Here is a 57671-nt window from a genome sequence, read left to right on the forward strand (position 1 = left end):
CCGCCAATTCTGGTTTGGGGTTTTTTTTTGCCGATCGTACGCCCTCACCACAAATTTTCGCAAAATCAACCAAAGTGTCCGGAACAGGTACACCTCGAACCGGAGACTAAATTAGTAGATGCACCCTGATTAATTAACTCCCGACCAATTTTGGCCGGGTTTTTTTTGCCGATCGCACGCCCTCACCACAAATTTTCGCAAAATCAACCAAAGTGTCCGGAACAGGTACACCTCGAACCGGAGACTAAATTAGTAGATGCACCCTGATTAATTAACTCCCGACCAATTTTGGCCGGGTTTTTTTTGGCGATCGCACCCCAAACCACAAATTATCGGAAATTCTGCCAAAGTGTCCTGAAAGAGGTGGTGTGAGGCGGGAGATTAAATTAGTAGATGCACCCTGATTAATTAACTCCCGACCAATTTTGGTTTGGGGTTTTTTTTTGAGCGATCGCACCCCAAACCACAAATTATAGGAAATTCTGCCAAAGTGTCCTGAAAGAGGTGCTGTGAGGCCGGACATTAGATTAGTAGATGCACCCTGATTAATAAACCCCAGCCAATTTTGGCCGGGGTTTTTTTTGCTCGAAAGCTGGATTAGTCGATCGACCTACAACACCTCAAAAGACTGCACCTCAAGCACCGGGCCGATCATCGCAAAAGTCATCACATCCTTGCGGACTGTACCTTTGACACTGACTTTCAAACCCTCTTTTTTCAACTCAGAAGGAGCATTCTTAAGTTCGTAAGTTTCTCCATCTTCGCCAATCAAAGCCCAGGTACCCGGGCCTAATCCTTTGCGTTCAATTTTGCCTTTAACAGTAATACTCATGCCGATCGCACCTCTGTTTTAATTGCTAAACGCGCCAGTCCGAAACACAGAAAAGCATTGACAATCAAAAATGTTTGTGATACCAAACCTGTGCCCAATCCCCAGACTGCGGGAGACACAAAAGCATTCACCGCTAAACTGCTGGCAAAGCCGATCGAAATGGCGATCGCGATCCACTTCCACTCTCGATGTCCCAACAGCAAAGCAATCAAAATCCCAGGAATCAAAACGCTAGCAAACAAGGGATTCAGCATACTGCTGCCATTAATTGCGCCGCCGAGTTCGGGAATAGAACTGCCCATCACCCGCATCGGCCACTGCGGCAAGTCAAATACAAACAAGTTCCGCAGCCCGAAGAACCCAGAACTGCCAGCAATCAAGCCGCCGGAAAAGCCCCAAGTCCAGGCGAAGGGGAAATAATTCCGCATAAAGAAAGCCAGCAGGTAAGAACCGAGCACCATTGCAATTTTAGGCAACAGGGCGACTGCACCGCCGTCAATCCAGAAACGGGGACTGAGATAGCCGTTGTCGCGCAGCCAGCGGAAGAAATCGCGGAAGTTAATTTGTCCGCGCTGGGCTAGCTGAACTGCTGCGGCTGCGTCTAGGTGTCCCGAACCAAAATGGTTTAACGGATCTTCAGTGACAGTTCGCGAGGACTGCAAGAGTACGCTGCGAATTGCGTCTGGTTCTGTGATGCCGGAGGCCTTGACAAGGGCTGCAACGGCTGCAACGTGGGGAGAAGCCATGCTAGTGCCTTGGTAGCCTTCAAAGACTTCGGCGCCGGTTTCCGGGTCGATCGTACTTTGCAGGATCTTGCCCATTTCTGAACCGCCGGGGGCTGCAATGTCAACCCCTGCGCCGAAATTGGAGTAAGAGGCTTTTTCGTCGTCGGGGCCGAGGGCGGAAACGCCGATGACGTGGGGATAGCGGGCGGGATAGGAAGCGGAACTGTCGCCGGAGTTGCCGGCTGCTGCGATGATGACAACGCCTTTAGAGTGGGCGTAGTCGATCGCCTCTTCCATTAACTGACTTTCGCCACCGCCACCTAAACTCATGTTGATGACATCTGCGCCGTTGTCAGCAGCAAATTTAATTGCTTCGGCAATGTCGGAAACCGTGCCGCCGCCGCTGCCGCTTAATACTTTTAGCGGCATTAAAGCTGCTTCGTAGGCGATGCCCGCAACGCCGTAATTGTTGTTAGTTGATTGGGCGACAGTACCAGCGACGTGAGTACCGTGACCGTTGTCGTCGTAGGCTTCGGCGCGATCGTTTACAAAGTCGTAGCCCGGTACAAATTTGGTTTCTTTTAAGTCAGCGACTGGAGTAATGCCCGTATCAATTATCGCTACTGTTGTGCCGCTGCCTTTGGTTTCGTTCCAGGCAGATTCTACGTTGATACTGCGGAGATTCCACTGCTTGGTATACATGGGGTCGTTGGGAATCTCGAAAGCCCTGTAGACGTAGTTGGGTTCAATGTATTCGGTATCTTTAGCCAAATTTGATTTTCTCAGGGCGTTTAGCAAAGTGCGATCGCCCTTAACTACATATACATTGTCGCCCGCTGAGAATTCGCTGTTGAGTTGCGGTGCGATTTGGTACTGTTGGGCGATCGCATTTACTTCTTTCGCAATCTCAGCAGCACCCAAATCTTCGCGGAAATCCAGCACAATCGAGTCGTAAGTGCCTTGAGTAGCAAGTCCTGGGAAATTAGAAATCGCCCAGCCGAGCCCGATTAAAAATAAGCACAGAAGGAAAAACTTTTTCATGGCCGATCGTCCGTTGAGGGAAGGCTTGTTCACCACAATAACCGAATTTTCATCGAGATCGCCAGTTTTCCTTGCTACGACTTGTGGATATCTCCCACGCGGGCGTTTGGTAGTTTTCGGCGGTGGCTGTTGCTCGATCAAAAATTGCTCTAATTTCTAGTTAGAATTGCAGAGCAAGTTTTACGAGTTCAATTAATTGTATCATTAGAGAAGATGAGAAACAGAACCTGGACTATTTTCAACAAGGGTATTGCATGGAAAGAGGTTTAATGTGGCTGCCGCTGCTGGCAATGTTTATCGGGCTGGCTTGGGCTGGATGGAACGAGTATCAAAAGCTGGAAGCGTATCGCGTCTGGGCCGAACAATTCGCTAAAGCCAAGTACGATATTTATGCTGTACTCGGTCAGCAAGAAGACAGTTTAACTTGGGGAAAACCTACTCGCAGCGGGCCTGTGAATTTGCAAACTTTTTCTTTAAAAGACGTGGAGTCGCTGCGGTTGTTAGTCAACTCTCAGGCAGTTGATTTAGAGTCACCGCCGAATTCGGGAAGTCCAATCGCCCTCGAATTTTTGTTGAAAGATGCTGCTGCGGTGCAGGTTCCTTTTACAGAAATTCCTCTAGCGACTAAATGGGGAAAACACTTGCAGCAAGAATGGCAGCGCTTTAGTTCAGTTGACAGTTGACAGTTGACAGTTGACCGCAAGAGGGCGACCTCTACCTGGAAGGAAGAGGATTGGAGTAATGAATAGTCTTCTTTTAATTTCTCCCTGCAAGGGTTCCGGCTTTAAACCAATTCTTTCTGGTAAAAACACTCTCCGGCAGGGCAGGGTATAGGGAGCATCTCAATGAACGCAACCAAGCCCAAAATTGGAGTTTTGAGGCAGGAGACAGGAAGCAGGAAGAAGGAAAGAGCCAGAAGAAGTGTTTTAACAAATATGAGATGCTCCCAACGTATAAGATGTTAACTCTGCTACTTGAAGTTACAAAAGTCTGTAAAACTGGTACTAGAAATAGAACTTACGCAACCAATCCTTTGAGCTGCTATCTATAGGGGTAAAGTACCCACGGATCACCCGGAGGACATGAGTTATTGCAGTAAGTAGTAGGAGTAGTGTCCCCGTGCCTAGCCCGCTCGTGTTCTGTGCGTAGTTTACAGTTAAAGTTATTGACCAGCGCGTCCTAAAACAGCTAAATTGCCAGCCCCCCAATCTGCGGAATGCAAACACAAGAATTTTTACAGCGCTATCAACAGGGAGAGCGCAACTTTGGTCACATTGACCTCAGCGGCGCTAGTTTAAGCGGTGTTAACCTGCGAGATATAGACCTCACTGGTGCTAACTTGACCGGTGCTAATTTGAGCTGGTCTTTTTTGAGCAATGCCCAGTTGATAGGGGCTTGTTTGCGCCGCGCGGATCTCCGCAGTGCGGGGCTGGCTGGGGCGAATCTGAGCGGGGCAAATTTGAGCGGGGCAAATCTTGCTAAAGCGGATTTGCGCCTTGCTTGTTTGGAAGCCGCAGAGCTTAATTGGGCCGCCTTCCCGGAAGCGGATTTGGGCGGTGCTAATCTTCAAGGAGTTAAATCTGACCAGATTAATTTTGCTGGGGCTAAACTCGACGGCGCGAAGTTGATGGCGGCGGAATTGATGGAGGCGAATCTCAACCGCGCCAGTCTTGTTGGTGCTAATTTAACGGGTGCTAATTTGCGGGAAGCGCATTTGGTGGAAGCGAATTTGCGATCGGCAATTTTAATCGGTGTAAATTTGATTGAATCTGACTTGAATGGCGCTCAAATGCGATCGGCAAATCTGACGGGCGCTGACTTGCACCGAGCTGTGCTGGCGGGGGCGGATTTGACTGAAGCGGTGCTGGATAATGCTGATTTGAGTCGAGCTAATCTGGCGGGTTCTTATTTATTGAAAGCGAGTTTTAAGAAGGCGCTTTTGCTGCGAGCTAACCTGCAAGGAGTGTATTTGCTGCGGGCGGATTTGAGCGAAGCTAATTTGCGAAGTGCTGATTTGCGGAAAGCTGATTTGAGCGGCGCTTATTTGATGGATGCGATGTTGGGTGAGGCGGATTTAAGAGAAGCTTGTTTGATTGAGTGCCGTTTGATTCGGACGAATTTGGAGGGGACGCAGCTTACGGGTTGCTGCATTCAAAATTGGCAAGTTCAAGATGTCGATCTGTCGAGAGTTGACTGTCGCTATGTTTTTACTCAGTTTGATTATACTGCGAAAGTTGCGGCAAATCGCTTGCCGGTCGATCGTGATTTTGAGTCGGGGGAATTGGGGCGGCAGCATCAAGAGGACAGTTCTATTGTGAAGGTGTGTTTTGATGAATCTCCTAATTGGGAGGCTTTGGTTTTTACGCTGCGTCGGGTGGAGTTGGAAAGCCACGAACTCAAATTCAACGTTCAATTTTTTGAGTCGGCAGGAGAACAACATTTACTGCGGCTGAGCGCGAACCGTTTGGTGAATGGCAAGATTTTGGGCGATCGCATTTTGGAGCTTTATCCAGATATGTTGGAAAAGGTTTTAGCCAAGGACACTGAAATTTTGAGTTTGCTCGACTTGGCTGTTCCTAGTAACAATGCGGAGTCGGCGGAGGCGAGCCACAAGGAAGTATTGCTGAGAAGACAGGAAATCTACCAGCGAATGGTGCGCCAAATTTCGTTTATTTTGATGTCTCAGACGCCAGATAAATTCGCCGAAAGTGTGCAGCGGCTGTTGGATTATTTGAAGCAGCAAGGTATCCCAACAGAGCAGATACAAAAGAAAGTCATCAGTCAGGCGATCGTGCAGCGGGCGAAGCAAGACCCGGCTTTTCGGGAACAGTTGATTTTGTGGGAGAAAACGGCGCCCGCGAGCGTTCGCGGCTCGATAATGGGGGAATCGGTGCGGGGTGCGATCGCCCTTTTAATCGATTATTAACAGTTAATTGTTAACACTTGAAGCCGGCGGCCCGCTAAAGCCGGCACTTGCTCTTGTGCGTCGGAAACTGCAAGCCTCGTGCAGCGGGCGAAGCAAGACCCGGCTTTTCGGGAACAGTTGCTCAGGTGGGAGAAAACGGCTTCGGAGTGCGATCGCTCGCTGTTCGGTAATGGGGGAAGCGGTGCGGTTTGGGATGCCCTTTTCTGGGAATGAATACACACAAAGTCTTACCCCCATTAAAAATCTTCCAACCAGATCTCGATCTAACGTTGCGGTTAATTAGAATATAGTTCAGTGTCCTCCTTCAAAAGGTTACACAACTCATCCAAATCTTTCTTACTATGTTCAATCAGTTTTTCACCTCGCTTCTGTAGGTACTCAATATTACTGGGACTTGCGTTGTCGATTTGATCGTGACCATTATCGCTACTCAATTGAAGTTGAAAACGATAGTAGTTTCGGTTATTTTCTTGATCTCCTTTAGTCACCATTAGCTGAGCGAGTTCATACGCAACCGATTCACTTTGGCCATCTAGAACAACGTTAAGTAAGGGAAGTGCCCATTTTATTTGTCCCCAATTTTTCACGTCTCTATACTTATATTTCTTAGTGAGTGAGCCAGTACCCAAAGAAACAACAAGGGTTTCAGTACGTTGTAGTTCTTCACCAGTCTTTTTCTTGTAAGAAATCATCGCCTCCATCATTGCAACTGAAGAAGGATTATTTGCAAAAATTCCGCCGTCTACCAAAGCGTAATATCCCTCATCGGTATGATGTCCCGTTTCGAGTTGGTAGGGTGGAAAGAATGTGGGTGCAGCAGAAGTTGCCATTGCTGCTTCCCACATTTTGAATCCCGTACATACTTTCCGGCTATCAAAACTCTTGATTTCCTCTGCGTCCCGATTGCTTGTAAAAAAAATTGGTGCTCTGAGTTCGATATCATAGCTCGGAATGAAAATTTCTCGTAATGCCTCTTCAACCTTAGCTTCACCTAAAAGATCCTTTAAAACTTGTTGCCTACCTTTTGGGTTGTGCTTGGGTTGTAGCAAATCATCAAAATCCAGTGGAACATACTCATTAAAAATCTTTTGTCCATATTTGCTATAGAAATTTACAAGTTCGGCAGCGGTATACTCGGGTTCACGATTGATGCTAGAGTCTGAGTTCTTTCTCGTTAAACCCAGTGCTAAAATTCCTCCTGTTGAAGTGCCTGCAATAAAATCAAACATTGTTGCTATGCGTTTTCCTGTGCGTTCTTCAATGTAGTTGAGAATGATCGCAGGAATAATACCCCGAATACCACCACCATCAATTGAGAGAATTCTTCTCTTGAATTTAGTACCCATTACATTTACTCCTTTAGATATTGCTTAAATTCTCAATTGAAATGAACCAAACTCATACAGCATCAAAATACCAACAGCCAACGTCATCATATAGTTTCCGGTTGCATCGAAATAATCAAATCGAGTCAACAGTTAACACTCAACCATTGAGTTTTTCAACCCCGATTCAACAGCCAACACTCAACAATTATTTCGCTCGTGCAACCGGAATTTATATGAATCCAACCCGTAATTAGTTCGGTAACTTGCTGAGGGCGTGCCAAGTTCTGTAGCCGACAATTCCATCTTGCGGTAAAGCCTTGCTGAGTTGCAATTGTCGCACTGCTACATCTGTCATCGCCCCGAAGAATCCGTCAATGGAGCCGAAATAGTATCCATTTATTTTCAAGACATTCTGAACAATTTTAACAGCATTACCAGAACTGCCCTTCATGACTACCGGCATATTCACAGGTGCACCAGAGTATAGTGCTTCCCAAGTGATAGGGCCGACAATCCCATCTTCTTTTAAAAAGACGCGGTGTTGATAGCCTTTGACGGCGTTTTGAACTTGGACGCCGAAAATACCGTCAATCGGCCCGAAATAATATGCCCAATGATATAGAAGCTGTTGTAGTTCCTTGACAGCTTGACCTGTTGAACCAGTTTGTAAAGTGGGTTTGTTTACTCCAGTGGTTTCAGCAAATGCCAGAGTTGATTGAGCAGTAGTATCGGCGACGAGCGCCATAGTTTCATTGTTCAAGCTTCTTTCTTCGGTGTACATAATGTGGTTGCTCTCAAGATTTAAGTTTTGTTCTTTGATATTTCAGGTATAACTGGTGGGATTTGTTAATGCACAGTCACTTTTTCGAGTGTCACTCATTTGAGTGTCACTCGTTTGAGTTAGTCCCAGTGTTAACTGTTAATATCTCTTCCGGCTGCGCCGGAATGATATACTGAAAGAATGTTAAGAGTGCAAGGAAGACAAGTTATGCCTAAACGTCTAAAGTTGGAGCCTCCTCAAACTCCCGAAAGAAGAGTTGTCTAAACTTTATCGTCAAGCATCGGCTCCAATTGAACGGACGCGCTACCAAATAATTTAACTTTTGGCAAGCGGACGAGTTATAGAAGATGTTGCTTCGGTCACGGGCTAATGTCGTAACTCGATATATCGCGAAAGTTCGTCGTTACAACGAATTAGGTGCTGAGGGATTGAAAGACAAACGTCATCAACATCGCGGGTGTCAACCTTTACTTCCTCAAGCGGAACAAGCACAAATGAAGCAAAATTTACAAACTCCTTCCGCTGATGGAGGATTATGGAATAGTCGTAAAGTGGCTGACTGGATAAGTAATTTACGCTCACCGTCCTGTCAGTGTCCAAAGATGTTGGGACTATCTACGTTTGTTAGAGTTAAGGTTACGAGTACCACGACCAGAACACGAACTATCTAACCCAGATGTCCAAGCTTCTTGGAAAAAAAACTCCGCAAACGAGTGCAACAAATTCAATCTCAGCATCCATTGGCAACAATAGAAGTGTGGGGAATGGATGAACATCTTCTGGGACTAAAAAGCCAGCATCGCACGCTAACTCTTGAGCAAGGGTGGAAGAGCAGGCATGATTAATTTTCCGAGGTGTCTAAAGGATTGTTTCTGTTTACCAATCTTGGCTGCGTAGCCGACGGCCCGCTAAGGCCCGGATTTGCTCGTCGGCGTCGGAAACTGCCAGCGATCGCAACAAAGGCACAACTCCCGGATTTTCGGGATAATGTTCGATAATCGCTTCGAGTGCTGTAAACCTGGGATTGTAAGGAAAAGAACCGTTTTGATTGTCAACATCGCTCAAAGCCCGATCGCGCAAAAACTCAAACATTTCCGGCTCGTCTTTCCATCCCCGCATTAACTCTACCAGGGCGATCGCCCGCACCTGCGAATCTTCATCTTTTTGAGCTCTAATTTTCAGCCACTCGAAAGTTTGAGACTGATTTGTCCACCCGCGCACTAACTTTTGCAAAGCGATTTGCCTGACAGCCGGACTCTCATCGCCCTCTGCTTTAGCCTCCAGCAGCATCCAAGTTTCAGGATTGTCTGGCCAGTTGTAAGCGAGTTCAAGCACCGCCGCTTGCCGCACCACCGCTTCCCCAGAATCGAGCTGAATTTTCAGCCAAGACAAGGTTTCCGGGTCGTCGGGCCACCCCCGCACGATCGCCCGTACCAGCACGCTCAGCAGGTGAGAATCATGCTCACAGTCTACCCGGCTTTTGAGGAAAGGCAGCGTCTCGGCCCGGTGAGACCAGCGTTTTGCGATCTCTTCCACCGCAGTTTCTCGGACGTTCAGGTGTCTGTCTGACTCGGCGAGATTTTGCAACCAGCCAAAGACTTCGAGACTGCCTGACGCCAGTGTGGCGACAGCTTCCACTACTACTTGCCGCACAGTCCAGTAATCCTCGGAATCAGCTATTTTTTGCAGCAGGGGCAGGGTTTCTGGGTGGTCGGGCCAACCTGTGGCTATCTGTTTTAGGGCTATTTCGCGCAGGTCGGCGTCGCGATCGCCCAATGCTATATTTTTCAAAAAAGTCAGAGTTTCGCGGTTCCCGGGCCAGCCAGAGGCAATTGCTTGCACTGCTGCGCGCCGGACGCTGGAACTCGCGTCGGACTCGGCTTTAGTTTTCAGGAGCGGGTAAATGTCGGGCTTGCCGGGCCAGTGCGAGGCCAATTCTTCTAAGGCTGCTGTCCGCACTTCTTTGCTGCTGTCGGATTCGGCTAGGGTTTTCAGCAGCAGGCAAACGTCGCCTGCGGCAGGCCAGCCCGCTGCCAACTCCCGCACCGCTACTGTTCGCAAGATGGAACTTCCTGTCTGGGCAAGGTTTTTGAGCAGGGAGGCCGTGCCTAAAACGCTGTGCCAACCTCTGGCTATTTCTTGCCACGCACAGACTCGCACTCCCAAATTTTCGTCGGATTCGGCGGCGTTTCTCAGGAGCAGCAAGGTATCTGTGCGATCGGGCCAATTAGAGGCCAACTGTTCGAGTGCTGCGGTGCGGACTGCGGGACTTTGATCAAACTCAGCCAGGAAACTCAGCAGCAGCAAGGTATCGCTGCTGTCTGGCCAACCAGAAGCCATTTCTCGCACACAGGTTGATCGCACTGCCCAGCTTTGATCGGATTTGGCGAGGTTTTTGAGCATCAGGTAAATTTCTGGCTGATCTGGCCAACCACGCGCTATTGCTTCGACTGCTGTGGCTCGGACTTCGCCACAGTCGGTGGAGTGAGCGAGTATTTTCAGCCAGGGGAGGGTTTGCGGGTCGTTTTTCCAAGTTTGGGCGATCGCCGCGATCGATCGATTGCGAATTTGATAAGTTTCCTGCAATTCTTGAGCGCTTTGATAAAGAATCAGGAAACCCGTACCGTATTGCGATAACTTTTTTAAAGCGTTTAACAGTTTTTTGGCGGTTTTTTTATTAACATCATTTTTAACTTTTAACAGGCATTGCGCTGCTAAAAACAAATTAATAAATTTTTCTTGTTGACCGTTTTGATCCGTGAGATATTCTATAATTTGGCTCGCTGTTTCTTTGTCGAGCCTAGCTGCAATTTCTCTGAGCACTTCGTGCAAAGATTCGTCCCGCCAGTGCTGGCCGAAAACTTGTATGTTGAGTTCGCCCCAAGTCAGTTGACCGATTTTGAGTTGGGCATGGATTAACTCTGCTACAGTCTGGGGATTATTTTCGGAAACAAGTTTTTTTAACAACATACCGATACCCTGCCCCTGAAGTTTGTTTGCATTGAAAATCCTCGCATCAGCTCCGATATTAGTTGAGATTTTTTGAGCGAGCCTGAAGTATGGAACCAATCGACTCTATTTTAGACGAAAAATACTGAGTCGGGAGGGCCCCAATGCAAAATCCGCCAGCACCCACAGGAATGTTAGGTGTTGGCGGAGGGCGATCGAAGAATTAAGCAGCGAAATCTAGCTAACAGCTACTTGGACGCGATCGGCAGCAACCCGAACCGTAAAAGTCGGAATTTTTACCGTTTCATCGTCCAAACACTGGCCCGTAGCCAAGCTAAAGTTTTGCTTGTAAATGGGAGAAGCAACTTTGAGAGTGCCGTTGCGATCGCCCACAAGTCCCCGCGACAACACAAAAGCCTTGCTAAACGGATCGTAATTGCTAAGCGCATAAACTTCATCCCCGTTTCCGACTCGGAAAATCGCCACTTGTTCCCCTGCAACTAAAGCGCAAACTCCAGTATAAGGGGCGATCGCATCAAGAGAACACACATCTACCCAAGTTGTTACTGTATCGGAAACTTGTAATGATTGAACCATTTTCTTTTCCTGTTAATTTACTTCAATCTCGTTCCCAGTCTCCGGCTGGGAACGTAGGTTTCGAGGCTCTGCCTCACGGTTTGAGGATACCTCGCCTCGCGGAAGGAGGCAGAGCATCCCGGAATTCATTCCCAGGCAGAGCCTGGGAACGAGATTAATTTACTTCAATCTAGTGTTCTTGTTCCCCCCTTATTAAGGGGGGCTAGGGGGGATCTCCGGGTTTCCTAGGCTCTGCTTGGAAACCCGATTATATGGGTTATTCCGAAACTCCAGCCAGAGCCTTTTCATGTTCGTTAGCCGGCCGCGTTTGTCCCCGTTCCGCAACACGAACAATACTCGGATCAGGCAAATCGGAATTCACAAAATGCTGGAACCGCTGCACCTTTTGTGGGTCTTCAATCGTCGTTTTCCACTCACATTGATAAGTATTCACTAAATGTTCCATCTGCGCTTCTAATTCAGCACAAATGCCCAGATAATCCTCAATTATTACCTGTTTCAAGTATTCAATCCCGCCCTCAAGTTTGTTCAACCAAGTAGCAGTGCGTTCTAATCTGTCTGCCGTGCGGATGTAGAAAACCAAGAATCGATCGATATACTTAATCAGCGTTTCCTTATCGATATCAGTCGCCAGCAAAACCGCGTGCTGTGGCTTAATGCCGCCGTTGCCGCACACATACAAATTCCAACCATTCTCTGTCGCAATGATCCCAAAATCCTTGCTTTGAGCTTCCGCGCATTCGCGAGTGCAGCCAGAGACAGCAGATTTGAGCTTGTGGGGCGATCGCAAACCACGATACCGCAATTCAACTTCGATCGCCAAACTCGTAGAATCCTGCACCCCAAAACGGCACCAAGTGCTACCAACACAAGATTTTACAGTACGCAGAGCCTTACCGTAAGCGTGTCCCGACTCAAATCCCGCATCAATCAACCGACGCCAAATATGCGGCAATTGATCCACCCGAGCTCCAAACAAATCGATCCGCTGCGCCCCAGTAATCTTAGTATAAAGCCCAAACTCCTTAGCAACTTCCCCCAAAACAATCAACTTATCCGGCGTAATTTCTCCACCGGGCACTCGCGGCACCACCGAATAAGTACCGTCGCGCTGAATATTTGCCAAAAAGTAATCGTTCGTATCTTGCAAACCGATGTGAGACTTCTCTAAAATATGGTCATTCCAAGTAGAAGCCAGCATCGAACCAACAGCAGGCTTGCAAATTTCGCAACCCTTACCTTTGCCGTGTCTTTCAATCAACTCCTCAAAGGTTTTAATCTCTTGAGAGCGCACCAAATGGTACAATTCTTGACGGGAATATTCAAAATGTTCGCAGAGGTTATTTTTGACGGCGAACCCGGCTTTCTTCATCTCCGACTTAAAGATATCTGTCACCAAAGGCACGCAGCCACCGCAGCCAGTACCAGCTTGAGTGCATTTCTTGACGCTGGGGACATCGGTTAAATTGCGATCGCGAATCGCTTCACAAATCTGCCCTTTGGTAACATTATTGCAAGAACAAATTTGAGCCGAATCCGGCAAACTGTCTACTCCAAAACCCGCCGACACTCCCCCTTCTCGCGGTGGCATTAACAAATCTTCGGGATGCGGTGGCAGAGCAATTTCATTTTGCATGAATTGCAGCAAAGTGCCGTAAGCCGAAGCATCTCCCACGAGAATTCCGCCTAAAATCCGGCTGCCGTCTTGATTTAAAACTAATTTTTTGTAAATGCCTTGGAAGGTGTCAGTGACAACAATTTCTTTAGCATCGCCCGACTTGGCAAAAGCATCACCAAAACTCGCCACATCCACACCCAACAGTTTGAGTTTTGTGGACATATCCGCACCAGTAAAAGTGCTTGTAGCGGGGGCATCCTGTCGGCCATCGGCTGCACGGCTCAAAATATCTGCTGCTACGCTTGCCATAGTATACCCAGGCGCAACTAAGCCGTAGATGCGATTTTGATACAGGGCGCATTCTCCGATCGCATAAATGTCAGGATCGGAGGTTTGGCAGCTATCATTAATCACAATGCCACCGCGTTCTCCTACTTCTATACCGCAACTTCTGGCAAGTTCGTCGCGGGGGCGAATGCCAGCAGAAAACACAATCATATCTGTTGCCAATTCCGAACCGTCAGCAAACAGCATTTTAGTAAGTTTACCATCTTCGCTGACAATTTCTGTGGTAGATTTGCTGGGATGAACCGAAACCCCTAACTCTTCTATTTTGCTGCGGAGAATTGCACCGCCCATATCGTCAACTTGCACGGGCATCAGTCGCGACGCAAACTCAACAACGTGAGTTTTTAATCCCATATTTTGCAGCGCGTTAGCACATTCTAGACCTAACAAACCGCCGCCAATTACTACACCAATTTTGCAATTTTTAGCGTAATCGGACATCGCTTCCAGGTCGTCAATTGTCCGGTAAACAAAAGTTCCTGTAGCATCTTTGCCTTTAATTGATGGCACAAATGGATAGGAACCAGTGGCCAGAACAATTTTGTCGTAGGGAACTTCTAAACCGTTGGCTGAAGAGACTATTTTTTCTTCGCGATTGATGGCTATTGCTTTGTCGCCGATGTGAAGCTTGATGTCATTTGTGTGATAAAATCCAGGTGCAACTAAAGATAAATCTCCCGCTGTTTTGCCAGAGAAAAATCCGCTGAGGTTTACGCGATCGTAAGCAACGCGCGGTTCTTCACAAAAAGTAATTAAATTCCAGTGTTTGGCAGCCTCTGAGCTGACCATTAACTCCAGGAACTTGTGACCTACCATGCCATTGCCGATTACAATGAGGTTTTTTTTGGCTGTCATTAGAATCTCTTTTATCCCGTTTATCAGTCGTTGGGTTTATTAATATAAGACTTTATTGTAAACTTTTGTACTTATATATACAAAAAATGGATGTTTATGCAATTGTCGAATACTCCCGATTGCATTTTTGCATGATGTGTGCTGACAGTTGATAGTTGACAGTTGATAGTTGACAGTTAATAGTTGACAGTGGACAGTTGACAGTTAATAGTGGACAGTTGATAGTTGACAGCGCCGGAGATTGTTCGCTAAATATCCACTGTCCACTGTCCACTGTCATACTATTTTTTTAAAGATGTGATAGAGATAAAATACCGCCAGACATTGATAATTCTGTCTTTGAGTTTTTACATAAGTCTTGCATAACTTTAAAAAAATGGTATCAATCGTCAATTGTCCACTGTCAACTGTCATTGAGTTTTTGTTTGGTTGTTTTGATGATGCTGGTTAGTAGTTTTAGGAGTTCTTTTAGGTCGTTTAAGATTGATTCGCTTTCTTTTGGAGTGAGATAATCGGTTTCTCGAAGTAGCAATATCCAGTATTCTGTTTCGTTGGCTTCTTTGAGGGCGATAGCTAGTTTATGAATGAAATCGGCTTTGCTTTCGGCTTGTTGGGCTTCTCTGACTAATGCACCGATAGCTGTTCCAGATCGTAGTAGTTGTTTTGACAATACATATTCTTTTTTATTTACAAACAAGTATTTATATAGGTTAACCGTTCGGACGGCAAAGGCAAAAGATTTATTTTGGAGTGGTGAGTTATCAGTCAACTGTCAACTGTCAACTGTCAACCGTCAACTGTCAACTGTCAACTGTCAACCGTCAACTGTCAACTGTCAACTGTCAACTGTCAACTGTTTAAGCTCCCATGCCCGAATACTGCTTCAAGCCCTGCCGCCAAAGCCAGCGATTCCACACAAAAAACACCGCACTCCAACCCAACATTACCAACAAACCTCGGCCTACATCTACGGGCAATCCTATCAAGATTGAAGCGGGAAAATGAATCAAATAAGGAAAAGGCGTCCACAAAACTACTTCGCGCACGGGTGCGGGAAACACTTCTAGCGGCGCGATAAGTCCCGATAAAAAAAGGTAAATTAGAAACCAGAATTGCTCGATCGCACTTGCCCTCTCGATCCAAAAAGCAAACAGCGCAAAAGTATACTGTATCAGGAACCGCAAGCAAAAAGCCAAGACGACAACCAACAAAAATAGCAAAAACCTGCCCAAACTCGGCAGCCAAAAAGACTGCGGGTAAAGTGCAAAAAACAGCAGCACTAATCCCAATACAAACGGCAGCCTCGCAAACCTTTCGGAAACGTGAGAGGCAAAGTGATGCCATACCGGATCGAGAGGCTGCAACAATCTATTAGATAGCGTGCCTTGCACTACTTCCTTTTCAAATTCCCAAATCACCCAAACTACATTTGTTTGCCTGACAATGAAAGCCGCTAAAAAATAACGGGTAAAGTCGATCGACTTCAGCCCAAATTGACCAGTCTCGGCCGCCTGCATCCAGACACCCATCAAGATAAACGGCAAAGCTCCCGACAGCGCCCACAAAAACAATTCTGCCCGGTATTCGAGCATATAAGCGTAGTAGGTAATTAGTAAAGTTTTAGCAATCTTGATGGATTTTGTCATATCAATTTTAGATTTATTTTTTCGGTGTTAGCAACGGGCAAGATGCCCGTTCCACAAAACATTGAAGCTTTAGTGAAACAGATATTTTGTCTGTTCAATTTTTCGGTGTTAGCAACGGGCAAGATGCCCGTTCCACAAAACATTGAAACTTTAGTGAAACAGATATCTTGCCTGTTCAATTTTTCGGTGTTAGCAACGGGCAAGATGCCCGTTCCACAAAACATTGAAACTTTAGTGAAACAGATATTTTGTCTGTTCAATTTTTCGGTATTAGCAACGGGCAAGATGCCCGTTCCACAAAACATTGAAACTTTAGTGGAACAGATATCTTGCCTGTTATTGAGAATAAACCCAGCCAAAAACATTATACTTTTCCCGTGCGGAAAACGCGACCGATTACCTCTTCAATGGGCGGATCGGTAACAGTCAAATCTATCACATCCAAGTCCGACAAAATCTTCGCCACACTCACCGTCAGCTCCTCCCTTTTTACCAAAAACCGCACAGATTGTCCCTCAATAGATTCTACCTCTCCGTAAGCAAAAGCACTATCTTTTGCCAGCGGCTTAGCTAATTTTACCTGAACTTCCCGATAAGGTGCAAACCTATCGAGCAATCCGTCCAAACTGCCATCATAAACTAATTGCCCTTCATGGATCAACAAAACGCGCTTGCACAAAGCAGTAATGTCAGCCATGTAATGGCTCGTCAAAAGCACCGTTGCTTGATAGCGCTCGTTATATTCTCGCAGAAATTGCCTGACGCTAAACTGTGCGTTTATATCCAAACCTAAAGTCGGTTCATCTAAAAATAATACCTCCGGCTGATGCAGTAGTGCTGCCATCAATTCAGCTTTCATGCGTTCGCCCAAAGAAAGCTTTCGTACCGCCTGATTTAACTTGCCTTCTAGTGACAGCATCTCTGTCAATTCTCCGACTCGTCGCCGATAATCTGTATCGGGAATGCCGTAGACAGCGGCATTGATTCGCAGAGAGTCCAGCACAGGTAAATCCCAAATTAACTGCTGTTTCTGCCCCATGACTAAGGTGATTCTTTGCAGAAAATCTGCCTCGCGCCGGGAAGGAGTACGATCGCACACTCTCACGGTACCAGCAGACGGATAAATCAAACCAGTCAGCATTTTTAGCGTAGTAGTTTTGCCCGCACCGTTAGCGCCGAGAAACCCCACGACTTCCCCCGGTTCAATACAGAAAGAAACGCCCTCAACTGCTTTGATATTGCGGTAAGTGCGACTAAAAAAGTGTCGCACTGTGCCTTTAAGTCCCGGTTCTTTAATCGCTACCGGATAAACTTTGCTCAAGTCTTCAACTAAGATAATTGGCATCGGCTCAAATTTTAACTTTTATTTTAATCTAGGGTATTTCCATCAGGCTTGTGCCAAGATGGAGGGATCAATCTGTCTAGTAGGGTGCACCAGCGATTGCTCGATCGCTCCATAGACATAGTAACTGTGTTCTGGCGCACCCTACTCAACTGTAGAATATTGCACAATATCCATAATCACATCGCACAAAGTTTACAACTATGGTACTCACTCCAGATAATTCAGACACCTCTCGTTTGTTAGGAGACAATTCTTCTGAAAATATTACACTTGTACCAGGACAACTTGCTAGTTTTCCTGGGGGAGTTTGGATGCTGGGCGGCAATGATACTCTCAGGGGCTCTTCAGATGTAGAACGAATTTTCGGCAACGATGGTAAAGACAGTCTGTTAGGCGGTGTTGGCAATGATTCTATTTACGGTGGCAAAGATGATGACGATGTTTTGGGAGAAACTGGCGAAGATTTCTTGACAGGAGATAGAAATAGCGATTTCCTTGATGGGGGTGCGGGAAATGATTTGCTGCGCGGTGGACAAGGTGTTGATTTGTTAGTGGGCGGTGACGGTAATGATACTTTAATTGGCGACAGAGAGGTGGATATTTACCAAGGTGGTGGGGGGAGCGATGTATTTGTTTTTAGAGTCGATCAAGCGGGAAGCAGATTAGTTGGAATTGAAGTTCCTGACGCGGTAATTGTTGATTTTGATAAGTCTAGTGATTCGATTGGAATTAGTGTGGCATTTACCAGCAGCAATATCTCCTTGGAAGAGGTAAGTTATAGCTTGAACGATCCGAGACTGCTGTTGATAAATCCTGCAACTATAACGGGGGGAACTAACTTGTTTGCCAAGGGCGGCATCTCGCAGCGAAGTCTCGATCCCGATGGCAACGGCCGTGTGGAAGCTACTAATATTAGATTCGGTTTTACTAATGCTTTGTTGGGTACAGTGTTGAACGTGACCCCAGCAGATTTAAACGGTCGTTTTATTAATGCTAGTTCTTTGCTTTAATTCGTTGCTTATATATCTTTAGTAGAGTGCGCTGGGCGCACCTTACTAAATTAATCTCTGGTAAAATCAACATCAACGAGTGCAGACTGTCGAGAAATAGTGAAAAATTTATGTGTCTCAATTCAGGGGAAATTCTGCGCGCTCGCTATCAAATTATCGATCGATTAGGTCAGGGAGGTTTTGCTACAACCTATACGGCTAACGACGCTTTAGGCAGCCTCTGCGTCGTCAAGGAAATTCCGCCGCCTCAATCCAGCGATCCGCGACTGTTGGAGGAAGCACAACACCAATTTGAAAAAGAAGCTAAAGCCCTGAAGGATCTCGATAAGTGTCCGCGCATTCCCAAGTTAATCGATCGCTTTCAAGAAAATGGAAAATTTTACTTAATTCAAGAATACATTGAAGGAGAGCCGCTGAACCAAGAACTCGCTGCAGGCAAAAAGTTAGGAGAAAAGCAAGTCATTGATTTATTGCTGGACATTTTAGAAATTTTAGATTGCTTCCACTCTCAAGGTATTATTCACCGCGATATTAAACCGTCCAACTTAATCCGGCGCAAGCTGGACGGCAAAATTGTAGCGATCGACTTTGGGGCCGTAAAAGCGATCAGCACTTTGGCGATCGAGTCTGGGAACATCACTCAAACTCGCGCTGTTGGTACAGAGGGTTATATGCCGGCCGAACAGTGGAAAAATCAGCCAAGATTCAACAGCGATATCTATGCTGCGGGAATCATCGGCATTCAAGCGATCGCTGGTTTAGAGATTGAGGAACTTTTGCATGATAAAAAAACTGGCGAACTCGTCTGGCACTACTCAAGTGACGATCGCCCCATGCTGCAAATTAGCGCCAAGCTGAAAAAAATCTTGAATAAAATGGTGTGCTACCACTTTAACGATCGCTATCAATCTGCTGCTAAGGTGTTGCAGGATTTGCTATCGCTAACAGCATTGCAGTCGCCGCCGAAACGCACTAAATATCTCTTTGGCTTGTTGGCATTGGCAGTTACCACAGTGACAGCGGGACTGGCAACCCTTAGTTTTTTACACATTATTAAGCCTCCAACTTGTCCTTTAATTCAGGGAGATGCTTTAAGTTGCGGCGAAGAAATCCTAGTCAAAACTTCAGAACCTCGGTTAAAGCAAAAGGGAGTTGAGGAGTTTGCAAATTCAAATTATCAATCAGCTTTAAATCTTTTCAAAAAATCATGGAACGAAGAAGACAGCATAGATCCAGAAACTTTAATTTACATTAACAATGCGTTTTTGGAAGTAAACAATGCCAATTATTACACAATTGCTGTTGCCGTTCCTATCCTGAAAAATCAGGATGGTTCTGTAAAAAATGCAGATTCGGCAAAAGAACTTTTGCGCGGTGTTGCCCAAGCCCAAACACAAGTTAATTTAGGACTTGTAGCTAATAATAAGAGCGATCGCGACTTTCCTGGTCAAGGCTGGCTCGAAGCCAAAGCTATTAACGGAAAAGGTCTGAAAGTCATCATCGCTGACGATGCGAATATCAAATTAGAGGCAATTAAAACGGCAAATGCACTGGTAAAACAGCCGGATATTTTAGGAGTAGTCGGTCACTATGCCAGCGATATGACAGTAGCAACAGTAGATATTTACGACCAAAATAACCTGGTTTTGATGTCTCCTGGAAGCACAACGGAAGAACTGACAGAAAAGCAGAGAAAAATTTTCTTTCGTACATCTTATTCTAGCAGGTTTGCCGCTCAAACTTTAGCAACGTATCTGCGAGAAATAGGTTTCAATAAAGCAGCAGTTTTCTACAATCCCGGCAGTTCGTCAGGTTCTTATTTTACGCGATCTTTCAAAAAGTATTTTCAAGAGGACAAAAAAGGAAAAATTGTCAAGATTCGCGACTTTGATTTATCTACAAGCAACTTCAGCGCCCAAACAGCTTTAAAGGAAATTCAGCAAACAGGAAAAACAGCGATCGTGTTAGCTCCCGATGGTCAAGTTACTAATTCCTTAAACAGCGCGATCGCTATGATAAAAGCCAACCGCGATCGCAATTGGATTGCCGGAATTTGGGTACTCTACAAACCTAGAACATTAGAAGCAGCAACCCAGCTAAAGTCTTTGGAAAAATTAGTCGTATCTGTCCCCTGGCATCCGTCAAGCAGCCGCAACAAACAATTTCCCCAACAGGCTCAAAAGTTGTGGAGAGGAACAGTAAACACCGATACAGCCTTAGCTTACGATGCAGCTATTGCACTAATTAAGGCAATGGAAATGCAGCAGCAACCCAGCCGCGAAGGAATGCAGAAAACCCTTTCCAATCGGAATTTTAGTGTGGAAGGAGGAACCGGAACTATTCAGTTTGGAGAGGATGGCGATCGCCAAAATCCCCTCAGCGAATTGGTACATATTGTCAAGTGTCCGAAACAGCAGTTCGGCCTTGCCTTTGTTCCTGTCAAATATCCCACAGCCACTGCCGCAGGTTTAAAGTGCGATTGAGCTCGTTTTTCTGTTGACTAATGACTCATGACTAATGACTAAAATTATAACTTGCCCTTTTCCATTGCCCACTGCATCAAACCGGGGAATAACCGATAAGCTTCCGACGCTACAAAAGCAGGGCCGACGGTAACTTCTGCACGCTGATTTTGCACAGCATCCCAGATAGCTTTAGCAATATCTTCCGGCTGAGTTGCCCAGTCAGATTTGAGCATTTCGGTCATTTGCTGGCGGCGCAATTCGACTGCGGGTTCGTCTCGATCGCGAAATTGAGCTCTTTCTAAAAAATCGCTATTAATCAGACCCGGATGCACGGCGCAAACGTGAATACCTTGAGGCGCTAATTCCAATCGCAAAGTTTCTGTTAAACCGGTTACTGCATATTTGCTGGCACAATAAGCAGTCATTTGAGGCAAAGGCATTTTGCCACCAATGGAACCAACATTGACTATTGTCCCTGTTTTTCGTTCCAAAAAATGTGGCAACATTTCTTGAATTGTGTTAACGCAGCCCCAAAAATTGGTATTCATTAATTGCTGCCAGTCTTCGGAGGTAGTGTGCTCGATCGCCCCCGTGAGACAAATGCCGGCATTGTTAACCAAAACATCGATGTTGCCACAGGCATCTAGGGCTTTTTGGACGATCGCCCGCACTTGTTGAAGGTCGCCAACATCCCCCGGAATAGCTAATACCGAATTGCCTTCTCGCTGCACTTGAGCCGCTGCTGCTGCCAATCTCTCTGGCCCGCGTGCCACCATCACTACATCGTAACCTTTACTTGCAAATAAAATTGCTGTTGCTTTGCCACTTCCTTGAGAAGCGCCTGTAATCAAAACTGTAGGAGCCATAGATAGTTATAAATTTTAAGTGGGTAATTGGTTTTTTGCGGTATTGAAACTATAACAGAGGTCAGGTAATTTTAGGCGCACTCTACATTGATTTTTTTTGAGTATAGTAATTTTTCATGATTGGCGATCTGGATTTTTTAACGAACCCCTTTCGTCGCGTTAGGCGAAGCCGCGCGTAATCGCTCTTGTCGCGAAGGAAGAGAGAAGAGGAGAGGAGAATAAGAGAATAGAAATTATTCATAATTTGTGCGAAAATTGCTTTGTAAATTTTCCCAATGCCCAATGCCCAATGCCCAATGCCCAATGCCCAATGCCTAAAAAATGAATATTCCGAAAAAACCGTCGAATTGGTCGATCGCCCTATTGTTAATTATCGGCGTTTTAGCCGTCTCAACTTCATCAATCTTAATTCGGCTGGCGAACCAGAAAGCAGGCGCGGGCGGCCTCGGTTTCAGTCTGGTACTCGCCGCCTCTCGTCTGACTTTATCTGCCTTAATTCTGCTTCCTGCTTGGCCGAAAATTCAGTGGAACGCCCTGCAACCGGGAGCTCGGCGCTATGCTGCTGCTGCGGGTTTGTGTCTCGCCCTGCACTTTGCCCTCTGGATCACCTCACTTTCTTATACTTCGATCGCCGCCTCAACTGCCCTTGTCACCACTAATCCTGTCTGGGTAGCACTGTTGTCGCGCTTCTGGTTCGGGGAAAAACTCAGCAAAATGTCGATCGCTGGCATTACTATAGCCCTGACTGGGGGAATGGCGATCGCCCTCGGAAGTGCGGGCGCAGCCCATGCCGGCAACAGCAAACTCCTGGGCGATTTCCTTGCTCTGGCTGGTTCCTGGGCTGTCAGCTTGTATTTGCTGCTGGGGCGGGAAGCTCAGCGGCGGGGATTGGGAATTGGCGGTTATATCGCGATCGCCTATACTATTGCTGCGATCGTCCTGCTGCCTCTCCCCTTCGCCTTCGGCACTACTTATACTAATTACCCCGACATTGTATATTTTTATATTTTGTTAACCGCCGCTTTGCCTCAGTTAGTCGGCCACACTATTTTGAACTGGGCCGTAGTGCAGATTTCTCCAACTCTGGTAACTCTTGCCATCTTGTTTGAACCGGTTGGGGCGAGTTGGTTGGGTTATTTGCTGTTGGGGGAAGTGCCCGCGCCGGCGGTACTCGCAGGTGCTGCGGTGCTGCTGTTGGGGGTAGCAACCGCTACTGTCGGAGCAAAAAAAATTACTGTCAACAGTTAAGAGTTAACAGTTTTCGACATTGCCACTACAGTTGCCGTGAGTCAGATTGACACTCCTCGCGCTAAAGCGACGGGGATTCTTAAGACTTTCCAGCCTTAATATCCCTATTGTCGGGGTTTCCGGGCGCAATCCTTTTGCCAAAAATGGCGGTCTGCTATCCTAGTCTTACAAGGAGCTTCCTCGGTCGTGACTTTCCTCCAGTCTGGGGGTAGGTTTTAACGTCTTTTACTGACGATTTAGACGATTTAATCGGTTCAGAACCTTAGTATTGGTTGTGATTAATTATTTTGAGCATCCGTACTGCTGTTAAGCTAGATACTTGATTTATCAAAATTCGCAACTTTCGACTCTTTTGACGATAGCACACTAGCCAGACATTTGTGCAATTGGTAGAGTAGATCTGATAGGCAGGATAAATCCTACCATACCCTTTCATCCCTGGACTAAAGTCACGGGGTTTTCAGGGTATTTTCTATAAAACAAATTCGGGCTTAAAAAAACCAATAACTCATCAGTGAAATATCGATTCAAAACTATCAAATGTCTGAGTAATGACTAATGATACTCGGCTGCCTTTAGGAGAATAAAATTATGCTGCCAGAACAACTACAGCGGATCATTGGCTACTTTATCGAAGAAGCCACAGAACAGATCCAAATTATCGAACAAGGCTTGCAATATCTGCAAAACACCGCTCCAGATCCCCAAAGAATACACCAGCTCATTCGAGCCTCGCACTCGATTAAGGGGGGAGCAGCTATGCTCGGATTTAGCAGCATTCAGCGCATTGCTCATCGGTTGGAGGATTATTTAAAGCTGCTGAGAGAATGTCCGATCGCCATTGATAGCAGGCTACAATCGCTCTTAACCGAAGTTTTTGATATCTTAGCAGCCCTCGTGTCCAAGGTTTCCAAGGGTTTTGGGCTCAACCACGAAGACGCAAACCAAATGCTCTCCCTCGCCGAACCGGTTTTTGACGAACTCGACGCTTACCTGAGATTGCGAATTCCCACTCGCCTGACTGTGAGAGCTACTACGGACGAACATATTCACGTTTTCTCCGGTTACTGCACCTCCCTGAGCGAATTTTCCTCGGCTATCGCTTCGCGCGTCGGTTTGCTCGGAGGCACTATTACCCGCCACGAGCAGGATAGCCAGGGCATACGCCTTTGTATTGACATTTACCTACCGCCTTACACCAGGATCGAAAACATCCGCCAAGGTGTCGAACTCTCCGGCGCTATTATCGGGAATGTTCAGACGCAGCGCGATTTTTCGCTGCTGGCGACTGCGGATTATCCGGTTTACCAAAGTGCGATCGAACCTCCCGCAATTTGCATCGGATGTCGCTACTATTACGGCAGAAGCGATGGCGGCTACCTGCTCAATTGCACGATCCATCCCCGCGGCCCGGAAACAGAAGATTGTCGCGATCGCGAACCGGAATAACCGCTGAATACTCAGCTCTCGGAAGCACGATTTGCCACCCGAAAAACTCTTCTGAAACCAATATTTTCCCTGAAATTTTTCACATTACCCCCTGCCAAATTCTTTTTGAGTTCCTAGATAACAATATCTTTCTCTCTTAGACAACTAAATCCTTCTTTCTCCTGAAAGCTCCCCTAACAACTGATACCGCAACTCGAATTAATTGCATCATGCTTGCAGGATGAGCGATCGCCCAGACATTGATTGTCAGACAAGTGATTCCCATAACTAGCAAAATGTATGTCGGAGGCATTACTATCCCGATCGCGAACCAGGTAAAAACGTGAAATATCATTGCTGTAGCCCAAAGGCTTGCCACACCCACAGACGCCCAAACTTGTATTCGAGGTCGGTTTAGCCCTGTCAAAATCGCTGTCTGCAAAGTAGTCAGCAAGTTTGCCGGAACTAAGAAGGCACAGATAGCTATGCAGTAGGTATGAGAAAATTCAGTAACTGTATTGAAGTCGATCATCAGTCTAATTGTCGGGCCTGTTGGGTATACTTAAAGAGCTTAGCGTGACTTGACTTTCATATCTTGTCACCCTCACCTTAACTTAATATTTCCGTAAGTAGGCCGCTCTGGAGACGCATTTCTATCCCCATTTTCCAGCAGGCAAAATTTTACCACAAATATTAAAGTTTTGGGAAATTATTAAACATACTTGAAGAATGGCAACAATTGCTATGATAATTAACATCGGGAAGCGATAGTATAGAAGAGCCAAGTCAGTAAAATTCCTAGAAGGCTGAGGCGGCTTGAACAGCAACACATACTGCAGGCTGGTTTTCGACTAAATCATTTTTGATTCGCTGAGTATCGGATGATTGATTCTCCGTGTCCGTCAAGGGATCGAGTCCTTATGCGATCGAACAATATGAGATTATTATGGAAAAGCCAATTTGCTCTCAAATCTCAAATCAATAGAACCCTCTCGAAATTTTACAGCGGAAGACAAAGAAAATGGATCAACAAATCACAATTCCCGCACTCGAAGAAGTTGACTTGACAAACTGCGACAGAGAACCCATTCATATATCGGGACACATTCAGCCACACGGGGTGCTACTTGTTGTACGAGAACCTGAACTAGAAATAGTGCAAGCCAGCGAAAATACGCAAGATTTGTTAGGAATTGATGCAGAAAGTGCGATTGGTCGAAATTTGAGCTTATTATTCAATCGAGTTCAACTAAAAAAACTCAAACTTTGTTTGCTTAATGAAAACTTAAAAACCGTTAATCCCATTAAACTCTCTGTCACAAACAAAGGTAAATATTTAGAATTTGACTGCATCCTCCACCGAGTAGAAGAAGTATTGATCGTCGAGTTGGAATTAGCCACCAGCCCAGAAAATCTTTCTGTTTTTAGTTTTTATCATTCAGTGAGAGCCACTGTTAGCAAAATTCAAAGCGCCCAAAATCTCAAAGAATTATCTCAAATAACTGTAGAAGAAGTCAGAAAAATATCGGGTTTTGATCGAGTTATGCTCTATCAATTTGACCACGAAGGCAACGGCGCTGTGATCGCTGAAGCTAAAGCAGAAAATATCAGTCCTTTCTTGGGATTAAACTACCCCAGCTCAGATATTCCCAAACAAGCCAGACAACTGTATACGTTAAATTGGCTGAGGTTGATCCCAGATATTAATTATCAACCCGTCTCCCTTGTTTCAGGAAACAATGCTGTTTCCATCCAGCCCCTAGACCTCAGTTTCAGCGTGTTGAGAAGCGTTTCTCCCATTCACATAGAATACCTGCAAAATATGGGCGTTGCAGCTTCGATGTCGATCTCGTTAGTCAAAGACAAAAAACTGTGGGGATTGATTGCTTGCCACAACTATACACCAAAACACCTCAACTATGAATTGCGCGCAGCTTGCGAATTTATCGGGCAAGTAATGTCCTTAGAACTGCAATCAAAAGAAGGAAACGAAGACTACGACTACAAACTACACTTGAAATCCATTCAAACCAAAATTTTTGAAGACATATCCACCTCCGAAAACTTGTCACAAGTGTTAGGTCAATGTCAGCATAATTTGCTAGAAGCAGTCAACGCCCAGGGAGCCGCAATAGTATTTGGAGACAATTGCTATCAAGTAGGGCAAACACCTCAAGGAGAATCCCTCAAATACTTAACTCAGTGGGTGCAAAAGCATTTAAATAAAGAAATTTTTTATACAGACTCCCTCACCAAATACTATCCCGAAGCTGAGGGATTTAAAGACACTGCCAGCGGGTGTTTAGCCATAGCAATATCGCCCACTCAGAAAATATACGTTTTGTGGTTTCGCCCGGAAGTAATTAAGACCGTAAATTGGGCGGGCAACCCCAACAAAACAGTTCAAATAGATGAAGATGGCAGCCATCGACTGTCTCCTCGGAAATCCTTCGAGCTGTGGCAAGAAAATGTCAGGTACAAATCGTTGCCTTGGAAACAATGCGAAATAGACGCTGCATTGGAACTGAAAAAAGCAATGATTAATATAGTGCTGCGCCAAGTGGACAAACTCGAAAAATTAAATACAGCACTAGAAGCATCAGTCGCCAGAGAACGCGAAAAAACTGCTAATTTAAAAACAGCAATGTCAGAGCTTAAGCGGGCGCAAACTCAATTGGTACAAAGCGAAAGAATGTCAAGTTTGGGACAGTTGGTGGCGGCGGTAGCTTATGAAGTTACTAACCCGATTAACTTCATCTACGGCAATCTTAGCTATGCTAATGAATACAGTCAAAAAATGATCAATTTATTGCAGCTTTACGAGCAGCACTATCCGTCGCCTTCGCCGGAAATTCAAGCACAAATAGAAATAGCAGAATTAGAGTTTATAGCTGAAGACTTGCCGAAGTTGCTGGGTTCAATGAAAGTAGGAGCTAACCGCATCCGCGAGATAGTTCAGTCGCTGCGAAATTTCTCTAGAATTGACGAAGCAGAGATTAAACCAGTTGACATTCACGACGGATTGGACAGCGCTTTATTGATTTTGAGCAACCGACTCAAACCGAAGCCCGATCGCCCAGCAATTCATCTCATCAAAGAATATGGATCTCTGCCTTTGGTTGAGTGTTACGCAGTTCAAATAAACCAAGTATTTATGAATGTACTGGCCAATGCAATTGATGCTCTCGAAGAGGCCTTTGTCAACAATAATTTATCGTCGCACGGCGGGGACAAAGAAGAGGCAGTTAAGTACGGACAAATTCGGATTGTGACTGAACTTTGTCCCGGAGAAAAAGCCGTAGCAGTTCGGATCAAAGACAACGGTTGGGGCATGGAAGAAAAAGTTCGCCAGAAAATTTTTGAGCCTTTTTTTACCACAAAACAGGTAGGCAAAGGTGCGGGGATAGGTTTGGCGATTACCCACGAAATTGCGGTGGAACAACACGGCGGCAAATTGACTTGCATTTCAGCCCCCGGAGAGGGAACGGAGTTGATTATTGAGATTCCCTTGAACCAAACTCATCCCAAACCCATTGTGAAGTGAAAAAAAAGTCCGCCTAAAAGCGAAGCTATCCCGTTCGCGCGTGCCTTCGGGAAGGCTAGGAAATAGCCCAAATTCAAAAATCGAAAATTCGATTAAAATACAAAAGCAGCTAAGTAGATTTGAGCCAATTCAGAGGAAGTTAGTATGACTGAAAAAAAAACCGCCCAATGGGATGCCGGCAGGTTTCTCAAAACCTTGGCTTATTTCGGCGTCATTCCCTTCATTGGCAGCATTAGCTGGCTGCAACAACTCTTTGGAAGCAGCAGCAAAACTAAAAAAGACCAACCCAAACTGATACTGGTAGCCGGTGCCACCGGCGGCGTCGGGAAACGAGTTGTGAAGCGGCTGCAACAGCGGGGATATAGGGTACGCTGCCTCGTCAGAGATACCAAAAGAGCAACAGAAATTCTCGGCAAAAATGTCGAATTAGTCGAAGGAGATATTACTCTGCCAGAGACGCTAACACCTTTAGTAACCGAGGGTGTGGAAGCAGTTATCTGCTGTACCGGCACTAAAGTTCAACCGATAGAAGGAGACACCCCAACGCGGGAAAAATACTATCAAGGCATCAAATTTTATATGCCGGAAGTTGTGGATGTTCCCGAAATAGTCGAATACAAAGGCCTGAATAATTTAGTGCAAGCTGTTCGCCGCCAGCTAATTCAAGCAGGCGAAAAAATAATTTTCGACTTCACAAAACCCAGCCAAGATTTAAAAGAAACTTGGGGTGCCCTGGACGACATTGTGATGGGTGGCACCAGCGAAAGTTCGATCGTACTTACAGACAATACAGCGATATTCACAGGCAATGTTTCTACTGCCAACTCGGGCGGCTTTGCTTCGGTGCGTACCCGCAACTTCGATCCTCCGATCGATCTCGCAGGATTTAGCGGCCTCCTGCTGCGGGTCAAAGGGGACGGTAAGCGCTACAAATTAATTGTGCGTAGCGAGGCTAAATGGGATGGAATTGGTTATTGCTATTCGTTCGATACTGTTTACAATACCTGGATTACGATCGCAGTTCCCTTCGATAAGTTGATTCCTGTCTTTCGCGCGAAAACTGTCAAATATGACTCTAAATTCGATCCCAGCACTATTTATTCTTTTCAGTTAATGTTGAGCAAGTTTGAATATGATGGCGCGCTCAACCCGAAATTTACACCTGGTATTTTTCAACTGGAGTTAGAATCTATTAAAGCTGATGGGGGAAAGACTTTGCCGCGATTTGTGATGGTGAGTTCGGCAGGAGTTACCCGCCCTGGCCGCCCGGGAATTAACTTGGAAGAAGAACCGCCTGCTGTCAGGATGAATGATATGTTGGGGGGGATTTTGACTTGGAAGCTGAAAGGGGAGGATTGCGTGCGATCGAGCGGCATACCTTATACTGTTGTCAGACCTTGCGCTTTGACTGAAGAACCGGGAGGGAAAGCTTTAATATTTGAGCAAGGAGACAATATTAGGGGCAAGGTCAGTCGGGAAGATATTGCAGAATTGTGTGTGGAGGCTTTGGAACAACCGCAAGCTTGCAATGTTACTTTTGAGGTAAAAGAGGGGGAAAATGCTAGTTCTCCCGGAGAGTGGCAGGCTTTATTCTCGGGAGTTAAATAAGTGTTATCCCCTTATTACTGGGCGGTTGAAACCGCGTCTACACAAACCAAGTCTGCCTCCGCAGACTAAGTAAGAGATAACTGGTTCCCAGGCTCTGCCTGGGAACGAGTAATAACCAATAACTAATAACTAATAACCAATAACTAATAATTAATTTATGTCTGTGACTTTTTCCCGACGAAACCTGACTCCTTATTTGTTTTTGCTACCTGCTTTATTTATTTTGAGTTTGACTGTTTTGTGGCCGGCGGTGCAAGCTTTTTATTTGAGTTTTACCAACTACGAATATGATTTAACTCAAATGCCGCAGTGGGTGGGTTTAAAGAATTTTGAGAGGTTGTGGGGCGATCGCACATTCTGGCAAACTTTGACGAATACACTGCTGTATCTCACCTGCGTTGTGCCTGTATTGGTTGTTCTACCGTTGGGAATGGCGATTTTGTGCAACCAAAAACTTAAGGGGATGAACTGGTTTCGAGCCGCATACTACACGCCCGCGGTAATTTCAATGGTTGTCGCCGGGATTGCTTGGAAGTGGCTGTTTGCTGAGACTGGACTGCTGAATCAGTTGGGGGAATTGTTGGGTTTACCTCCTGTTTCTTGGCTGGCTAATCCGAAGTTAGCAATCTTTAGCGTCATGGCAGTTACTATCTGGAAAGGATTGGGTTATTACATGGTGATTTATTTGGCAGGGCTGCAAGCTATTCCGGCAGAACTTTATGAGGCGGCTGCTATTGATGGTTCTGATGGTTTGGGAAAGCACTGGGATATTACTGTGCCACTGATGAAGCCTTATTTAGTTTTGGTAGCGGTAATTTCGGCGATTTCTGCTACTAAGGTTTTTGAAGAAGTTTATATTATGACTCAGGGCGGGCCTCGCAATAGTTCTAAGACTGTTGTTTATTATCTTTACGAACGGGCTTTTAAGGATTTGGAAATTGGCTATGCTTGTACGATCGGGTTGGTTTTGTTTTTGCTAATTTTGGGTTTGTCGATTTTGCAAGTTAGCCTTCAGGGTTTGACTCGCAATGATTAAGATTTATGACTGATGAGAACTCACGCACTCCGGGCCTCATAAACTCGGTTTCTCGTTCTCATCCCTGTGATTACCACGACTTTGTTACATTCAGAAACCGGGTTTATTGGTCTAATTTATACTAATTTTCGACTGGAATATCGAAGTAATGCGATCGCTCACGGCTTTGGACAGGTCTTATTGGCGAAGTCACAGCTATAAATATAGGGTTTTTGCCAGCTCAGAGGAATTTCCAACAAATCCCTGGTTCCGGTCATTCCCTGTCCCAGAAACAGCATGACAGCGATCGAGTTCAAGATGACATGGACAGTGCGCCAGCGATTCGATCGATCTTTGTAGATGTCTTGAATAATGGCAAGGGAGAAAACCATCAGTAGCGCAGCGGTGATCCCAATGTAGTAGTGAGACCAATACCATTCATTAGTCCGCCGATAAACGCCATCTTGAGTGCCAAGAATCACCAAACCAGCACCCGTCAAGGTCGCAAATATGCCGCGCCATAACGCCGGTGTCGATCGATAGAGCATCACCAAAGAGGCAATAGTCGCCACAAACATCAGCACAATGAAAATAACCTGAAACGAGTTTTTGCTCCAAACCTGTTCGCTCAAGATATGCTCAAAAATCGCGTAGCCTAAACCCAACAAAGTCACTCCTACCACAGAACCCGACAGAATTCGACCTGCTTTGACGTGTTCTTGACCGACTACAGGTGGAATTTTGCTCTTATCCCCGGATGCAATTTGCTTGCGACGCTGCATGGTTTGCCACGCCATATTGAGAACAACACCAAGCATAGGAAAAACAATCGCAACAGCTAAAATAGGATGCAGCAAAGCCAGAAAATCTTTAAATTCCATAAATCACCTTTTTGTTGAGGAGGGTTGGCTTCATCAACCTGGTTTTTGCCATACATCATATCATATCCGGCCATCTAACCCACAGTAAGTTGATAGTCAGGACTAATAATAATTGTTCATCGGCATAGAGAAAACTGAAGTCCTGACTACCAACACGCTTTATTAAGGGTAACTCACCGAATATGTTGATCGCTCAGAAAATATAGCAGTTGTCAATTGTGTGAGGTACAGCTTTTTAAATTACGCAATAACGCAATTACAATTACCTTGTTCTCAGGGAAATGAAAACTGCTGGCGGTAATGTCAGTGGCGGTTAGCGACTAATTTCCTGCATCAATTTGAGGTTAGCGGAACAGTTCTTTATTATTCAGAATAGCAGGCCAATTTTTGTTTCCTGAAGCAATGTGACCAGGGATATCCCCCATCCACTGTGCTTGTACTTTCTTGTCGTAGTTGAGATAAAGCTTCCCATTAACGATTTTCCAGGCGTCAGGCTGGCTCACAACAAGATGCGCTTCACTGGTTCCCTGGGCGCAATATCCACCGTATTGAGGAGCATACTTTTCAGGATTTTTAGCAAACATATCACGGTTTGCTGCACTAGCAAACATCCAAGTTGTTCCACCCCAATTATGTTTAAATTGGCTAACTCCCATAACTAATTTGCTTTGGGTGAAATAGGCTACGACATCCTGACCATCAAGAGCCATACCATTTTCGGTGTAAAACTGAGGATGAACGGTTGTTGTGCTACTTTTACCGGCGCAAGGATTGGCTTTACCAGCACAAGGATTGGCTTTACCAGCACAAGGATTGGCTTTACCAGCGCAAGGATTGGCTTTACCAGCACAAGGATTGGCTTTACCAGCACAAGGATTGGCTTTACCAGCACAAGGATTGGCTTTACCAGCACAAGGATTGGATTCTGCAATCTTGAATGAAACGGTTGTAGAGTTTGAGTTTGTGGCCGCCTTGAAGTTGGCGTAGCTAACATTAGCTGTTGCCAAACCTAGAATGGTGGCAATGGCGATGGTGGTAATGTATTTTACTTTCATGTGTCTAATTTCCAGATAAATTGTTAATAGTTCCATGCCAGATATTTGCTTGAGACTTCTTGCTCTCTGGCAATTTTTCTGGCTTTTTGTTGTCCTCAAGACTTGAGGTTGTTTACATTAACACTCAAAAACATGAGTGCTAGATGAGGAAGAGATGGATGGGAGATAAAACTATGAATGCTTTATATGTCCGTTTCTTCAGCAAAAATTCATCTGGGAATTAGGAAGGCATCATCTACTTGCCAGGAATGTCTTATAGAGTGGAGATTAACCCTGACTATCTTTTAGTAGTGCAGTAATTTAACCGCGAGTTGAGAAATTATGACAGGAAAAGACTGGTTGGTGACTGATGATGGACAGTGCCATGTTTGTGAGACTACAAGTCAAATTGAAGATTTTACCCATCCCTACCGACTTTACCGCTTTCTAACTGACTTGGAAGATGTATTAGAGCGAATTAGTGATGATTATTTACGACTCCAGGCAATTTGTCCCCTTGTCCGCAGATTGTTAGATAGTTCTTCCTGGCTTCAAATTGCTCTCCTTGAGCCTGACTCTGAGACAGGCTGGGCAGTACAAACGCTTTATGATGAACCATTTTTTCCTCTGACGGTGCAGTTGGTTGCTTGGGCTCCGGGTGCAGTTTCTCCGATTCATAATCATGCCAGTTGGGGATTGGTGGCGCTACTTGGTGGACAGGAAAAAAATACTTTTTGGCAGCGATCGCCAACTCGCAAGTTTCCCGATAAAATCACAACAGTGGGCGATATTTTGCTTGCACCTGGTGACGTTTTGTGCTTGATGCCTGATGCGATTCATCATGTGGAAGCCCTCGGAGATGAACCAACAATTAGTTTTAATCTTTATGGTGAAGCAGATTATGCTCGACGATTTGAGTTTAACCAGATTAAAGGCACTGCGGAAAACTTTTAAGCGAGCATTCTGATGGATCTTTTTATCTACATTTCTGGACTCACTCATACCAAATAAACCACCTTTGGAGGACGGGCAAGATGCCCATCCCACCTTTGGAGGACGGGCAAGATGCCCATCCCACAATTGCTGCTTTTGATTGCTCTAGTTGGAATTTGTCTAATTTTCATACTTAATTACTATCACTAATACTTACAAAAAAAATGAAGCAATTTCCCCAATTTAGAGCTGTCGTCAACCATCTCACTGGTAAGCGAATTTCCACTTCTTCGCTTCAGTTTCGATTGACCCTAGAATTGCTAGTGCTGTCGATTTTAGGACTTAGCAGTGTGGCATTTTGGGCTGGCTGGCAAAGGTCGCAAAATCTAGTTGGTGCCCACAAACAAACGCTGGAATATATTGGAATGCGTTTTCCCGAACAGGTTGAACTTTATAGTGAAATGGGTTCACTAGAAATTGGCTTGACTCGAAGTGTTCATAAAGCTTCTACAGGAGGAATTATGGTGTGGGTGAAGCGAAAGGATGGGATGCTTTTGGTGAATTCACCTGATATGGATATGCAATCTTCTAAAATTACGAAGATGATCTCGTTGACGGAAGTACCTGCTGAGCCGACTTTTGTTCAGGTGGACGATCGCTACTTGGTGATATGTAGTACAACTCTGAGGATCAAAAATGAGTTGCTGGGTACGGTATATTTCTCTCAAGATATCACTGATGAGCAACGTCAATTAAATGATGGGATTCGCAGTCTAATTGTTGTCAGTATTTTAGTAATCTTAGTGTTAATGTTGGCGATCGCCAGTCGCATTCGTCATGCTCTCCATCCTTTGGAACAGATGAGTCAGGTAGCTAGCACTTTGTCTGCTGATAATTTGCAGGCGGCAAAACTCCAACTGCATCAGGCTCCTGATGAGATTTTAGGACTAGCGCAAACCTTTAATGAGATGTTGTTTCGATTGTCGGGTTCTTGGGAGCAACAACGCCAATTTGTCGGTAATGTTTCCCACGAATTACGCACTCCGCTGACGGTTGTTGTTGGTTATTTACAAAGTTTGCTGCGCCGCAGCACTAATTTAAGTGATTATCAGCAGCAAGCACTGGAAACAGCGGTTGGGGAAACTGAACGCACGATTCGGATGTTAGAAGATTTGCTGGATTTGGCACGGGCTGATAGTGGCAACTTGCACTTTCGTTTGAATCCGGTGATCCTGAATACTCTGGTGGCTGAGGTAGCAGAGATGAGTCAAAAAGTTAGCAATCGAAAAATTATTTTGGTGTCAAATGATGAGGATGTTGTAGCCTGTGCCGATCAGGATCGTTTACAACAGGTGTTAATTAACTTAGTTGATAATGCAATCAAGTATTCTGCTCCCGAACAACCAGTTGAGTTAGTCTTAGAAAAGAAGGAACAACAGGTGATGATTCATGTGGGCGATCGCGGAATTGGTATTTCTCTCCCCCATCAAAACCGGATTTTTGAGCGGTTTTACCGGGTGGATGAGTCTATGACTCGCTCTAGGGACGGTACAGGGTTGGGATTGGCGATCGCCAAAAGCCTGATCGAAGGCATGGAAGGACGTATTACGCTCCGATCTAAACCGGGAGAAGGTAGTATTTTTACTATCACCTTACCTGTCTGGAATCCGCAGCTATGAGCGATCGCATTCTCCTTGTTGAAGATGACCCTAAACTGGCAAAGTTCATCGAATCTGAACTTAGTCTTGAAGGATATCATGTCACCGTCGCCCCCAATGGATTGGATGGATTAACCCTCGCCCGCACGGCTGAACCGGATTTATTGATTTTAGATTGGATGCTTCCGGGTATCTCTGGATTAGATATCTGTTTGAGGTTGCGATCGACTGGCGTGCAAGTACCAATAATTATGTTAACAGCAAAGGATGAAGTACCCGATCGCGTAACTGGATTAAATGCTGGAGCCGATGATTATGTGACTAAGCCTTTCAGTATGGAAGAACTTCTAGCGAGGGTGAAAGCACGTCTGCGCCGAACTCAACCAAATGACCCGGCTCAGCTACAATTTGAAGACCTAATCTTGAACGGTTTAACCCGTGAAGTTTATCGAGGCAGTCAACTAATTGAACTCACTGCCAAAGAGTTTGATTTGTTAGAATTTATGCTGCGAAATCCCCGTCAAGTCATTACCCGCGATCGAATTCTAGAAAAAGTCTGGGGTTACGATTTTATGGGCGAGTCAAATATTATTGAAGTGTATATTCGTGCGTTACGGATTAAATTAGAAGCAACTAACTCCAAACGCCTGCTGCATACTGTTCGGGGAGTTGGATATGTGTTGCGAGAGCAAAAGTGATGAGAGGCGGGTTTACAAATACTTGGGATATTAACTATGGATAATGGTCAACCCGCTCCTATTATACTACCTATTTTTTTGTACCAAATAGACCTATAAATCCGGTCGTTCCTGATAATCTTCCGCAGAACTCGGGTCTAATTCCCACCGACTTTCATCTCGATGTTCAAGCATATCTGTTGTGTGCAAAATAGCTCCGTCCGCCATTTCTATGCCCGCAGCAGCTCCAAGTTCGTCAACCATATCCAGGTCAGGAGTAGGCGCAGTTCCGCCCACCGATTGCTCGCCAGTGGCACTTTCTTGTTCCGCCGCAGCATCGCCATCTCCACCGCTGACTTGGGAACTGCTGGAACCGTATTCCGAACTGCTATCGTTCAAGGTTGTGATTTCATATTGGTTCAATCCCGGTTCAGCGATGACGCCGGTGCCGTAAGATTCGGTAATTTCTTGAGGCAAATCGCCCAAATTATCCCGTTCTGTTGTTGTTTTTGCGTTGGGTTTCTTTTGCTGTGCCACGATACTTGCTCCTGTTTGTTTTTGAACTAAATTAAATTAAAAATGTCCGAATTTGGCTTTAAATGAATTGTTTTTAGTAATTGGAAATGGCTATAAGTAACTGTAATTATAATTGCTATTTAAGCTTTTAGCTTCTATCCCAGGAAATATATTGATTCGGCTCAGCTATTTCATAGGGAATACAAAAAGCGATCGCCCGTTTGAACATGGCGATCGCTTTTTAATTCGGAGGCTAATGCTATTCGGGAAAATCAGGGATTATCCATTTGGGGGGTTCCGTCCGTTTCCTTCTCACCGCTTCCTCTGCTATTTCTAGCATTTTATCCAGAGAAGTATTTTCAATAAAGTTGGACGTTGCTTCTGCGTATTCCCGCTTCGGGCACTTGTCGCCCAGAACGCAGCCATTGACGCAAGCTACAGCACAATCGACAGTGTTCTCCACCATAACTTTTTTCCTTTCACGGTTCCAACAACTAGCAGGCAGATGCTCTGGGTTAATTTGTCAAGAGACTGCCCTCTATGTTTATTTTACTTTACAAACTGACCTCAAAGGTCGATCGCCAGCGCAAAACTGTTATAAAATCAAAGCAACCTACTTAATCTGCCGATCGTGAACAATTTTCTGCGGCGCTTAAAACTTTTACCTTGGCGAGAAATGCTGCAAATTTCCGCCCTAGTCAACTGCATCGTGGTTGGATTGGAGTTATTTTTAGTGTGGGGCTTGATTCAGTCGGAAGTATTCCGGAAGGTCTTTACGCTTCTCGGAGGTCCCTCGCTGGGAATATTGATACCTTTTGCTGCTGCTGTGGGAATGGGAGCTTTAGCAGTCTACTTTTTAGAGTATTGGCAACAACAATTTTTGCTCAACCGAATTAGTTTGTGGGTTTTAGTTTTGTGCGTGCTCTTGGGTTTGGTCTTAAAGTCATTCCTACCCATACCTCCTTTATTAGCAAGTTTATCGGAAGCTGCACTAATCGGAGTTACGGTGGGAGTTTTTTGGAAGGGCCGGCCTTATTGGCGATAGTCATGCCATTTTAGATTTTAGATTTTAGATTTTAGATTGGCTATGACTGATGAAGATTCGGGTTTGGGGCTTGTCTAAAATCGTATTCTTTTTTGAAGATAGTATCATCAGTAATTCGTCATTGGTTATTAGTCTATAGGTAGGTGTGCAATGCACACCTTACCACTTAAAACAAGAAATTCCCTCTTCCTTCTTCCTTCTTGCTTCTGCTTAGGGCAGCCAAAAATCGGGAATGAATGTTTTAGTCAAACTGCGAGTAAACTGATTAATCTTTCTCCCGATTTGAATGTGCGGTTCGTCAGCTTCCACGGGAATAATTGCCGCTTTGTTCCCAATTCTGAAACGCGAAATTACCAAATTTGCCGCTTCCAAACCAGTAACATAAGCTTTTTCCTGCGACCAAGAACCGTGGCGAGTCACAACCCAATCGCCGCTCATCAATACATTATCATAACTTGTTACCGCAGGCAACAAATATTGATAGCTGCCAGGGGCAAAATGCGTCACAGCCCGCGACAGCCGAATCGCGCTGCTGTCAATTACTTTGGCATCCCGAAAAGCCGGAATGCAAGTGGCTAAATCCCGCTGAACTAGAGAAACAATTTCCTCATCTTTGAGGGGGATTAATTGATTTGCGTGATAAAAATCAGCTTCGACAACTGTTCCCGGTTCGTCGCGGAATTCGTCGTGCAAAGCATTCAAATCAAAAAACGTCCATCCCGTAGTCGAACTAAACCCAAAACAGGCATTAGAAGGCAGCGGAATGTCAATTCTTTTGTCAAACCACAGGCGAACAGCTAACACGTCAACGGCACCCAAATTCATCACATCCCGAAACTCTTGGCGACTTTGCAAAGCTGGGCTGCTGCTGATAATTTTTTGCATTCCCGTGACGCCAACTGCAAAAATAACTGCATCTGCCTCGAAGGTTTCTTCGCCGCAAACAACGCCTGTTGCTCGGTTGTTGCTGTCAACTATTAAATCAGTAACTCGCTGCTTTGTCAATACTTTTGCACCGATTTTTTCCAGGCGCTCAACCCAGGGGCGAAAGATTTTTTCTCCGACAGTTCCGCGACACCAAACTACATCAAAATCTGGTTGGTGTGCTAATATGAAATAATAAAGCATTCCCAAAGCTGCGGCGGCAGAACATTGTTCTCCTGGTGCAAATAAACCTACTAATAACATCGGTTCAAAAGCATCGCGGTACAGTCTTGCAGAAACGCCAAACTGTTTGAATAGTTCGCGGGCTGTGACGCGATCGTACCTGCGCCAAGCTTCGTCGGAATTGTCGAAATCTAGGACGGCGTAGAGTAAGGGCAAGGCTGAAAGCCGATCGACTAATGGCAGCCTTTTAAATCGGGTATAAAGAAAGGTTCCTAACGGTGTGGGAAGGATCGGTTCGTCCTGAAAAATCGGCGATTCTACTTCCAATCCGGCCGGTGAATACTGACAAGAACGAGTCCAAGGCGTGAAGGGATCGAGTCCTAATTCCTTGACTAAGGAAAAGATGTTTTTGTAGGGATACCAGAAGCCATGAATGCCTGCTTCTACGGAACGCCCGCCGGCGGTTTTCCACCCTGCAACTAAGCCTCCCGGATAGGGGCCAGCTTCTAGGAGGGTGACATCATAGCCTTGCTGGGCTAGGTGATAGGTAGCGCCTAAACCGGCCCATCCCGCACCGACGATGACTATTTTGGGGGTTGACGATTCTCCTGACATTGCGTACCTCTTGATAATTTATTAATGATGACATAATTCATAAAATGCGGATTTGATATAAAATGTGTTGCATTATGTGCTAACTTTCGCTTGAGTGAATAATGAGTGTCAAAAACCGCCAGCAGACTAACCTGTTGCTACTATTATTTCCCGCTACGGCATGGCTGATGGTTTTCTTCATTTTGCCCGTGCTAATTGTACTTTTGTACAGTTTTTTAGAACGCGGTACATACGGTGGCGTTACTTGGATATTTACTCTCAGCAACTACCAGCGTTTGTTCAGTGGACTTTTCTTAGGAGTAATTGGGCGATCGCTCTGGCTGGCTTTTCTAACAACAGCCACTTGCTTGTTAGTTGGCTATCCCCTAGCATTCTTCATCGCCACCCGTTCTCCTCGCTGGCGAAATGCTTTGCTTTTGCTGGTAATTATTCCATTTTGGACTAATTTTTTAGTGAGAACCTACGCCTGGATCATACTGCTGCGTAGCGAAGGAGTAGTTAACACAGCCTTGCAAAGCCTGCAAATTATTAGCGAACCGTTAAACTTGCTTTTTACGCCTTTCGCTGTGGCGATCGGTCTTATTTACGGCTATTTACCTTTCATGGTTCTGCCTTTATATTCTAGCATAGAACGCTTCAATTTTGTATTAGTAGAAGCCGCTCACGATTTAGGGGCTAATGATATCCGCACTTTCTGGCGCGTATTTTTACCCTTAACAACTCGCGGTATTGTTGCAGGCTCTATTTTAGTTTTTGTTCCCGCCGTCGGCGCTTTCATCACACCGGATATATTGGGGGGTTCTAAAACAGTTATGGTGGGAAATTTGATTCAAAATCAGTTTATGAAAGCTCGCGACTGGCCTTTTGGCTCGGCGCTTTCTATGCTGTTGACGGTCATCATATTGATTCCGGTGTTAATTTACTTCCGCGTGTCTGACGAAACTTAAACAGGTATATTGAGATTTACAGTTGGGTGGGGGCGGGTTTATGAGATTATTGGCTTGAGGCGATGATTGTTGGTAAAACCCGCCCCTACAGGCTAACCTATTTTTGACTAATGACTAAACTCGATTTACTCGTGCGGGCGATCGGCAAAAAGTGGCTTTGGGTACAAGCTGTACTAGCATTTGCCTTTCTCTACTTGCCAATTCTCATCTTAATTATTTACTCCTTTAACGCCTCCAGATTCAATGCCGTTTGGCGCGGCTTTACCCTCGATTGGTACCGCAGTTTGTTTAGCAATGCAGGCGCGACGATTGCTACGAGTAGCAGTGCCGGAATCTGGACAGCACTCAACAACAGCTTGCTAATTGCAGCTATTTCGACTGTGCTAGCAAGCATTTTTGGTACAATGATCGCGCTAGCACTGGAACGCTTTCATTTTCCGGGGCGCAAAGCTGTAGAAGCTTTACTGTTTTTGCCCATTATTATGCCCGAAATTACGATCGGCATTTCGCTGCTAGTTTTCTTTACCCTAGTATTTCGGATCGTAGAAAATCTCACGGGAATTCGCCTCAATCTCGGCTTACCTACCGTAATTATCGGTCATGTTGTCTTTAATATTTCCTTTGTGACTATTACTGTCAGGGCGCGTTTGGCGGAACTCGATCCTCAATTAGAACAAGCAGCTTTTGACTTAGGTGCTAACGAATGGCGGACTTTTTGGCGCATCACTCTCCCTCTAATTTGGCCCGCTATTTTCAGCGCGGCACTGCTGGCTTTTACTCTGTCGCTGGACGATTTTGTCGTGACATTCTTTACCACCGGCGTCGGTTCCATGACGCTGCCGCTATTTGTTTACGGCATGATAAAATTTGCAGTGACGCCAGCAATTAATGCCATTTCAACTTTGATGTTGTTGGCTTCCTTGTTGCTGGTTGTATCATCGCTAAGAGTTCATAAAAGTTAAAAAAATAGCTTTTTGTGTCATAATTAATGTCGTCTGCAACTAACAAAACCTATGAAACGCCTGCTGACTTTCCTACTTTTGTTCGTGATGAGTGCAACGTTGGCTTTCGGCTGTAGCCCCACAGGTGGCAACCAGCAGCAAGTCCTCAGCATTTACAATTATGCAAGTTATATCGCCCCAGAAGCGATCGCCCAATTCGAGAAAGAGAACAATGTTAAAATTCAATACGACACTTTCGAGAACAGCGACGCACTCTATGCCAAACTCAAACAGGGTAACCCCGGTTACGACTTAATATTTCCCGCCGATTACATGGTGAAAATCATGATCGCAGAAAATATAATTGAGCCGCTGAATTTAAACAATATTCCCAACCAAAAGAACCTAGAACCTAAGTTTATCAATCAAGCTTTTGACCCGGGAAATAAATATTCCCTGCCCTACCAGTGGGGAACCATGGGAATTGGCTACAACGTGAAAACAACCCAGGGAGAAATTAACAGTTGGGCGGCGATGTTCGACCCGAAATATACCGGAAAAGTCGCGTGGCAAGACGATGCCAGATACACATTTGCAGGAGTTTTAATGTATTTAGGATTTGACCCAAATACAACCAATCCCGAAGAGATTAACAAAGCCCGCGATTTGCTGATTAAAAGTAAAAATATCATTGCAGCTTTTGTCCCCGATACCGGGCAAAATATGCTAGATCAAGGAGAAGTAAATTTGACAATGGAATGGAGCGGTGATATTTTCCAAGTGATGACAGAAAATCCTAATCTCCGTTACGCTATTCCCAAAGAAGGAACAATCATTTTTTCTGACAACATGACCATTCCCAAAGGTGCGCCCCAGAAAGAGTTAGCGGAGAAATTTATTAACTTTATTTTGCAGCCCGAAGTAGGCGCCCAAATTTCCAATTTTACCCACTTCGGATCGCCCAACAAAGCAGCAATTGATCAAGGTTTGATCGACCCGAAAGATTTGAATAATCCTCAAATTTACCCGCCGGCTGAGGTTTTTGGCAAAATGAAATTATTGGAGGATGTCGGGAAAGCGACTGCATTGTACGATCGAGCTTGGACGGAAGTTAAAGCAGGGGCTGGAAAGTAGATATAAAACAGGTTTCTGCCGGGGCTGCTTCACTTAAATTTTTAGTGTGCATTGGAGTTGCACCATCGTTAAGAACGGGCAAGATGCCCGTTCCACAAGAAAATTAAGTTTTGTGGAACGGGCATCTTGCCCGTTCCTAAACAAGTAATTGAGAAGGGTGCAAGATATCAGTTTAACCGGACTCGAACTCAGATTTTTATCACTCATACATACTAACACAATGCACGCTGTCGAAGTTTTAGACGTTTCCAAAGTATTTAAAAGTGTCCGCAGTCAAGATTTCTTAGCTGTAGATAACATCAACCTGCAAATTTACGATCGAGAATTCTTTTCTTTACTCGGCCCTTCCGGCTGCGGCAAAACTACAACTTTGCGAATGATCGCGGGTTTTGAAATTCCCACAGCGGGCGAAATTTACATTCACGGCCAACCGATGCAAAATCGCCCACCGTTTCACCGCCCAGTAAATACGGTATTTCAAAATTATGCTTTATTTCCGCACATGACAGTAGCACAAAATACCGCTTTTGGGTTGGAAATGGAGAATTTACCTCAGACAACAATTCGCGATCGCGTTGCTGAAGCCTTAGCATTAGTACAGTTAACCGAGGTAGGAAAACGCTATCCCCGCCAACTCTCAGGGGGACAGCAGCAGCGAGTAGCACTAGCAAGAGCATTAGTCAAACAGCCGTCTGTTTTGCTGTTGGATGAACCCCTAGGAGCGCTGGATTTAAAATTGCGTAAAGAGATGCAATTAGAATTAAAAAAAATGCAGCGAAAATTGGGAATTACGTTTATTTATGTGACTCACGATCAGGAAGAAGCGCTAACAATGTCGGACAGAATTGCAGTGATGGATGGAGGAAAACTGCAACAAGTCGGCACGCCTGTTGATATTTATGAATATCCTAAAACGCGGTTTGTTGCTGATTTTATTGGCGACAGCAATTTTTTAAGTGGTCTAGTAGTAGAAAAGCAAAACGGTAAAATAATCGTGTTGGTTGACCAGCAGTTAGCCGTGTTAGTTGCAACAGCCGAAGATATCCCCGCTGGGAAAGTTGTTACCCTGGTGTTGCGGCCAGAAAAAGCTGCTATTTATCCGGCTAATTATGACGCTGAAAATAGCTGGCCCGCAATCATAGAAGAGGCTATTTATATTGGCACTGACACGCGCTATACGGTGCGGTTGACTGATAAAAGTTCGATCGCCCTTCGCCGACAAAATTTGCACAGAGATGACTTGCAGCGATACCAAGTCGGCGACAGCGTTCGAGTTTCCGTGCCGCCGGAAAGTATTTGCATTTTTTGACACTCAAGCGGGCTGAAGCCACTGAGATTCTGCGGACAGAGTAAGATTAGGTAGTGTCCAAAGTCTAACTATCGCTACCGTGGTCAATCGCCGTCTAAGCAGTAAAGCTAAGTCCAAGCGACGTGACAATGGAAGACTTAGTGGAGATTTTGGAAGATTGAGGAGCGGATTGAAGATGTAATTCCTTCCCGCTAGAAGATAATCTACTTCTTCCTTCTGCTTCCTCCTTCTTCCTTCGCGTCCTTGGTGTCTTCGCGGTTCAATAATATAGACAGTATTGGTGCTAAACTCGCGTTTGACTTTGCAAAATTTCTTCCAACAGCCGCTCTTGACTTTTCGCAGGTTCCTTGCAAGTCAAACACTCGCAAACTAACCCGATAACACCTTCAGGCAAATCCGCCTCAATCTGACAGACAGCAGTCGGATAATACTGCGAAATCAAGCCAGAAATTTGATCGGGAGTCGTGCGAATCAGGGTAGAGTGCTGATACCAGTCGATCGCCGAAAGTAGACTAGGACAAGCTTGCGGAGCATCTTGTACAATACTGCTGAAAGCTTGCAAACCTTGCTCCGCGCGATCGAGATATTCCAAATTCTGCCCCAGCAGTGCGAGACGAACCAAAGAGGCGATCGCAATTCCATTCGCCGCCGGAGTTGCATTGTCTATATAGCTGCGTTCCCGCACCAACAAATCTCCGCTAGCATCCTTAGCAGTATTGTAATATCCTCCCAATTCCACGCTCCACAAAAACTCATCAAACTCTTCTTGCACCTGCACAGCTTTCTCCAACCAAAACTGAGAATTCGGCAACTGTTTTGCCTCTTCCCCGTTGCCTAAAGTCAAACTCGCTTGGTGCAAATCCAACAAAGCTTTCACAAACAAAGCATAATCTTCCGACTGCGCGGTTACAGCAGATTGTCCGTCATAATTCAACCGCTGAAACCGCCCATCCGTCCACTGATTATCTAAAATAAAATTAGCAGTTGTCACAGCTAATTCCAGATATTCCAAATTTCCAAAAACCGCTGCAGCGCGGGCCAAACCAGAAATCATTAAGCTATTCCAAGCAGCAATCATTTTCGTGTCAGTAACTGCGGGAATTCTACCCGGCCAACTTTCGTTTTTAGCTTCTTGATTGTTCCGGGCTGGCGGAAAGGTTTTTACAGTATCGGGATTGCCACCGTAGCGAACTTTAAAGAGTTTAGCCAAAGCCGATTCTACCGTGTCGCTCAGTTGTCCTGGATGGCGGCGCTGCAATACATTCTTGCCTTCAAAATTGCCGCTGCGATTAACAGTAAACTGTGCTTTAATTTCCGCCAATTCCTCAGCAGTTAATAGTTGTTCCAGTTCGGCATAAGTCCAGACATAAAATGCTCCTTCTTCCGGTTCAAGTTCTTCAGAAGTGTTAAAGCTGTCAGCATCCTGTGCAGCATAAAAATAGCCTGTTGGCGCAATCATTTCTCGCTTCAACCATTCTACTGTCCCCGCGATCGCAGTTTCAAAAGCCGGTTCCTGTATTCCCGCGCTCCACAAATTTGCTAAATACTCAACAATTTGACCGTTGTCGTAGAGCATTTTTTCAAAGTGCGGCACAGTCCAAGTTGCATCAACGGTGTAGCGGTGAAATCCGCCTCCTACGTGGTCGTAAATGCCGCCCAATGCTAAGTCTAATCCGCGCTGAGTGCAGACTTGTTTGCTGTCGTATTTTGATTCAAAATTAAATCGCGTTCCCCGCAGTGCTAGCTCCGCATAAGGTATCATCGGAAAACTGGGGCCGGGGTTGCTGCCTGCAATAATTCCGGTGTTGAGTTCTAAGCCTTTTTGGAAGATTTCGCGATTTAATTCTGCGGTGACTCCTGACAGCGCTGCCGACTGTTGGAGGTTGCCTAAAATCTCTGCTTTGAAGGCTTCTACTTTGCCTTTTTCTGTGTCGTAAAAGCGGCGAATTGCTTGCAAAACTTCTAAAAATCCCGGCCGTCCGTAGCGGGGTTCTACGGGGAAATAAGTGCCTCCGTAGAAGGGAACTCGCTCGTCTGGAGTCAGAAAAACGTTGAGGGGCCAACCGCCTTGACCGGTCATCATTTGCAAGGTTTGCATATAAATGCTGTCGATATCCGGGCGTTCTTCACGATCGACTTTTATCGGTAGGAAGTGCGAATTCATGTATTGGGCGATCGCGCGATCGGAAAATGCTTCTCCTTCCATCACCGTACACCAGTGGCAGCTAGAGTAGCCAATTGACAGGAAAATCGGTTTATTTTCGCTTCTGGCCGTTTCTAGGGCTTCGTCGCACCAGGGCCACCAGTCGATCGGATTTTCGGCGTGTTTCCGCAGGTAAAGGCTTTGGGATTGAGCAAGACGGTTGACCATAATCAAATATACTTTTACTCGTGCTGGGTAAGCTTTTAACAGTTGACAGTTGACAGTTGACTTCGGAGTGCGAATTTTTTAGGCAGGGGATTTAAGCCCCAGCCTAAAAACAATCCACCTAAAGGTGGGGGCTTAAATCCCCTGTGCTTCGGTCAGTCCTCTAGCAGTTTAGCGCGAGATGTTTTAGTTGAGTTGTTGCTGATAATTATGTTTTAATATTAAGGCTGATTATCTCGATCTAAAATGAGCTTATCATCTCGGAGAACCTTCAATCAACAGCTAGGACAATTTTTGCTGAGCGCTGCTGTTCCTCCTGCTGTTATCAAACTGAGCCAAACTGCATCCTCGGAGCAAGCTTTATTAGAAACTAATCTTGACAATTTCCTGGCTAAAGCAGACCCAGAAATAGAATTATTAGTCCCGACATTTTTAGGTAACGACAAGCGTCGTTTCTACGGCAGAGGTGTTCCGAAAAGCTTGAATTTAATCGACAAATTTCCACTCGGCAGCGGCCGGACTTTTCTGGGAAGGCGGTCTGTAGTTTGGAGCGGTGCCGGTTGGACAGGACAGCCGACAATTACCAGAGACGGGGGAAAAACTTATTTAATTATAGGGGCTTATGACCACAATTTGCGAAAAATAGATATTGCTACCAATAAAGAAGTTTGGCGCTATAAATTTGATGATATAATCAAAGGATCATCAACGATTTATATCGATGAAAAAGCGAGCACTGAAAATAGAATTGTGATTTTGCAAGGCAGCCGCAGTGGCGGGGGTGGCAAAAGTGTCGTGCCGAGTTTTAGGGCAATATCTTTTAGAACTGGCAAGGAACTTTGGAAATTGGACATCAGGAAAACGCCCAGCTACAGCCGGGATAATGACAGCAGCGCTTTGGACATCGGCGGTGGAGTTTTGTTCAATGCGGGGGAAAATGCGATCGGCTATTTTCTCGATAGTTCCACAAGCAATGTAAAAATCAAACAAGGCATCAAGCAGCCAAATATCTTGTCGGAAGTACAGCTTTATGCAGCAGCAGATATCAGCAAACACGGCGGCAACTTGGTAGCGGAGTCATCGCCATCGAGGCTCAAAGATAGAATATTTATAGCTGCTGGTTCCGGTCATATTTACGGTATTAGCATTGAAACTAAAAAGATAGTTTGGGATTTCTATACTGGTTCAGATTTGGATGGAAGTGCTGTAATTTCCAAATCAGGAAAACTGTTTTGTGCCATTGAAAAACAATACATTCAGGGCAACGGCGGCGTGCTGAAGCTGAATCCCAACAAAGAACCGAATGCCAGCGTCGAATGGTTTTTGCCGACGGGGAATCGCCGCCTTTCTAGCTGGGAAGGCGGGATAATCGGCTCTGTGGCGTTGAATGATGAGTACAATCCAGGGGAGTTTCCGGCGGTGTTTGCCACAAATGCGATCGACGGCAATTTATACATCGGTTCCCAAGATATGATTACAGGTGAAAAAACTTCTGTGCCTTGGCGAAACCAGTCTTACGATACTCCGGTAATAGTATTTAAAAAAGCGATTGGTTCTTCAATTTCGACTCCGATTTTTACCGATGGCAATAAACTGATCAGTGCGGGATACAACGGTGTTTATTTGTTCAATTTGAATTGGGAACGAGCGAAGTCGGGGGATAAGAATGCTTTGAAAAATGCTAAAGGGGAGTTTTACCGTTTGAAAGTAATAGAATCGGGGAGATTTAAGCCGGGTTTGTCATTTGAGGCGACGCCTGTAGTTTGGGACGGAATTGTGAGGATTTGCGCCAGGGATGGCTGGATGTATACTTTGGGTTAGTTATTGGTATTTTGTACCTCTATCGGGAACAGGCAAGATGCCTGTTCCACAATAAGTAAACTCTGTTGTGGAACAGGCATCTTGCCTGTTCTTAAAAGGGTGTTGAAATCCGCCACCTATTCCTACCTGCGGTTTAACTGCGGTTATATGTATGATAGAAATAATTTCGGAAATTATCGGAAACTCGTTATGGCAACTCATGAAACTCAAATAAGTCAAGTTTACGGTTCAGAGGATGCTCAAGGTATTTTACAGCTTGCGATCGCACGCCGACAAGATGAAGGGGAATTATCCAGAGTGCAGCTTTTCGAGATTGCAGCGGAATTGGGCATTTCCGAACAGGATATTGTGGCGGCGGAACAACAATGGTTAGCAACTAGAGGAGAATTTCAAGAAAAGCTGGTTTTTAACACTTACCGTCGTCGCAAATTGCAGAAAAATGTGACAAAGTATGGGATAATCAATACTTTTTTAGTTTTATTTAATCTAGCAGCAGCGCACGAGCTTTCTTGGTCGCTTTTCATTTTACTAACGTGGGGCTTGGGATTGTCGCTGAATGCTTGGAATGTGTATCAAACTGAAGGGGAAGAGTACGAAAAAGCGTTTGGGCGGTGGCGGTTGAAGAAACAAGTCGGAGAGTCTATTGGTACTGCGACGAATAAGTTTATGAAGTGGTTGCAGTCGTGATTTTCTATTAATAAAAAAGCGATCGCCCTTTCTTTTACTTAATACTCAAAAGCGGTCGTCATTTTCCTTACCAAGGCGCGATCGCACTTTAAATCCCCGACTTCTTTTATAAATCGGGGATCTGCGTGTTATAATTTCTGCAACGCTTCCACTTTAGCAGCATCTTCAACAGCAGGATGAATTAATACCGATCGCAAACCTTGACGAATTTCCGACTTCAAATACCTGCGCTGCAAAATCTGCCATTTTTGCCAAGCCCCGTAGCGATTTTCGGCCAACAAACCAGCCAACTTCGGCAACTCTTTTTTCAAATCGCGATCGACAAAATCTGTCAGAAACTCCCCTAAAACTTCACTGTCTTGAATATCGCCCAAACATTCCTGAATAGCTTTCACATCTTCGACATAAACTTCGTAACTCTCGCCGTAAAAATCGCCAAACAGATTCATCAAATAGCGAACCCGCTTAGCTTGCTTCCGCAAATCGTGCAGAATAGTTCCTTCCGCTGCTAGCTTCTCTTCGACAGCCTCAGCATTTAAATCATCAACAACTTTAACTTGGCCATCTTCATATTCCGTGCCCAGCAGCCAAGCCGGATGCAGGAAAAACTCGCTGACTTGAGGTAACAGTAAATCTGGCAAAACCTCAGCAATTGGCAAATGTTCGATCGCCTGAAACTTCGGTTTTTCCAACCAATCCTCGATCGACTGCTTCAGCGATGCGTAGCTTTTGTGTTCTAAAATCGCCCTCACCCCTTTCAAAGCCCGGTGGCGCTGTTTGAGCAAATTCAACAAAGCCTTATCCAAAACTTCCTGTTCGTCAGTCGGCAAATTCGGGTAATAGCGGTTTTGGAGACTTTCGAGCATCACATCCAAATCCCTGAGAGTTCCCAGAATCCGCCCCACCTTACCAATTTTACGTTCAGAAGCCTCTTTTGGCCAATCTAAAACCGGAGCAAAACCAGTCACAGCCGATCGCAAACGTCTCAATCCCACGCGCATTTGATGAAGTTCTTCCGCGTCTTGGTCTTTGAGAACTTCAGCCTCGTGCTCTACACTTTTGCGGAAATATTTCTCAATCGCCCCAGATGCAGCGTCTCCGAGAGTGTTAACTTGAGTTTTAACTTTTGCTGATGTTTTTACGTTCATGGCAGATGTAGACTCCACTTTCCTGATTGATTTTAATTTTGATTTCAAGGCTTTGCTAATAAGGGGTTATATCCTAGCACATACTTTTAATTTAGGAAGCGCCGCCACAATAAATCTTAATATAAAGTGCTTGACAATTTCTACAAAATCAGCATTTAGCAATCTAAAATCTAAAATCTAAAATCTAAAATCTAAAATAAAATTACCCTCCCTCACCCTTGAGCTAATAAAAATCGCATTTCTGGCGCGCTTTCCCCAATAGGTTAAGAGCGCTGCAAACCGATATTTATTCGCCAAAGGGTGAGAGAGGGTGCGATCGGGAAGACAAGTTTTAAATTAAATCAAACCCGCCCAGCTTGTCCCACTTCAAAGAGGCAGTTTAGCCTTTCCAGTCTTTCGCAGATTGTTCAAGCACGTAGGTTGCTACATCCTCGATTTGTTCGGGCTTCAAGCGACCGGCGAAAGCAGGCATAGCACTTTTGCCCTTAGTTATCTGAGTGGTAATAGCTTCGATGGAATTCATGCCGTACTTTTCAAGAGCTTCCTTTTTCAAGGTTTTCATGCCCATAACCACGTTGCCGCCACCGATGTGACAAGCAGCACAGTTGGCGCTAAAGATTTTAGCTCCGTTAGCAGCATCTCCTGCCAAAGCAGGGCGGCCAAAGCCGACGGTAAAAATTGCGAACGCTAACAGGGCGATCGATAAGAGTCTTTTCAACGCAGTTCTCCTCTAATGGACACGCAAATGGTGATTCTTTAGATATTTTACCTGGTGAAATACCTAGCACTGACCTTTTCTACAGTGTAGGCTTCGTGTCTCGTTTGCCGTTGCTCTGTTGGGTATCTCATTACAGAGATTCGTCACTGAAGACGATCCGAGTCTTACACAGCATTTCTGGGCTTTTACACCCTTTATCCCTTCGTAGGGAACCCACGCAGAAGCCCTGTTTCCCAAGGCAAAAACTATTTTCGTACAACAAACTTGGATTGTATTTTATGGTGGGACGTGCCTTACCAACCAGCGGTCTGTTCTTTCCCCCTTTCTCTCGCAGTTGTCCAAGGCCAAGCATATTACTGCTACTGTAGCCTGTTGTTTGCAGTCGAGTGGGTGGGTCGCAACCACTTATATCTTACACGTTTTTTTGCTAGAGAAACAGTAAATTGTCGCTCTTTTTCATAGACCTTGCTTGGCTTATATCCCGACGCCCAATTGAGTACAATTACAGCGTGGGACTTACGCCAAATTAGTTAAAACAGGCGCGATCGCGCAGTCGTATCGCCTTCTTCCGAGTAATTTACCACTTTTTGGCAGTAGCAGTTCAACTCTCAAAATTCTCCACGCCCCAGCCCGGAGCTTTCTGAGCAGCCCGGATCACAAAAGCCGCTAAACTTTCAATCTCAGCCTGTGGCATCCAGCTTTCCGGCACTTGGCGGCACCAAAAAGTCTCCTCAGTACCGTCATAAGTCATCGGTTCTCTCAGATACGCCACCAGACTATTGATGTTGTTGCGGGGAGGCGTTGCCCCTTTGAGGTCAGCCAAAGACAGAGATATCGTCGGATCGGGCAAATTAGCTCCTCCGACGTGACAATTCAGGCAATTTTGCTGGAACAATACCTTGCCCGCAGACAAATCCTGAGCCGAAAACAAGCGAGTATGTCCCTCAGAGTCCAACTCCAGAGCCACAGGTTCGCTGGCTTGTAAATACCTATTCACGTAAGAATCGGCAGCAGCCAAAACAGGTTGAGGAGCCAACAGCACGAGCGGCAAAATAATTAACATCCCCAACAGAAAGCAGACAAAAGCACCACGACGCAGCATGAGGGACTACAACCTTTTGCGATAATCAATGAGCCGGAGTTCAGTTGACAGTTGACAGTTGACAGTTGACAGTTGACAGTTGAGTGCGACCTCTACCTAGAAGGAAGAGGATTGAAGTAATGAATCGTCTTCTTTTAATTTCTCCCGATCAGGGTTCCGGCTTTAAACCAATTTTTTCTGGTAAATTTTAGATTTCAGATTTTAGAGCGAAAAACGACCAGCCAGCAATTCTTGCCGAACTTCAGCCCTCTCCCCATCCAAAATCCAAAATCTAAAATCTAAAATCTAAAATCGATTAACGAGCGCCTTTGCCACCAGCCCACTGCCTGGAGACAATTTTGGGCTGCAACAGAATGTGACCGGCAATCGCGTACAAATCGTCATCCGAGAGATTTCTCATCTCAGCGAAAATATCCGCACTCTTCATGCTCGGATGCAGTTCCGAAATTTCCTCAAACCCGTCATAAGTGGTGGGATTTTTCATAAAGTCCACCAGCGACTCAATATTATTCCGGGGCGGGTTGGCCAAAGCCAGAGTTTCCGGGCTCAAATTCACGTTCGGGTCAGTTTTTGTCATGCCTGCAGCGTGACATTGAGCGCAAGCCGAATTGAACAGGCGTTTGCCTTGCTGAACTTGTTTGAGGCTCAGCACCACCGGAGCACCCTTGTCATTCAAAGTCACAGTGCGAAGTTCAGGACTCAGTTCGACAGCCATCGCACTGCTGACAAATAACTGAAAGCTCAAGAATACAGCGGTCAGAGCAATGAAATATCTTTTAAGCATGGTTCTCCTTAAAAAAATCCGGCAAATTATTGAACGCTAAGAGATCGTACCTGGCAAACAGATGTGTGTTCAAAATTCCCTGATTCTGCAACAACTGGCGAAAGTTTGTGCAGCCCTACCTTTAAAGGTAGAGGAATTTTGCGATCTAATCTGCAAGAAGTTTTGAGTCGCGCCTTTTTTCGAGAGTGGACATAATTGCCTTAACATCCTCCAAAGCCAAACGGGTTTGAGGGTGCTTGTAGGCAATTTCTAACTCATCGCACAAGCGGATCACTTCTTCAACAGGGACGTTGAAGTCCTCTGCTATTTCTGCGATGGACAGGTCTGCAAAACCCATAATTTTTAGGTCGCTGACAGGTCAAAATTGAGTTGACGGCTATTAACTGAAAGCCGGACAATTTTAGAAAGCGCTGTTAGCTTGTTCTGTTAGTTTGTTCTGAGATATTGTTTGATCTATCGCAAGCCAACTAACCGCTAACTGCTACTAGGCATTTTTGCCCAGCCAAACTCCAGGGCCAATCAACTTCCGATCAATATCATCCCACTGCTGCGTCGTTATTACCAATAGGACTTGGGCGGGCGGGGTTCAAAACCCGGTGTCTGCGTGAACGTCTCGTTACCAAACTCAATATTGTTGGTAGAAGCCGGGTTTTTGGCAATTCCTCAGAAATTTCTCTCTGTGCCCCGCACTCACCAACAGGCAATCCTCTGGCGCAACAGCTTAGGGAGAAAGTTTGAAAGCGTGAGTCTGCGGGGGCAAAGCGTGGTTATCGCTGGCTTCGAGGGCGGGGAATTCCGAGCCGGCCAAGAAAGGCTGGGGCTGGTGGAGGCTGATGAGCTGACCAAGAGTTTTCTTTAATTGAGTCCGGGGTACGATCAAGTCTACAAAACCGTGGGCGAAGGAGTATTCGGAAGTTTGATAATTTTCCGGCAGCTTTTCGCGCAGAGTTTGCTCGATTACCCGGCCGCCCGTAAAGGCTACAGTAGCTTTTGGCTCTGCAATTATAATGTCTCCCAGCATGGCAAAACTGGCGGTGACACCGCCGGTGGTCGGGTGGGTCAAAATCGGGATGTAAAGCAGTCTCGCTTCCCGGTGGCGTTCCAGAGCCCCGGAAATTTTAGCCATTTGCATCAAGCTGAGCATTCCTTCTTGCATTCTTGCACCACCGGAAGCGCAGACAATGATCACTGACAAGCGTTCCCGCGTGGCCTGTTCGATGAGGCGAGTCAGCTTTTCTCCGACTACTGAGCCCATGCTGCCGCCGATGAACTGAAATTCCATGACTCCGAGGGCGACTGGCAAATTTTCTAGTTTGCCGATGCCTGTTTCTACGGCGTCTAGGTGGCCTGTTTTTTCTTGAAATTCTCGAAGTCGATCGCTATATTTTTTGCGATCGCGAAATTTCAGAGGATCGGTGGCGTGCAGTCCTTCGTTAATGGGTACCCAGGTATTGGGATCGATCAACTGCTCGATGCGATCGTCACTGTAAACTCTGATATGATGCCCGCATTCCAAGCAAACCATTTGATTTGCTCGCAGGTCTTTGGTATAACTCAGGGCATCGCAAGCTTCGCATTTATTCCAAAGTCCGTCCGCAATTTCTCGTTCCGGCCGTTCTTGGGAGTTCGGTACTGATTTTCGTCGATTTGCAAACCAATCAAATAAAGACATTAAAACTTGGTAATTGTTAACTGTTGACTGTTGACTGTTGACTGTGGGCTGTTGACTGTTGACTGTTGACTGTTGACTGTTGTTATTTGTGAGTTGTTAGCTGCTACCAATAACTAATAACTAATCACTAATAACCAATAACAACTGACAATAAACAACAGACTTGACTACTGACTCTTGTCCTCTTCAATGGGACTGATGAGGATCAATGCTGTTCGCTGGTGTTCTGGAAGAACTTGCAGGGCTGTAGCACTTCCAGCACCCAAATAAGATGCTATGCCCAAGTCTACAATCCGGGCTGGGATTTCATGAGCTGCTAGGAGCTGCTGCATTAATTCCGCTTCCCAACGAAAGCTAGTGGTTTTAAGTGTAATCCAAGACACGGAACAATTTTACCAATTTTTGAGACAATGTTATGTTTGATCGCGCCTGACTACCTGCAGATCAGAAACTAAAATTCGGGAAAAACAACTGCAAGTAAGTAGATAAGATCGCTTCGCCCCACAGAGCAGTAATTGCTGTACCGAGAGCCAGAAACGGGCCGAAAGGCATGGGTTGACGCCGATCGAGCAAGCCGAGAGCGATCGCCCCGCCACCGGCAAAAGCTCCGGCTAAACAGGCGATGAATCCCGCTAGCAGCAAGTATTTCCAGCCCAGCCAAGCTCCCATCAAGGCGGCCAATTTGGTATCTCCGGCGCCCATAGCATTCTGCCCCAGTCCGATGGTCCCGGCAAGTCCGATTGCATCAAACAGCCACAACCCGACAACTGCTCCCAGGATGCCGTCGAGTACCAGATAGTTTACCGAGTCGATCGAACTAAATGTCGGCCACCAACCTTTGCCCATCTGGAAAACCAATCCGAGCACCAAACCCGATCGAGTTAAAGAATTAGGCAAAGTCATTGTATCGCAATCAATCAAAGACAAAGCCAACAGCCAGCTAAACAAAGCCCAAAAACCAAGAGTTTGCACTGTTACGCCAAACCGCCAGAAGATGAGCAAAAACAGCAAACCCGTAGCTGCTTCCACCAACGGATAGCGGGCAGAAATGCGACTGTGGCAGTGATTGCAGCGTCCGCGCAGCCACAGCCAACCGAAAACGGGTATATTTTCGTAATTTCTGAGTTGATTTAAACACTTGGGACAGCGAGAAGGAGGATGGATCACCGACAAACCCGCAGGCAAGCGATAGACTACCACATTTAGAAAGCTGCCAATAGCAGATCCGAGAATAAAGATGATCGCGCTGACAAGGGAATTAAATATAATTTCCATTAAGTTATCTGTTGACTGTTGAATTCTCTGATTTGTTAGCTGTGAGTTGTTAGATTGTGTGCAGTCTATTACCAATGAGGTGTTATCGTTCGGAATCCAAGTCCTAGTCATGAAAGATGCGGACTAAAGTCCTCACTACGAACCTTTTTTGGGAATCATGCGATGTAGTTTCGCTTTTGAATTGTTACCAATTATTAATCACAAATTATCAATTATCAATCACCAATTATCAATCACCAATTCCCAATTCCCAATTCCCAATTCCCAATTCCCAACTGTCAACTGTCAACTGTCAACTGCCTAATACATTTGAGATTCAATTTCGTCAAAAGTAACAAAACGTTCACCGGGCAATAAAATCGGCTGCGAAGCAAAAATTATCTGGCCTCGATCGCTTCCTTGACTGACAACTACACCCGCCGGACGCTGCATCTGATCGGAATGCACTTTCAGATACATACCATAGGCAGAGCGAGCAGCTCTGATCAAATCGGGAGCTAGCAAGCTGTGACTTTCGGAAGTTTCTATAGTGGGTTCTGGGTTTGGCTGATATGGAGTCACTGGAAACTTATCATAATGGTATAGGTCGAGTTACTGGTGTGGCCTCTCGATCGATCGAACAAACCTTATTTTTTAAGAATAAACTTAGGTGGAAATTAATAGATTAACCTACAATCCTCCCTTGGCTGCGATCGAACTGCGGCTGCGATCGCTCCTTTCGGCTCAACTTTACGCTGCTGCGTGGGTAGATCCGTCCCCCGCAACGCTAATGGGGGTTTTCGATCACCTGCGAACTCTGCGCTACATCCTCCACGACTACGTGCCCAGGCCCGTGTCCGAATCTCCGCCCAACCCGGGCGAAGTGCGCTACCAATGGCAAACAGGCACCTTGCTGTTCACGGATTTGGCAGGGTTTACCTCGCTGTTGGAAGCGAATGCGACCCAGGGGCGCAAGGGAGCTGAAAGCCTGCTGGGCGTGATTAACGACTATTTTGCCTCGATGATTGAAATTGTCAGCAAATCGGGCGGGGATTTGCTGGAGTTTACCGGAGATGCCATGCTGGTGCAGTTTCTCTCAGGGGTTTACCAAGAGGATACAGCGAGGGCGGTGCGGGCGGGTTTGCGGATGCAGCGGGCGATGGCTGAATTTGCCAATATTGAAACGGCGCGGGGAGTTTTGTCTTTGAGGATGCGGGTGGGCATCCACTGCGGCCGCTACATTAGTGCTGACATCGGTACGCCGCTGCGGATGGCTCACGTACTACTGGGGCATTCAGTCCAGCAAGCTAAGCAAGCTGAGGGTTCTGGGACAGTGGGCAGAGTCTGTTTGACTGAAACTGCTAGAGAGTCTTTGGGAGAGCAATTTCGTTTTGAACCCGGGGAACCGGGTTATTTTTTGGTGGCGGACGATTTCACGGACGATCGACTCGGAGAGTATGATATCACTTTGACTGGGCGGCGGATGCCGAGTTCGGTCTTGCTCGATCGTAGCGTTGCGGGCTTGGTAAAAGAAATCGGGGAAGCTGTGAATCGGCTTGAACCCCTTGCTAGTTATATTCCCAAAACTATCCTGAGACTGCTGGTGGAAAATGCAGACAGGCGCAAAATCCCGCCGGATTTTCCCGAACCGACGGTGATGTTTGTCAACTTGATTGGTTTACCGGAGTCTGTGGACAAAGCTTCGCCGGAGGAAGAAGTCCATCTGGTAGTGGGTTTTTCTCGGGTGTTTGCGTCGATCGATGCTGTAGTGTCAGCTAAAGGGGGCGTGTTGCAAAAAGTAACGGCGCACTTAGACGGTTCGGATATGCTGATTTATTTTGGCGTGCCCGACGCTCACACTGATGACGCCAGCCGCGCAGCTAGTGCGGCGATTGCGATCCGAGATCTGATTGCAGCTTTGCCTGCGGTAATTATCGGCGGTCAAGAGGTGGAAGTAAGCTGTCAAATTGGACTGTCCCTGGGGCCAGTGTTTGCTGCTGAGGTTGGGGAACCGCGAGGGCGCAGGGAGTTTAATATCCTCGGCGATACGGTGAATACGGCGGCTCGGTTGATGAGCAAGGCGGGGGAAAACCAAATTTTGATTGCTGAAATGGTGTTTGAGTCGATCGGGCTAAACTTCATTTGCGAGGCTTTGGGAGCTGTTGCTCTGAAGGGGAAATCTGCTCAAACTCCGATTTTTGCTTTGCAAGGTGCAAAAGGGGAGAAGGGAAAAGGGGGCATTTAAATAACTTTGCTGGGTAATAGTTGTACAGGTTTTATGGTTCACAAAGGCAAGTACAGGACAACCGCTTTCCACTGTGACTACTAAATGTTATTTTTATAATTTTTTACGATACTTCTTCGTCATATCAGTTCCGGTTGCATCGGAATGATTTAACCGCAGAGAACGCAGAGAACGCAGAGGGAGCTCAGAGAGAGAGGAATAATTCCGATGAAGGGCGGAATTAATATCACTCGCAGATCCTAAATTCCGATCGATACTTCACCATTCCGCTGCAATCCTGCAAAGCTCCACTTTCTAACTCGAACACCATAAAAGCCTCATCGGGCACATCATATTCGCATCCCAAATTCTTTCTACTAGCAGGAATGAACCCAAAACGCGAATAGAAATCTGGATGACCAAGCACAACCACTGCCTGAAATCCCGATCGCCTGCACTCTTTTAAACCCTGCTGGATCAGCAGTGTTCCTATACCTTGGCGCTGATAGTCGGGAAGAACTGCGACTGGTGCCAACCCCAGAATCGACAAATTTTTAGAACATTTCCCTTCAACGACAACCGGACTGAAGAAAATGTGTCCGACAATGCGATCGGATTGCACGGCCACGAATGAAAATGTAGATCCAGTTCCCCGCAATCGATCGACTAGATTTGCCTCATTTTCTCGCCCGAATGCCGCAATATTGACGTTGCGAACGGCTTCTAAATCTTCTGGATTTTCGGTACGGATCTCCATAGCTGAGATTAATGGTTGTGCTGTCGCTCTGGCAGACGAATTACTACAGAAACTGTTTCTATCTTGCGATCGCGATATTAATCAATATATAGCCCCCCTGAAGCCTTTTTCCTCTTTTTGAGCTATATATTTTTAACCAATTATACAACGACTTGCAGATGAAT

Annotated in this window: 51 protein-coding genes; 22 read left to right on the forward strand and 29 right to left on the reverse strand. The window is 45.7% G+C overall.

Annotated features, from left to right (window positions below):
• Positions 1-271: 271 nt before the first annotated feature.
• The 3 genes from QUA58_RS09670 to QUA58_RS09680 form a co-directional block, all read right to left on the reverse strand.
• Positions 272-523 carry a hypothetical protein gene (locus QUA58_RS09670; RefSeq protein WP_333250759.1) on the reverse strand — a complete coding sequence of 84 codons (252 nt, stop codon included), beginning with the start codon at positions 521-523 and terminating at the stop codon, positions 272-274.
• Between the two features lie 87 nt (positions 524-610).
• Positions 611-832, reverse strand: coding sequence for a hypothetical protein (locus QUA58_RS09675; protein ID WP_333393833.1), 222 nt, complete (start codon positions 830-832; stop codon positions 611-613).
• Positions 829-2598, reverse strand: coding sequence for a S8 family peptidase (locus QUA58_RS09680; RefSeq protein ID WP_333393869.1), 1770 nt, complete (start codon positions 2596-2598; stop codon positions 829-831). The genes QUA58_RS09675 and QUA58_RS09680 overlap by 4 nt, the downstream gene beginning before the upstream one ends.
• A gap of 254 nt (positions 2599-2852) precedes the next feature.
• On the opposite strand from QUA58_RS09680, the gene QUA58_RS09685 reads away from it, so the two are divergent.
• The 3 genes from QUA58_RS09685 (at position 2853) to QUA58_RS09695 (ending at position 5737) form a co-directional block, all read left to right on the forward strand.
• Complete coding sequence (locus QUA58_RS09685; protein ID WP_333250762.1) at positions 2853-3281, forward strand: hypothetical protein; 429 nt, start codon at positions 2853-2855, stop codon at positions 3279-3281.
• A 533-nt stretch (positions 3282-3814) separates the two neighbouring features.
• Positions 3815-5524 carry a pentapeptide repeat-containing protein gene (locus tag QUA58_RS09690; RefSeq protein ID WP_333250764.1) on the forward strand — a complete coding sequence of 570 codons (1710 nt, stop codon included), beginning with the start codon at positions 3815-3817 and terminating at the stop codon, positions 5522-5524.
• Between the two features lie 78 nt (positions 5525-5602).
• Complete coding sequence (locus QUA58_RS09695) at positions 5603-5737, forward strand: hypothetical protein (protein WP_333250766.1); 135 nt, start codon at positions 5603-5605, stop codon at positions 5735-5737.
• A gap of 62 nt (positions 5738-5799) precedes the next feature.
• Here QUA58_RS09695 and QUA58_RS09700 read toward each other — a convergent pair whose 3' ends face one another.
• Together QUA58_RS09700 and QUA58_RS09705 are read right to left on the reverse strand one after the other, a co-directional pair.
• Positions 5800-6870: a patatin-like phospholipase family protein gene (locus tag QUA58_RS09700; RefSeq protein ID WP_333250768.1), complete on the reverse strand. Its 1071-nt coding sequence runs from the start codon at positions 6868-6870 to the stop codon at positions 5800-5802.
• 232 nt (positions 6871-7102) lie between these two features.
• On the reverse strand, positions 7103-7633 hold the full coding sequence (locus QUA58_RS09705) for a peptidoglycan-binding protein (RefSeq protein WP_333250770.1): 531 nt from the start codon (positions 7631-7633) through the stop codon (positions 7103-7105).
• A 570-nt stretch (positions 7634-8203) separates the two neighbouring features.
• Between QUA58_RS09705 and QUA58_RS31500 the strand changes: the two genes are divergently transcribed.
• Positions 8204-8386, forward strand: coding sequence for a winged helix-turn-helix domain-containing protein (locus tag QUA58_RS31500; protein ID WP_445243657.1), 183 nt, complete (start codon positions 8204-8206; stop codon positions 8384-8386).
• Positions 8387-8509: 123 nt separating this feature from the next.
• Here the strand turns inward: QUA58_RS31500 and QUA58_RS09710 are convergent, their stop codons facing one another.
• From QUA58_RS09710 to QUA58_RS09735, 6 genes are all read right to left on the reverse strand, one after another.
• The gene (locus QUA58_RS09710; RefSeq protein WP_333393835.1) at positions 8510-10603 is read right to left on the reverse strand and encodes a HEAT repeat domain-containing protein; all 2094 of its coding nucleotides are present in this window, start codon (positions 10601-10603) and stop codon (positions 8510-8512) included.
• A 216-nt stretch (positions 10604-10819) separates the two neighbouring features.
• Entirely contained in the window at positions 10820-11179 is a 360-nt protein-coding gene (gene nirD, locus QUA58_RS09715; RefSeq protein WP_333250774.1) for a nitrite reductase small subunit NirD, read from the reverse strand.
• Positions 11180-11435: 256 nt separating this feature from the next.
• The gene (nirB, locus tag QUA58_RS09720; protein ID WP_333393837.1) at positions 11436-14000 is read right to left on the reverse strand and encodes a nitrite reductase large subunit NirB; all 2565 of its coding nucleotides are present in this window, start codon (positions 13998-14000) and stop codon (positions 11436-11438) included.
• A 403-nt stretch (positions 14001-14403) separates the two neighbouring features.
• A complete protein-coding gene (locus tag QUA58_RS09725) occupies positions 14404-14769 on the reverse strand; it encodes a four helix bundle protein (protein ID WP_333393838.1) in 366 nt (121 codons plus the stop codon).
• 88 nt (positions 14770-14857) lie between these two features.
• Complete coding sequence (locus tag QUA58_RS09730; protein WP_333393839.1) at positions 14858-15646, reverse strand: ABC-2 family transporter protein; 789 nt, start codon at positions 15644-15646, stop codon at positions 14858-14860.
• Positions 15647-16010: 364 nt separating this feature from the next.
• Positions 16011-16991: an ATP-binding cassette domain-containing protein gene (locus QUA58_RS09735; protein ID WP_333250781.1), complete on the reverse strand. Its 981-nt coding sequence runs from the start codon at positions 16989-16991 to the stop codon at positions 16011-16013.
• A 200-nt stretch (positions 16992-17191) separates the two neighbouring features.
• Here QUA58_RS09735 and QUA58_RS09740 point away from each other — a divergent pair, with 200 nt between their 5' ends.
• Together QUA58_RS09740 and QUA58_RS09745 are read left to right on the forward strand one after the other, a co-directional pair.
• A complete protein-coding gene (locus tag QUA58_RS09740) occupies positions 17192-18001 on the forward strand; it encodes a calcium-binding protein (protein ID WP_333250783.1) in 810 nt (269 codons plus the stop codon).
• 110 nt (positions 18002-18111) lie between these two features.
• Complete coding sequence (locus QUA58_RS09745; RefSeq protein WP_333393840.1) at positions 18112-20484, forward strand: bifunctional serine/threonine-protein kinase/ABC transporter substrate-binding protein; 2373 nt, start codon at positions 18112-18114, stop codon at positions 20482-20484.
• A 44-nt stretch (positions 20485-20528) separates the two neighbouring features.
• Here the strand turns inward: QUA58_RS09745 and QUA58_RS09750 are convergent, their stop codons facing one another.
• Complete coding sequence (locus tag QUA58_RS09750) at positions 20529-21332, reverse strand: SDR family oxidoreductase (RefSeq protein WP_333250786.1); 804 nt, start codon at positions 21330-21332, stop codon at positions 20529-20531.
• Between the two features lie 321 nt (positions 21333-21653).
• Here QUA58_RS09750 and QUA58_RS09755 point away from each other — a divergent pair, with 321 nt between their 5' ends.
• Both QUA58_RS09755 and QUA58_RS09760 read left to right on the forward strand, forming a co-directional pair.
• The gene (locus QUA58_RS09755; RefSeq protein WP_333393842.1) at positions 21654-22580 is read left to right on the forward strand and encodes a DMT family transporter; all 927 of its coding nucleotides are present in this window, start codon (positions 21654-21656) and stop codon (positions 22578-22580) included.
• Between the two features lie 591 nt (positions 22581-23171).
• Positions 23172-24029 carry an Hpt domain-containing protein gene (locus QUA58_RS09760; RefSeq protein ID WP_333393844.1) on the forward strand — a complete coding sequence of 286 codons (858 nt, stop codon included), beginning with the start codon at positions 23172-23174 and terminating at the stop codon, positions 24027-24029.
• Between the two features lie 136 nt (positions 24030-24165).
• On the opposite strand, the gene QUA58_RS09765 is transcribed toward QUA58_RS09760, so the two are convergent.
• On the reverse strand, positions 24166-24540 hold the full coding sequence (locus tag QUA58_RS09765) for a hypothetical protein (protein WP_333250792.1): 375 nt from the start codon (positions 24538-24540) through the stop codon (positions 24166-24168).
• A 489-nt stretch (positions 24541-25029) separates the two neighbouring features.
• Between QUA58_RS09765 and QUA58_RS09770 the strand changes: the two genes are divergently transcribed.
• The 3 genes from QUA58_RS09770 (at position 25030) to QUA58_RS09780 (ending at position 30196) form a co-directional block, all read left to right on the forward strand.
• Complete coding sequence (locus tag QUA58_RS09770; RefSeq protein WP_333393846.1) at positions 25030-27552, forward strand: ATP-binding protein; 2523 nt, start codon at positions 25030-25032, stop codon at positions 27550-27552.
• A 144-nt stretch (positions 27553-27696) separates the two neighbouring features.
• On the forward strand, positions 27697-29160 hold the full coding sequence (locus tag QUA58_RS09775; protein ID WP_333393848.1) for a CIA30 family protein: 1464 nt from the start codon (positions 27697-27699) through the stop codon (positions 29158-29160).
• A gap of 157 nt (positions 29161-29317) precedes the next feature.
• Positions 29318-30196 carry a sugar ABC transporter permease gene (locus tag QUA58_RS09780; protein WP_333393850.1) on the forward strand — a complete coding sequence of 293 codons (879 nt, stop codon included), beginning with the start codon at positions 29318-29320 and terminating at the stop codon, positions 30194-30196.
• A 158-nt stretch (positions 30197-30354) separates the two neighbouring features.
• Here QUA58_RS09780 and QUA58_RS09785 read toward each other — a convergent pair whose 3' ends face one another.
• Positions 30355-31056, reverse strand: coding sequence for a DUF4079 domain-containing protein (locus QUA58_RS09785; RefSeq protein ID WP_333250800.1), 702 nt, complete (start codon positions 31054-31056; stop codon positions 30355-30357).
• A gap of 344 nt (positions 31057-31400) precedes the next feature.
• Positions 31401-32147, reverse strand: a complete 747-nt coding sequence (locus QUA58_RS09790) for a YHS domain-containing (seleno)protein (protein ID WP_333250802.1) — start codon at positions 32145-32147, stop codon at positions 31401-31403.
• A gap of 285 nt (positions 32148-32432) precedes the next feature.
• On the opposite strand from QUA58_RS09790, the gene QUA58_RS09795 reads away from it, so the two are divergent.
• From QUA58_RS09795 to QUA58_RS09805, 3 genes are all read left to right on the forward strand, one after another.
• A complete protein-coding gene (locus tag QUA58_RS09795) occupies positions 32433-33044 on the forward strand; it encodes a cupin (RefSeq protein ID WP_333250804.1) in 612 nt (203 codons plus the stop codon).
• A 203-nt stretch (positions 33045-33247) separates the two neighbouring features.
• Positions 33248-34702: an ATP-binding protein gene (locus QUA58_RS09800; protein WP_333393851.1), complete on the forward strand. Its 1455-nt coding sequence runs from the start codon at positions 33248-33250 to the stop codon at positions 34700-34702.
• A complete protein-coding gene (locus tag QUA58_RS09805) occupies positions 34699-35379 on the forward strand; it encodes a response regulator transcription factor (RefSeq protein ID WP_333250808.1) in 681 nt (226 codons plus the stop codon). The genes QUA58_RS09800 and QUA58_RS09805 overlap by 4 nt, the downstream gene beginning before the upstream one ends.
• 93 nt (positions 35380-35472) lie before the next feature.
• On the opposite strand, the gene QUA58_RS09810 is transcribed toward QUA58_RS09805, so the two are convergent.
• Complete coding sequence (locus QUA58_RS09810) at positions 35473-35895, reverse strand: DUF6335 family protein (RefSeq protein WP_333393852.1); 423 nt, start codon at positions 35893-35895, stop codon at positions 35473-35475.
• Positions 35896-36133: 238 nt separating this feature from the next.
• On the reverse strand, positions 36134-36340 hold the full coding sequence (locus QUA58_RS09815) for a hypothetical protein (protein WP_190740439.1): 207 nt from the start codon (positions 36338-36340) through the stop codon (positions 36134-36136).
• 165 nt (positions 36341-36505) lie between these two features.
• Between QUA58_RS09815 and QUA58_RS09820 the strand changes: the two genes are divergently transcribed.
• On the forward strand, positions 36506-36919 hold the full coding sequence (locus QUA58_RS09820; protein ID WP_333393853.1) for a peptide chain release factor 1: 414 nt from the start codon (positions 36506-36508) through the stop codon (positions 36917-36919).
• Positions 36920-37129: 210 nt separating this feature from the next.
• Here QUA58_RS09820 and QUA58_RS09825 read toward each other — a convergent pair whose 3' ends face one another.
• Positions 37130-38641: an FAD-dependent oxidoreductase gene (locus QUA58_RS09825; protein ID WP_333393855.1), complete on the reverse strand. Its 1512-nt coding sequence runs from the start codon at positions 38639-38641 to the stop codon at positions 37130-37132.
• A gap of 101 nt (positions 38642-38742) precedes the next feature.
• On the opposite strand from QUA58_RS09825, the gene QUA58_RS09830 reads away from it, so the two are divergent.
• The 4 genes from QUA58_RS09830 to QUA58_RS09845 all read left to right on the forward strand — a co-directional run bounded on the left by QUA58_RS09830 (position 38743) and on the right by QUA58_RS09845 (position 42972).
• Entirely contained in the window at positions 38743-39588 is an 846-nt protein-coding gene (locus tag QUA58_RS09830) for an ABC transporter permease (protein WP_333250816.1), read from the forward strand.
• 110 nt (positions 39589-39698) lie between these two features.
• On the forward strand, positions 39699-40550 hold the full coding sequence (locus tag QUA58_RS09835) for an ABC transporter permease (RefSeq protein WP_333250818.1): 852 nt from the start codon (positions 39699-39701) through the stop codon (positions 40548-40550).
• Positions 40551-40601: 51 nt separating this feature from the next.
• Entirely contained in the window at positions 40602-41663 is a 1062-nt protein-coding gene (locus QUA58_RS09840; protein WP_333250820.1) for a spermidine/putrescine ABC transporter substrate-binding protein, read from the forward strand.
• A 220-nt stretch (positions 41664-41883) separates the two neighbouring features.
• Entirely contained in the window at positions 41884-42972 is a 1089-nt protein-coding gene (locus QUA58_RS09845; RefSeq protein WP_333393857.1) for an ABC transporter ATP-binding protein, read from the forward strand.
• A 283-nt stretch (positions 42973-43255) separates the two neighbouring features.
• Here QUA58_RS09845 and QUA58_RS09850 read toward each other — a convergent pair whose 3' ends face one another.
• On the reverse strand, positions 43256-45343 hold the full coding sequence (locus tag QUA58_RS09850; RefSeq protein WP_333393858.1) for a thioredoxin domain-containing protein: 2088 nt from the start codon (positions 45341-45343) through the stop codon (positions 43256-43258).
• A gap of 243 nt (positions 45344-45586) precedes the next feature.
• Here QUA58_RS09850 and QUA58_RS09855 point away from each other — a divergent pair, with 243 nt between their 5' ends.
• Together QUA58_RS09855 and QUA58_RS09860 are read left to right on the forward strand one after the other, a co-directional pair.
• Entirely contained in the window at positions 45587-47161 is a 1575-nt protein-coding gene (locus tag QUA58_RS09855) for an outer membrane protein assembly factor BamB family protein (RefSeq protein ID WP_333250826.1), read from the forward strand.
• Between the two features lie 189 nt (positions 47162-47350).
• Positions 47351-47848, forward strand: a complete 498-nt coding sequence (locus tag QUA58_RS09860) for a 2TM domain-containing protein (RefSeq protein ID WP_333250828.1) — start codon at positions 47351-47353, stop codon at positions 47846-47848.
• Positions 47849-47976: 128 nt separating this feature from the next.
• Here QUA58_RS09860 and QUA58_RS09865 read toward each other — a convergent pair whose 3' ends face one another.
• The 9 genes from QUA58_RS09865 to QUA58_RS09905 all read right to left on the reverse strand — a co-directional run bounded on the left by QUA58_RS09865 (position 47977) and on the right by QUA58_RS09905 (position 55108).
• A complete protein-coding gene (locus QUA58_RS09865) occupies positions 47977-48996 on the reverse strand; it encodes a CHAD domain-containing protein (RefSeq protein WP_333393860.1) in 1020 nt (339 codons plus the stop codon).
• Positions 48997-49375: 379 nt separating this feature from the next.
• Positions 49376-49714 (reverse strand): cytochrome c6 PetJ, encoded by a 339-nt coding sequence (gene petJ, locus QUA58_RS09870; protein WP_333250831.1) that lies wholly within the window; start codon positions 49712-49714, stop codon positions 49376-49378.
• A gap of 601 nt (positions 49715-50315) precedes the next feature.
• Positions 50316-50816 (reverse strand): photosystem II cytochrome PsbV2, encoded by a 501-nt coding sequence (gene psbV2, locus QUA58_RS09875; RefSeq protein ID WP_333393861.1) that lies wholly within the window; start codon positions 50814-50816, stop codon positions 50316-50318.
• Positions 50817-51111: 295 nt separating this feature from the next.
• On the reverse strand, positions 51112-51600 hold the full coding sequence (gene psbV / locus QUA58_RS09880; RefSeq protein WP_333250835.1) for a photosystem II cytochrome c-550: 489 nt from the start codon (positions 51598-51600) through the stop codon (positions 51112-51114).
• Positions 51601-51745: 145 nt separating this feature from the next.
• Positions 51746-51937: a translation initiation factor IF-2 gene (locus QUA58_RS09885; RefSeq protein ID WP_333058460.1), complete on the reverse strand. Its 192-nt coding sequence runs from the start codon at positions 51935-51937 to the stop codon at positions 51746-51748.
• 384 nt (positions 51938-52321) lie between these two features.
• Positions 52322-53272, reverse strand: a complete 951-nt coding sequence (gene accD, locus QUA58_RS09890; RefSeq protein WP_333126800.1) for an acetyl-CoA carboxylase, carboxyltransferase subunit beta — start codon at positions 53270-53272, stop codon at positions 52322-52324.
• Between the two features lie 167 nt (positions 53273-53439).
• On the reverse strand, positions 53440-53655 hold the full coding sequence (locus QUA58_RS09895; RefSeq protein ID WP_333250837.1) for a hypothetical protein: 216 nt from the start codon (positions 53653-53655) through the stop codon (positions 53440-53442).
• Positions 53656-53716: 61 nt separating this feature from the next.
• Positions 53717-54547 carry a prepilin peptidase gene (locus QUA58_RS09900; protein WP_333393862.1) on the reverse strand — a complete coding sequence of 277 codons (831 nt, stop codon included), beginning with the start codon at positions 54545-54547 and terminating at the stop codon, positions 53717-53719.
• A gap of 300 nt (positions 54548-54847) precedes the next feature.
• Positions 54848-55108, reverse strand: coding sequence for a hypothetical protein (locus QUA58_RS09905; protein WP_333250840.1), 261 nt, complete (start codon positions 55106-55108; stop codon positions 54848-54850).
• Positions 55109-55196: 88 nt separating this feature from the next.
• Here QUA58_RS09905 and QUA58_RS09910 point away from each other — a divergent pair, with 88 nt between their 5' ends.
• Positions 55197-56771, forward strand: a complete 1575-nt coding sequence (locus QUA58_RS09910) for an adenylate/guanylate cyclase domain-containing protein (RefSeq protein WP_333393863.1) — start codon at positions 55197-55199, stop codon at positions 56769-56771.
• A 226-nt stretch (positions 56772-56997) separates the two neighbouring features.
• Here the strand turns inward: QUA58_RS09910 and QUA58_RS09915 are convergent, their stop codons facing one another.
• Positions 56998-57507 (reverse strand): N-acetyltransferase, encoded by a 510-nt coding sequence (locus QUA58_RS09915; protein WP_333393864.1) that lies wholly within the window; start codon positions 57505-57507, stop codon positions 56998-57000.
• Positions 57508-57671 lie beyond the last annotated feature (164 nt).

Origin of the sequence: Microcoleus sp. N9_A1 (assembly GCF_036701795.1) — a bacterium.
In the GTDB taxonomy this organism is placed as follows: Bacteria; Cyanobacteriota; Cyanobacteriia; order Cyanobacteriales; family Microcoleaceae; genus Microcoleus.

What these genes read in the sequence shown, in the direction of transcription:
- QUA58_RS09710 (WP_333393835.1), bottom strand. Translation starts at nt 10,603, where the DNA reads ATGTTGTTAAAAAAACTTGTTTCCGAAAATAATCCCCAGACTGTAGCA.
- QUA58_RS09760 (WP_333393844.1), top strand. Translation starts at nt 23,172, where the DNA reads ATGCTGCCAGAACAACTACAGCGGATCATTGGCTACTTTATCGAAGAA.
- QUA58_RS09775 (WP_333393848.1), top strand. Translation starts at nt 27,697, where the DNA reads ATGACTGAAAAAAAAACCGCCCAATGGGATGCCGGCAGGTTTCTCAAA.
- QUA58_RS09830 (WP_333250816.1), top strand. Translation starts at nt 38,743, where the DNA reads ATGAGTGTCAAAAACCGCCAGCAGACTAACCTGTTGCTACTATTATTT.
- QUA58_RS09675 (WP_333393833.1), bottom strand. Translation starts at nt 832, where the DNA reads ATGAGTATTACTGTTAAAGGCAAAATTGAACGCAAAGGATTAGGCCCG.
- QUA58_RS09835 (WP_333250818.1), top strand. Translation starts at nt 39,699, where the DNA reads ATGACTAAACTCGATTTACTCGTGCGGGCGATCGGCAAAAAGTGGCTT.
- nirD (WP_333250774.1), bottom strand. Translation starts at nt 11,179, where the DNA reads ATGGTTCAATCATTACAAGTTTCCGATACAGTAACAACTTGGGTAGAT.
- QUA58_RS09770 (WP_333393846.1), top strand. Translation starts at nt 25,030, where the DNA reads ATGGATCAACAAATCACAATTCCCGCACTCGAAGAAGTTGACTTGACA.
- QUA58_RS09815 (WP_190740439.1), bottom strand. Translation starts at nt 36,340, where the DNA reads ATGGTGGAGAACACTGTCGATTGTGCTGTAGCTTGCGTCAATGGCTGC.
- QUA58_RS09860 (WP_333250828.1), top strand. Translation starts at nt 47,351, where the DNA reads ATGGCAACTCATGAAACTCAAATAAGTCAAGTTTACGGTTCAGAGGAT.
- QUA58_RS09740 (WP_333250783.1), top strand. Translation starts at nt 17,192, where the DNA reads ATGGTACTCACTCCAGATAATTCAGACACCTCTCGTTTGTTAGGAGAC.
- QUA58_RS09900 (WP_333393862.1), bottom strand. Translation starts at nt 54,547, where the DNA reads ATGGAAATTATATTTAATTCCCTTGTCAGCGCGATCATCTTTATTCTC.
- QUA58_RS09850 (WP_333393858.1), bottom strand. Translation starts at nt 45,343, where the DNA reads ATGGTCAACCGTCTTGCTCAATCCCAAAGCCTTTACCTGCGGAAACAC.
- QUA58_RS09795 (WP_333250804.1), top strand. Translation starts at nt 32,433, where the DNA reads ATGACAGGAAAAGACTGGTTGGTGACTGATGATGGACAGTGCCATGTT.
- QUA58_RS09915 (WP_333393864.1), bottom strand. Translation starts at nt 57,507, where the DNA reads ATGGAGATCCGTACCGAAAATCCAGAAGATTTAGAAGCCGTTCGCAAC.
- QUA58_RS09765 (WP_333250792.1), bottom strand. Translation starts at nt 24,540, where the DNA reads ATGATCGACTTCAATACAGTTACTGAATTTTCTCATACCTACTGCATA.
- nirB (WP_333393837.1), bottom strand. Translation starts at nt 14,000, where the DNA reads ATGACAGCCAAAAAAAACCTCATTGTAATCGGCAATGGCATGGTAGGT.
- QUA58_RS09705 (WP_333250770.1), bottom strand. Translation starts at nt 7,633, where the DNA reads ATGTACACCGAAGAAAGAAGCTTGAACAATGAAACTATGGCGCTCGTC.
- QUA58_RS09800 (WP_333393851.1), top strand. Translation starts at nt 33,248, where the DNA reads ATGAAGCAATTTCCCCAATTTAGAGCTGTCGTCAACCATCTCACTGGT.
- QUA58_RS09750 (WP_333250786.1), bottom strand. Translation starts at nt 21,332, where the DNA reads ATGGCTCCTACAGTTTTGATTACAGGCGCTTCTCAAGGAAGTGGCAAA.
- QUA58_RS09680 (WP_333393869.1), bottom strand. Translation starts at nt 2,598, where the DNA reads ATGAAAAAGTTTTTCCTTCTGTGCTTATTTTTAATCGGGCTCGGCTGG.
- QUA58_RS09855 (WP_333250826.1), top strand. Translation starts at nt 45,587, where the DNA reads ATGAGCTTATCATCTCGGAGAACCTTCAATCAACAGCTAGGACAATTT.
- psbV2 (WP_333393861.1), bottom strand. Translation starts at nt 50,816, where the DNA reads ATGCTGCGTCGTGGTGCTTTTGTCTGCTTTCTGTTGGGGATGTTAATT.
- QUA58_RS09825 (WP_333393855.1), bottom strand. Translation starts at nt 38,641, where the DNA reads ATGTCAGGAGAATCGTCAACCCCCAAAATAGTCATCGTCGGTGCGGGA.
- QUA58_RS09780 (WP_333393850.1), top strand. Translation starts at nt 29,318, where the DNA reads ATGTCTGTGACTTTTTCCCGACGAAACCTGACTCCTTATTTGTTTTTG.
- QUA58_RS09735 (WP_333250781.1), bottom strand. Translation starts at nt 16,991, where the DNA reads ATGCCAATTATCTTAGTTGAAGACTTGAGCAAAGTTTATCCGGTAGCG.
- QUA58_RS09885 (WP_333058460.1), bottom strand. Translation starts at nt 51,937, where the DNA reads ATGGGTTTTGCAGACCTGTCCATCGCAGAAATAGCAGAGGACTTCAAC.
- QUA58_RS09690 (WP_333250764.1), top strand. Translation starts at nt 3,815, where the DNA reads ATGCAAACACAAGAATTTTTACAGCGCTATCAACAGGGAGAGCGCAAC.
- accD (WP_333126800.1), bottom strand. Translation starts at nt 53,272, where the DNA reads ATGTCTTTATTTGATTGGTTTGCAAATCGACGAAAATCAGTACCGAAC.
- QUA58_RS09745 (WP_333393840.1), top strand. Translation starts at nt 18,112, where the DNA reads ATGTGTCTCAATTCAGGGGAAATTCTGCGCGCTCGCTATCAAATTATC.
- QUA58_RS09785 (WP_333250800.1), bottom strand. Translation starts at nt 31,056, where the DNA reads ATGGAATTTAAAGATTTTCTGGCTTTGCTGCATCCTATTTTAGCTGTT.
- QUA58_RS09865 (WP_333393860.1), bottom strand. Translation starts at nt 48,996, where the DNA reads ATGAACGTAAAAACATCAGCAAAAGTTAAAACTCAAGTTAACACTCTC.
- QUA58_RS09685 (WP_333250762.1), top strand. Translation starts at nt 2,853, where the DNA reads ATGGAAAGAGGTTTAATGTGGCTGCCGCTGCTGGCAATGTTTATCGGG.
- QUA58_RS09805 (WP_333250808.1), top strand. Translation starts at nt 34,699, where the DNA reads ATGAGCGATCGCATTCTCCTTGTTGAAGATGACCCTAAACTGGCAAAG.
- QUA58_RS09730 (WP_333393839.1), bottom strand. Translation starts at nt 15,646, where the DNA reads ATGACAAAATCCATCAAGATTGCTAAAACTTTACTAATTACCTACTAC.
- QUA58_RS09755 (WP_333393842.1), top strand. Translation starts at nt 21,654, where the DNA reads ATGAATATTCCGAAAAAACCGTCGAATTGGTCGATCGCCCTATTGTTA.
- QUA58_RS09840 (WP_333250820.1), top strand. Translation starts at nt 40,602, where the DNA reads ATGAAACGCCTGCTGACTTTCCTACTTTTGTTCGTGATGAGTGCAACG.
- psbV (WP_333250835.1), bottom strand. Translation starts at nt 51,600, where the DNA reads ATGCTTAAAAGATATTTCATTGCTCTGACCGCTGTATTCTTGAGCTTT.
- QUA58_RS09845 (WP_333393857.1), top strand. Translation starts at nt 41,884, where the DNA reads ATGCACGCTGTCGAAGTTTTAGACGTTTCCAAAGTATTTAAAAGTGTC.
- QUA58_RS09670 (WP_333250759.1), bottom strand. Translation starts at nt 523, where the DNA reads ATGTCCGGCCTCACAGCACCTCTTTCAGGACACTTTGGCAGAATTTCC.
- QUA58_RS09790 (WP_333250802.1), bottom strand. Translation starts at nt 32,147, where the DNA reads ATGGAACTATTAACAATTTATCTGGAAATTAGACACATGAAAGTAAAA.
- QUA58_RS09700 (WP_333250768.1), bottom strand. Translation starts at nt 6,870, where the DNA reads ATGGGTACTAAATTCAAGAGAAGAATTCTCTCAATTGATGGTGGTGGT.